Origin of the sequence: Eubacterium sp. AM05-23, assembly GCF_003477535.1 — a bacterium.
Lineage (GTDB): Bacteria > Bacillota > Clostridia > Eubacteriales > Eubacteriaceae > Eubacterium > Eubacterium maltosivorans.
In genome coordinates this window covers 1-57307 of sequence record NZ_QUDF01000002.1, presented here as the reverse complement: position 1 = coordinate 57307, position 57307 = coordinate 1, and the positions used below count along the sequence as shown (strand labels likewise).

60 protein-coding genes and 8 tRNA genes (1 of these 68 cut by a window edge) are annotated in these 57307 nt (G+C 45.8%); 33 read left to right on the top strand and 35 right to left on the bottom strand.

Annotated elements, in window-relative coordinates; all coding sequences use genetic code 11:
• Positions 1-67, bottom strand: the 5' portion of a protein-coding gene (locus DW091_RS02550) for a DUF1538 domain-containing protein (protein WP_058695557.1). It extends 626 nt beyond the left edge of the window; only the first 67 of its 693 coding nucleotides appear in the window; its start codon is at positions 65-67; the stop codon falls past the left edge of the window.
• A gap of 167 nt (positions 68-234) precedes the next feature.
• Here DW091_RS02550 and abc-f point away from each other — a divergent pair, with 167 nt between their 5' ends.
• Both abc-f and DW091_RS02540 read left to right on the top strand, forming a co-directional pair.
• Positions 235-2172 carry a ribosomal protection-like ABC-F family protein gene (gene abc-f, locus DW091_RS02545; RefSeq protein ID WP_118517323.1) on the top strand — a complete coding sequence of 646 codons (1938 nt, stop codon included), beginning with the start codon at positions 235-237 and terminating at the stop codon, positions 2170-2172.
• Positions 2173-2260: 88 nt separating this feature from the next.
• Positions 2261-2491, top strand: a complete 231-nt coding sequence (locus DW091_RS02540) for a hypothetical protein (protein ID WP_038354041.1) — start codon at positions 2261-2263, stop codon at positions 2489-2491.
• Between the two features lie 50 nt (positions 2492-2541).
• Here the strand turns inward: DW091_RS02540 and DW091_RS02535 are convergent, their stop codons facing one another.
• The 4 genes from DW091_RS02535 to DW091_RS02520 all read right to left on the bottom strand — a co-directional run bounded on the left by DW091_RS02535 (position 2542) and on the right by DW091_RS02520 (position 7526).
• Positions 2542-2829 (bottom strand): arsenic metallochaperone ArsD family protein, encoded by a 288-nt coding sequence (locus tag DW091_RS02535; protein WP_058695559.1) that lies wholly within the window; start codon positions 2827-2829, stop codon positions 2542-2544.
• A gap of 209 nt (positions 2830-3038) precedes the next feature.
• Entirely contained in the window at positions 3039-4289 is a 1251-nt protein-coding gene (locus DW091_RS02530; RefSeq protein ID WP_058695560.1) for a Glu/Leu/Phe/Val dehydrogenase, read from the bottom strand.
• A 162-nt stretch (positions 4290-4451) separates the two neighbouring features.
• On the bottom strand, positions 4452-5366 hold the full coding sequence (locus DW091_RS02525; protein ID WP_118517322.1) for a hypothetical protein: 915 nt from the start codon (positions 5364-5366) through the stop codon (positions 4452-4454).
• A gap of 147 nt (positions 5367-5513) precedes the next feature.
• Positions 5514-7526 carry a sensor histidine kinase gene (locus DW091_RS02520; RefSeq protein WP_118517321.1) on the bottom strand — a complete coding sequence of 671 codons (2013 nt, stop codon included), beginning with the start codon at positions 7524-7526 and terminating at the stop codon, positions 5514-5516.
• A 38-nt stretch (positions 7527-7564) separates the two neighbouring features.
• Here DW091_RS02520 and DW091_RS02515 point away from each other — a divergent pair, with 38 nt between their 5' ends.
• Positions 7565-9289 (top strand): hypothetical protein, encoded by a 1725-nt coding sequence (locus DW091_RS02515; protein ID WP_118517320.1) that lies wholly within the window; start codon positions 7565-7567, stop codon positions 9287-9289.
• 24 nt (positions 9290-9313) lie between these two features.
• On the opposite strand, the gene DW091_RS02510 is transcribed toward DW091_RS02515, so the two are convergent.
• The 5 genes from DW091_RS02510 to DW091_RS19995 all read right to left on the bottom strand — a co-directional run bounded on the left by DW091_RS02510 (position 9314) and on the right by DW091_RS19995 (position 13326).
• Entirely contained in the window at positions 9314-10003 is a 690-nt protein-coding gene (locus DW091_RS02510; RefSeq protein WP_058695564.1) for a response regulator transcription factor, read from the bottom strand.
• 142 nt (positions 10004-10145) lie between these two features.
• A complete protein-coding gene (groL, locus tag DW091_RS02505) occupies positions 10146-11774 on the bottom strand; it encodes a chaperonin GroEL (protein WP_058695565.1) in 1629 nt (542 codons plus the stop codon).
• 50 nt (positions 11775-11824) lie between these two features.
• Positions 11825-12109, bottom strand: a complete 285-nt coding sequence (gene groES, locus DW091_RS02500) for a co-chaperone GroES (protein WP_013379350.1) — start codon at positions 12107-12109, stop codon at positions 11825-11827.
• A 311-nt stretch (positions 12110-12420) separates the two neighbouring features.
• A complete protein-coding gene (locus DW091_RS02495; RefSeq protein WP_118517319.1) occupies positions 12421-13110 on the bottom strand; it encodes a type 1 glutamine amidotransferase domain-containing protein in 690 nt (229 codons plus the stop codon).
• A gap of 75 nt (positions 13111-13185) precedes the next feature.
• On the bottom strand, positions 13186-13326 hold the full coding sequence (locus tag DW091_RS19995) for a hypothetical protein (protein ID WP_158501384.1): 141 nt from the start codon (positions 13324-13326) through the stop codon (positions 13186-13188).
• Between the two features lie 303 nt (positions 13327-13629).
• Between DW091_RS19995 and DW091_RS02490 the strand changes: the two genes are divergently transcribed.
• Positions 13630-15063 (top strand): trimethylamine methyltransferase family protein, encoded by a 1434-nt coding sequence (locus DW091_RS02490; RefSeq protein ID WP_118517318.1) that lies wholly within the window; start codon positions 13630-13632, stop codon positions 15061-15063.
• 59 nt (positions 15064-15122) lie between these two features.
• A complete protein-coding gene (locus DW091_RS02485; RefSeq protein WP_074616545.1) occupies positions 15123-16364 on the top strand; it encodes an MFS transporter in 1242 nt (413 codons plus the stop codon).
• Positions 16365-16391: 27 nt separating this feature from the next.
• On the opposite strand, the gene DW091_RS02480 is transcribed toward DW091_RS02485, so the two are convergent.
• From DW091_RS02480 to proC, 9 genes are all read right to left on the bottom strand, one after another.
• Complete coding sequence (locus DW091_RS02480; protein ID WP_074616544.1) at positions 16392-17816, bottom strand: sigma 54-interacting transcriptional regulator; 1425 nt, start codon at positions 17814-17816, stop codon at positions 16392-16394.
• Positions 17817-17978: 162 nt separating this feature from the next.
• Positions 17979-19229 carry an Nramp family divalent metal transporter gene (locus DW091_RS02475; protein ID WP_224168737.1) on the bottom strand — a complete coding sequence of 417 codons (1251 nt, stop codon included), beginning with the start codon at positions 19227-19229 and terminating at the stop codon, positions 17979-17981.
• A gap of 121 nt (positions 19230-19350) precedes the next feature.
• Entirely contained in the window at positions 19351-20361 is a 1011-nt protein-coding gene (gene tsaD / locus DW091_RS02470; protein ID WP_118517316.1) for a tRNA (adenosine(37)-N6)-threonylcarbamoyltransferase complex transferase subunit TsaD, read from the bottom strand.
• A gap of 12 nt (positions 20362-20373) precedes the next feature.
• Entirely contained in the window at positions 20374-21081 is a 708-nt protein-coding gene (locus DW091_RS02465; RefSeq protein WP_158577810.1) for a TIGR01906 family membrane protein, read from the bottom strand.
• Positions 21074-21517 (bottom strand): ribosomal protein S18-alanine N-acetyltransferase, encoded by a 444-nt coding sequence (gene rimI, locus DW091_RS02460; protein ID WP_118517314.1) that lies wholly within the window; start codon positions 21515-21517, stop codon positions 21074-21076. The genes DW091_RS02465 and rimI overlap by 8 nt, the downstream gene beginning before the upstream one ends.
• Positions 21518-22210, bottom strand: coding sequence for a tRNA (adenosine(37)-N6)-threonylcarbamoyltransferase complex dimerization subunit type 1 TsaB (gene tsaB, locus DW091_RS02455; protein WP_058695574.1), 693 nt, complete (start codon positions 22208-22210; stop codon positions 21518-21520).
• A gap of 130 nt (positions 22211-22340) precedes the next feature.
• The gene (locus tag DW091_RS02450) at positions 22341-22727 is read right to left on the bottom strand and encodes a MerR family transcriptional regulator (protein ID WP_074616539.1); all 387 of its coding nucleotides are present in this window, start codon (positions 22725-22727) and stop codon (positions 22341-22343) included.
• An 83-nt stretch (positions 22728-22810) separates the two neighbouring features.
• Positions 22811-25432, bottom strand: a complete 2622-nt coding sequence (locus DW091_RS02445; RefSeq protein ID WP_118517313.1) for a glycoside hydrolase family 3 C-terminal domain-containing protein — start codon at positions 25430-25432, stop codon at positions 22811-22813.
• 19 nt (positions 25433-25451) lie between these two features.
• Positions 25452-26261: a pyrroline-5-carboxylate reductase gene (gene proC, locus DW091_RS02440; protein WP_118517312.1), complete on the bottom strand. Its 810-nt coding sequence runs from the start codon at positions 26259-26261 to the stop codon at positions 25452-25454.
• 180 nt (positions 26262-26441) lie between these two features.
• Between proC and DW091_RS02435 the strand changes: the two genes are divergently transcribed.
• Genes DW091_RS02435 through DW091_RS02420 form a run of 4 tightly spaced genes read left to right on the top strand, consistent with a single transcriptional unit; the run spans position 26442 to position 31350 of the window.
• The gene (locus DW091_RS02435) at positions 26442-27185 is read left to right on the top strand and encodes an ABC transporter ATP-binding protein (RefSeq protein WP_118517311.1); all 744 of its coding nucleotides are present in this window, start codon (positions 26442-26444) and stop codon (positions 27183-27185) included.
• A gap of 9 nt (positions 27186-27194) precedes the next feature.
• On the top strand, positions 27195-29156 hold the full coding sequence (locus DW091_RS02430; protein WP_118517310.1) for an FtsX-like permease family protein: 1962 nt from the start codon (positions 27195-27197) through the stop codon (positions 29154-29156).
• 39 nt (positions 29157-29195) lie between these two features.
• On the top strand, positions 29196-30758 hold the full coding sequence (locus DW091_RS02425; protein ID WP_118517309.1) for an ATP-binding protein: 1563 nt from the start codon (positions 29196-29198) through the stop codon (positions 30756-30758).
• On the top strand, positions 30736-31350 hold the full coding sequence (locus tag DW091_RS02420) for a response regulator transcription factor (protein WP_118517308.1): 615 nt from the start codon (positions 30736-30738) through the stop codon (positions 31348-31350). The genes DW091_RS02425 and DW091_RS02420 overlap by 23 nt, the downstream gene beginning before the upstream one ends.
• 35 nt (positions 31351-31385) lie before the next feature.
• Here the strand turns inward: DW091_RS02420 and DW091_RS20260 are convergent, their stop codons facing one another.
• From DW091_RS20260 to DW091_RS02405, 5 genes are read right to left on the bottom strand one after another with little or no spacing between them, the layout of a single operon-like run.
• Positions 31386-31532, bottom strand: a complete 147-nt coding sequence (locus tag DW091_RS20260; RefSeq protein ID WP_167495267.1) for a hypothetical protein — start codon at positions 31530-31532, stop codon at positions 31386-31388.
• A 9-nt stretch (positions 31533-31541) separates the two neighbouring features.
• Entirely contained in the window at positions 31542-32699 is a 1158-nt protein-coding gene (locus tag DW091_RS02415; protein ID WP_118517307.1) for a uroporphyrinogen decarboxylase family protein, read from the bottom strand.
• 25 nt (positions 32700-32724) lie between these two features.
• Positions 32725-34101 (bottom strand): MFS transporter, encoded by a 1377-nt coding sequence (locus DW091_RS02410; protein ID WP_118517306.1) that lies wholly within the window; start codon positions 34099-34101, stop codon positions 32725-32727.
• Positions 34102-34132: 31 nt separating this feature from the next.
• Positions 34133-34279 carry a hypothetical protein gene (locus DW091_RS20255; protein ID WP_187368452.1) on the bottom strand — a complete coding sequence of 49 codons (147 nt, stop codon included), beginning with the start codon at positions 34277-34279 and terminating at the stop codon, positions 34133-34135.
• 10 nt (positions 34280-34289) lie between these two features.
• A complete protein-coding gene (locus tag DW091_RS02405; protein WP_118517305.1) occupies positions 34290-35447 on the bottom strand; it encodes a uroporphyrinogen decarboxylase family protein in 1158 nt (385 codons plus the stop codon).
• Positions 35448-35643: 196 nt separating this feature from the next.
• On the opposite strand from DW091_RS02405, the gene DW091_RS02400 reads away from it, so the two are divergent.
• The 3 genes from DW091_RS02400 (at position 35644) to DW091_RS02390 (ending at position 37713) form a co-directional block, all read left to right on the top strand.
• The gene (locus DW091_RS02400) at positions 35644-36294 is read left to right on the top strand and encodes a TetR/AcrR family transcriptional regulator (RefSeq protein WP_118517304.1); all 651 of its coding nucleotides are present in this window, start codon (positions 35644-35646) and stop codon (positions 36292-36294) included.
• A 139-nt stretch (positions 36295-36433) separates the two neighbouring features.
• Positions 36434-37417 carry a 3'-5' exonuclease gene (locus DW091_RS02395; protein ID WP_207665234.1) on the top strand — a complete coding sequence of 328 codons (984 nt, stop codon included), beginning with the start codon at positions 36434-36436 and terminating at the stop codon, positions 37415-37417.
• Positions 37418-37434: 17 nt separating this feature from the next.
• On the top strand, positions 37435-37713 hold the full coding sequence (locus tag DW091_RS02390; protein WP_118517302.1) for a hypothetical protein: 279 nt from the start codon (positions 37435-37437) through the stop codon (positions 37711-37713).
• A 52-nt stretch (positions 37714-37765) separates the two neighbouring features.
• Here DW091_RS02390 and DW091_RS02385 read toward each other — a convergent pair whose 3' ends face one another.
• On the bottom strand, positions 37766-38659 hold the full coding sequence (locus DW091_RS02385) for a ribokinase (RefSeq protein ID WP_158577808.1): 894 nt from the start codon (positions 38657-38659) through the stop codon (positions 37766-37768).
• Positions 38660-38815: 156 nt separating this feature from the next.
• Here DW091_RS02385 and DW091_RS02380 point away from each other — a divergent pair, with 156 nt between their 5' ends.
• From DW091_RS02380 to DW091_RS02370, 3 genes are all read left to right on the top strand, one after another.
• Entirely contained in the window at positions 38816-39694 is an 879-nt protein-coding gene (locus tag DW091_RS02380) for a putative ABC transporter permease (RefSeq protein WP_058695589.1), read from the top strand.
• Between the two features lie 83 nt (positions 39695-39777).
• Positions 39778-41967 (top strand): DNA topoisomerase III, encoded by a 2190-nt coding sequence (locus DW091_RS02375; RefSeq protein WP_058695590.1) that lies wholly within the window; start codon positions 39778-39780, stop codon positions 41965-41967.
• Positions 41968-42013: 46 nt separating this feature from the next.
• A complete protein-coding gene (locus DW091_RS02370) occupies positions 42014-42865 on the top strand; it encodes an Mbeg1-like protein (protein ID WP_118517300.1) in 852 nt (283 codons plus the stop codon).
• Positions 42866-42931: 66 nt separating this feature from the next.
• On the opposite strand, the gene DW091_RS02365 is transcribed toward DW091_RS02370, so the two are convergent.
• Together DW091_RS02365 and DW091_RS02360 are read right to left on the bottom strand one after the other, a co-directional pair.
• Positions 42932-43006: transfer RNA gene (locus DW091_RS02365), tRNA-Gly, on the bottom strand.
• A 117-nt stretch (positions 43007-43123) separates the two neighbouring features.
• Positions 43124-43208: transfer RNA gene (locus DW091_RS02360), tRNA-Leu, on the bottom strand.
• 164 nt (positions 43209-43372) lie between these two features.
• On the opposite strand from DW091_RS02360, the gene DW091_RS02355 reads away from it, so the two are divergent.
• From DW091_RS02355 to DW091_RS02285, 17 genes are all read left to right on the top strand, one after another.
• Positions 43373-43567 carry a hypothetical protein gene (locus tag DW091_RS02355; protein WP_118517299.1) on the top strand — a complete coding sequence of 65 codons (195 nt, stop codon included), beginning with the start codon at positions 43373-43375 and terminating at the stop codon, positions 43565-43567.
• Positions 43554-43817 (top strand): hypothetical protein, encoded by a 264-nt coding sequence (locus DW091_RS02350; RefSeq protein ID WP_118517298.1) that lies wholly within the window; start codon positions 43554-43556, stop codon positions 43815-43817. The genes DW091_RS02355 and DW091_RS02350 overlap by 14 nt, the downstream gene beginning before the upstream one ends.
• Positions 43814-44002, top strand: coding sequence for a hypothetical protein (locus DW091_RS02345; protein WP_118517297.1), 189 nt, complete (start codon positions 43814-43816; stop codon positions 44000-44002). Before DW091_RS02350 ends, DW091_RS02345 begins: the two co-directional genes overlap by 4 nt.
• Positions 44002-44205 carry a hypothetical protein gene (locus DW091_RS02340; RefSeq protein WP_118517296.1) on the top strand — a complete coding sequence of 68 codons (204 nt, stop codon included), beginning with the start codon at positions 44002-44004 and terminating at the stop codon, positions 44203-44205. The genes DW091_RS02345 and DW091_RS02340 overlap by 1 nt, the downstream gene beginning before the upstream one ends.
• 79 nt (positions 44206-44284) lie before the next feature.
• Positions 44285-44554, top strand: coding sequence for a hypothetical protein (locus DW091_RS02335; protein ID WP_118517295.1), 270 nt, complete (start codon positions 44285-44287; stop codon positions 44552-44554).
• An 11-nt stretch (positions 44555-44565) separates the two neighbouring features.
• Positions 44566-44802: a hypothetical protein gene (locus DW091_RS19930; protein WP_147365268.1), complete on the top strand. Its 237-nt coding sequence runs from the start codon at positions 44566-44568 to the stop codon at positions 44800-44802.
• Positions 44744-45013 (top strand): hypothetical protein, encoded by a 270-nt coding sequence (locus tag DW091_RS02330; protein WP_118517294.1) that lies wholly within the window; start codon positions 44744-44746, stop codon positions 45011-45013. Before DW091_RS19930 ends, DW091_RS02330 begins: the two co-directional genes overlap by 59 nt.
• Positions 45014-45051: 38 nt before the next feature.
• A complete protein-coding gene (locus tag DW091_RS19990) occupies positions 45052-45222 on the top strand; it encodes a hypothetical protein (protein WP_158577807.1) in 171 nt (56 codons plus the stop codon).
• Between the two features lie 79 nt (positions 45223-45301).
• Positions 45302-45386 (top strand) — tRNA-His (locus DW091_RS19985).
• Between the two features lie 938 nt (positions 45387-46324).
• Positions 46325-47254 (top strand): hypothetical protein, encoded by a 930-nt coding sequence (locus tag DW091_RS02320; protein ID WP_118517292.1) that lies wholly within the window; start codon positions 46325-46327, stop codon positions 47252-47254.
• A complete protein-coding gene (locus DW091_RS02315; protein WP_118517291.1) occupies positions 47254-47499 on the top strand; it encodes a hypothetical protein in 246 nt (81 codons plus the stop codon). Before DW091_RS02320 ends, DW091_RS02315 begins: the two co-directional genes overlap by 1 nt.
• 197 nt (positions 47500-47696) lie before the next feature.
• Positions 47697-47933, top strand: a complete 237-nt coding sequence (locus DW091_RS02310; protein WP_096919283.1) for a hypothetical protein — start codon at positions 47697-47699, stop codon at positions 47931-47933.
• Between the two features lie 289 nt (positions 47934-48222).
• Positions 48223-48972, top strand: a complete 750-nt coding sequence (locus DW091_RS02305) for a hypothetical protein (protein ID WP_118517290.1) — start codon at positions 48223-48225, stop codon at positions 48970-48972.
• Between the two features lie 109 nt (positions 48973-49081).
• A complete protein-coding gene (locus DW091_RS02300; protein ID WP_118517289.1) occupies positions 49082-49285 on the top strand; it encodes a hypothetical protein in 204 nt (67 codons plus the stop codon).
• Positions 49286-49302: 17 nt separating this feature from the next.
• The gene (locus tag DW091_RS02295) at positions 49303-49596 is read left to right on the top strand and encodes a hypothetical protein (protein WP_118517288.1); all 294 of its coding nucleotides are present in this window, start codon (positions 49303-49305) and stop codon (positions 49594-49596) included.
• A gap of 169 nt (positions 49597-49765) precedes the next feature.
• A complete protein-coding gene (locus tag DW091_RS02290) occupies positions 49766-50716 on the top strand; it encodes a replication protein (protein ID WP_118517287.1) in 951 nt (316 codons plus the stop codon).
• Positions 50717-50804: 88 nt separating this feature from the next.
• On the top strand, positions 50805-51836 hold the full coding sequence (locus DW091_RS02285) for an IS30 family transposase (RefSeq protein WP_118517286.1): 1032 nt from the start codon (positions 50805-50807) through the stop codon (positions 51834-51836).
• Between the two features lie 54 nt (positions 51837-51890).
• Here DW091_RS02285 and fdhD read toward each other — a convergent pair whose 3' ends face one another.
• From fdhD to fdhF, 3 genes are all read right to left on the bottom strand, one after another.
• Complete coding sequence (fdhD, locus tag DW091_RS02280; protein WP_118517285.1) at positions 51891-52658, bottom strand: formate dehydrogenase accessory sulfurtransferase FdhD; 768 nt, start codon at positions 52656-52658, stop codon at positions 51891-51893.
• A complete protein-coding gene (locus DW091_RS02275) occupies positions 52597-53262 on the bottom strand; it encodes a molybdenum cofactor guanylyltransferase (protein WP_118517284.1) in 666 nt (221 codons plus the stop codon). The genes fdhD and DW091_RS02275 overlap by 62 nt, the downstream gene beginning before the upstream one ends.
• A 64-nt stretch (positions 53263-53326) precedes the next feature.
• Entirely contained in the window at positions 53327-56014 is a 2688-nt protein-coding gene (gene fdhF, locus DW091_RS02270; protein WP_058695594.1) for a formate dehydrogenase subunit alpha, read from the bottom strand.
• 291 nt (positions 56015-56305) lie between these two features.
• On the opposite strand from fdhF, the gene DW091_RS02265 reads away from it, so the two are divergent.
• On the top strand, positions 56306-56575 hold the full coding sequence (locus DW091_RS02265; protein WP_058695595.1) for a hypothetical protein: 270 nt from the start codon (positions 56306-56308) through the stop codon (positions 56573-56575).
• Between the two features lie 113 nt (positions 56576-56688).
• On the opposite strand, the gene DW091_RS02260 is transcribed toward DW091_RS02265, so the two are convergent.
• The 5 genes from DW091_RS02260 to DW091_RS02240 all read right to left on the bottom strand — a co-directional run bounded on the left by DW091_RS02260 (position 56689) and on the right by DW091_RS02240 (position 57298).
• Positions 56689-56773: transfer RNA gene (locus DW091_RS02260), tRNA-Tyr, on the bottom strand.
• A gap of 10 nt (positions 56774-56783) precedes the next feature.
• Positions 56784-56859 (bottom strand) — tRNA-Thr (locus tag DW091_RS02255).
• Between the two features lie 184 nt (positions 56860-57043).
• Positions 57044-57119, bottom strand: a tRNA-Lys gene (locus DW091_RS02250).
• Positions 57120-57127: 8 nt separating this feature from the next.
• Positions 57128-57212: transfer RNA gene (locus DW091_RS02245), tRNA-Tyr, on the bottom strand.
• 10 nt (positions 57213-57222) lie between these two features.
• Positions 57223-57298: transfer RNA gene (locus DW091_RS02240), tRNA-Thr, on the bottom strand.
• Between the last annotated feature and the right edge of the window lie 9 nt (positions 57299-57307).

Genomic DNA, 57307 nt, shown 5'->3' with positions numbered 1-57307 from the left:
AAATCAAAACCGTCATCGGTAAAATTGATACAAGGACTTCTTTAAAGCTATTAAGCAGTTTTCTCATCAAACCTCCTCCTCATTTTGGAATACGTTCTTTTTATACCCATTTAGATGCAAAATATTCATCATTTTGCAAATTTCTTTTCCCTGACTCTGTCCGCAGTCGACACACCCCCTCTTTTTTGGTATCATATATAAGGAATACTATGGAAAGAACAGGCAGAAAACCCTATGCTTATAAATATTGAAAATCTTAGTTTTAGTTACGGCATCAATGAAATTTTTAACAAACTGAGCCTCTCCATACAGGAAAAGGAAATGATCGGCCTGGTGGGGCGCAACGGCTCAGGCAAGTCCACCTTTCTCAAGCTACTGGCCGGCAGGCTTACCCCCGACAGCGGCGTCATCAGCAAAAAATCCAACCTTACCATTGGCTATCTGGCCCAGGAAGCTGATTTTAAAGCGGACACCACGCTAGACACCCTTTTTCGCTCTGTCTTTGACGCGCTCATCAAAATGGAGGAGCGGCTGCGAGAGCTGGAGCACCAGATTGGTGAAACCGACGGTGCAGAGCAGGAAAAGCTCATGAAAACCTACGGCGAGCTTCAGGACCGCTTTGCAGAGCAAAAGGGCTATGAATACCCCAGCCGCATCCGCGGCATTGCCAGGGGCCTTGGCTTTACCGATGAGGATATGGCAAAGCCCTTTGGCGTTTTGTCAGGCGGCGAAAAAACACGGGCGGCCCTGGGGCGCAACCTGCTTCAGGAACCAGAGCTTCTGCTCCTCGATGAGCCCACCAACTACCTGGATATCGACTCCCTCCAATGGCTGGAGCAGTTTCTGAAGGCCTACGACGGCGCCTTTGTCATCATCTCCCATGACCGCTACTTTCTCGACAAGGTCTGCGGCCGTATTCTGGAAGTCTCACGCCACTCACTGGACAGCTACACCGGCAACTACACCACCTATGTGGAAAAGAAAGAAAAGCTGCTCATGGATCTGGACCATCAGTATGCCCAGCAGATGCGCGAAATCAAGCGCCAGCAGGAAATGATTGCCCGATTCCGCCGTTATAACTCTGTCCACAGCTCCAAGCGCGCTGCCAGCCGTGAAAAGGCTCTGGCAAAAATGGAGGTGGTCGAAAAGGTGCAGACCGAATCCGATGCCCATTTTAACTTCAAACCCCGCATCCAGAGCGGCAAGGATGTCCTGACTGTCCGCGACGTATCAAAATCCTTTGACGGACAGCCCCTTTTCGAGAATATTTCCTTTGATATCCACCGCGGCGACAAGGTGGGCATCATCGGGGCCAACGGTATCGGCAAAACCACCCTGTTCCGCATCATCCAGGATAAGGTGTCGCGGGACAGCGGCGTCATCGAATACGGCCATAAGGTTCATGTCGGCTATTATGACCAGGAAAATAACGACTTAAAGCAGTTTTATGACGAAAACCTTCTGGAGGCCCTCTGGGATATCGACATGCACTTTACCGAGGGCGAGCTGCGGAGTATTCTGGCCGCTTTCCTGTTTACTGGCGATGATGTGTTCAAGGCTGTGAGCTCTCTCTCCGGCGGCGAAAAGGCCCGGCTTCTTCTGGCGCGCCTCATGCTGTCCCAGTCCAACTTCCTGCTTATGGACGAGCCCACCAACCACATTGATATGCGCACAAAGGAGATCCTCGAAAACGCCCTGATCGCCTATCAGGGGACGCTCTTGTTCATTTCCCACGACCGTTATTTCCTCAACCGGGTGGCGACCAAAATCTATAACTTCACCCCCACGGGTATTGAGGTCACCCTTGGCAATTATGACGACTATATCCATTACAAGGATGAGGCCGCCCTGCTGGAAGCCCTGGAGGCAGAAAAAAACCGGACCGTGGTCACCAAGACAAAGCAGAAGGCAGACCGCAAAAGACAGAAGGAGCAGGAGTCCGCATTCCGCGGTAAAAAGAAGGAGCTGAAAACTGTGGAAACGGATATCGAGCGCCTGGAAAACGAAATCGCAGATTACGAAGCACAGATGTGCCAGAACGATTTTTATGACGACCTGGACAATGTAAACACGGTCACCGCCGCCTATAACACCGCCAAAGAAGCTGTGGCCAGCCTGACGGACCGTTGGGAGGAGCTGCTGCTCGAAATCGAGGCGTGGGAGGCGCAATAATATTCTTCTTATCCCGCCAGATAATCTCTTGATTGTCGCGGGATAATTGTTATAATAGTCTAAAACCAGAAATCAAGGGGATAAAAATATGAAATTAAACGAACAGGAAAAAAGAGTCCTGAACAGTCTGTTCAGCGGCATTACAGGAACGACCCGAAACGAGATGCTCTGCGCGCTTTACGCCGCCAAGCCTGCCAACGACGGCACTGTGGATTCTCAGGAAATCATCACACTGGTCAACGGGCTCATCCTAAAAATCTATAACGCAGAACCCGAGGAAATGCAGGAGGTATTCGCTGGCATTCCCTACGAGGTTTAGAAAAGAAAAAGCTGCATGGCCTCTTAAACACAGGTCATACAGCTTTTTTATTACTCTGTTTTAGCGCTCCACATCATGAGCTCATTATAATCCGGATAGGCGCCCTTTTTCCAGATCTCGCCGCCAACGACGGTAATGGGCATTGCCTCAACGCCCTCCTGCAGCAGTACCTGCTCCACCGGACGGATTTCTGTCATCAAGCTCGGATTATCCCAGATATTAAACACATTAATGGTGATCCCGGCATTTTGGAAAGCCTTCAGAAGCACATCAAAGTCAATGATTCCCTGCTCACCGTTATGATTGAGTGTCGTTTCATAAATATTAATTTCTGCCATCCCCAAAACCTGCTTTCTCTCGTTTTTATTATTATACCACAGTCCGTTCACTCCAGTTAATGGCAATATCTGTCCTTCAATAGAAAAAAATAGAAAAAACGGTATACGCCGAAACGGCGTACACCACAATATCTTATTGTTTTTTCTAGTTTTTAGCTAACAGGCACTATATATAGTATTGAGCCGTTCTGGCTAAAAAAACGCCAGAATTAGTACCAGCCCTTAAGCTTCATAGCCTTTGCAATCTTCTTAATCGCGTAATTAAACGCTGCTGTACGCATATTGGAGGCTTTTTCATTGACAAACACATCGTATACGCCGTTGAAGGCTTTAACGATCAGGTCTTCTTCTTTTTCAAAAACTTCTTCCTTGCTCCAGTAATAGCCCTGAAGGTTCTGAACCCATTCAAAGTAAGATACGGTAACCCCGCCGCTGTTTGCCAGGATATCTGGCACAATAAATACGCCTTTTTTAATTAAAATCTCATCGGCTTCTGGTGTTAACGGTCCGTTGGCGCCTTCGCTGATGATCTTTGTGTTGATTTTATTTGCGTTGTCTTTGGTGATGGCTCCGCCCAGACCACATGGCAAGAGGATATCACATTCGATTGAGAAAATTTCGTCTTTATCAAATGGCTTTGCATCCGGATATCCGGCCAGGTCATTGCCATTTTCTTCATAGTATTTCATTAAGGCCGGAATGTTCATGCCTTCTGCGTCGTAAAGACCATTACGGCTGTTGGCAATGGCGATGATCTTGCATCCTTGTTTATAAAGCCATTCCGCCGCAAAGCTTCCGACATTGCCGAAGCCCTGAAGCACAACACGCGCACCTTTCAGGTCCAGACCAATTTTAGCAGCCGCCTCACGTACGGTAAAGCCTACGCCGTAGCCGGTGGCTTCAGTTCTGCCCAGAGAGCCGCCCAGCTCCAGTGGTTTACCAGTGAATACGCCGATGTTCTGGCTTCTGGTAATGGCGTTGTATTCATCAATCATCCAGGACATGATCTGGCCGTTTGTGTTAACGTCCGGAGCCGGAATATCAAACTTTTCACCAAATGCCGGATGCATCGCTTTCACAAAGCCTCTTGTCAGGTTTTCGAGCTCACGTTCAGAGAGCTTTTTAGGATCAACGGTTATACCGCCTTTACCGCCGCCATAAGGGATACCGGCTACAGCACACTTCATTGACATCCATGCAGATAATGCCTTTACTTCGCCTTCGTCCACGCCTGGATGGAATCTTAAGCCACCTTTTGTTGGTCCAAGTGCGGAATTATGCTGTGAACGGTAGCCCTTGAAAACTTTCTTGGTCCCATCGTCCATCTGGACTGGGAAAGATACTTCATAAAAGCGGTTAACCTCGCTCAAAAGATCGTATACGGCTTCCTTATTATCCAGTTCCATTTCATCAATCGCGTTGCGCAACTGCTGTCGGTACATTTCAAATTCACTCATCATTTTACGTGTTCCTCCTACGTATTATATTAAGTTGTTGCTTCCTTGGTAAATATTATAATATTAATGTATACATTAGACAATATTTTTTTGCTAATCCTTGGTTTTTTTTTAATACACTAAAGCAAAAGGCCGAATCCATCCGGGATTCGGCCTTAAGAATTTTTAATTTAAAGCACTTCTGGACCACAGGGTCACGCCTGCAATCATCAATGTGCATAAAAACAGCGGAATAAAATCAATATGATCCTCGATGCCGGTGGACGGTGCTTCAGAAATCTCCGAGATCTCCGGCTGTGCTTCTCCGGTCTGCTCACCCATGGCATTATCCGCGGTCTGAGCGGTATCTGCCGCAGTTTCCAGCTTTTCCTCACTGTTTACAATGGTCTGCTTATTGACATTATCGGATGCGGCCGACGCGGTAAAGCTCTGGGCCTCATCGCTGGTGTTTTCTTCGCTGTTGCCAAAGAAAACAGCGCCTGAAACGCCTTCAGCGTTCTCGGGCATCTGGTAGTCCTGGGCGTTGTCCTCATCGTTTAAAGGTTCAATGGGCGCTACCGTGCCATCCTTGGTTTTGACCATCATGTTGACTGCCATACGCTCGCTGCCCTCTGCCGGCTCTGTGATCACGCGGAAGCGCGCGCCTGCCGGTATCACTGCCAGCACCTTATTGCCAGGGCCGCTGACAATCTCACCGTCCAGCTCAATGCTGATAGTGCTGTTCAGGGCGTTGGAATCCACAAAGACTTCCGCCAGATTTTCTGGTATTTCCGGGTCTGCTGCTTCGCCCTCTGGCTGCCGTGGCGTGGTTTCTGGCGCTGGCGTTTCATCCTCTGCCTGCTCAGGTGTCACCGTTTCGGTATTTTCCTCCTGCACCTCTGTCTCCGGGCTCACTGTCATGGCCTCGTCCGGCGTTGCCAGCGGTTCCTTTGCAGAGGGTGTCGTCTGAGTTTCAACCGTCGTCGACGGCTCTGTTGTCAAGGTCGTTTGCTTTGGCGTCGTCTCCTCTGCCAAAACAGGGAGGCAAACGAATACCAGTAAGCCAGTCAAGACAAATAACATCTTCTTAATACTGTTCATTGCTCCTCCTATCTTTTTCCTTTTTAAAATTCTTAGTCATTATACCACAAGCCTGTTTTTTTGAAAAGTCGTTTAAGACTCTCCCCTGTTTCACATATTTTTTAACATTTTCGGTCTTACTGACACATTTTATGAGCACACTCATGTTTAAAGGGTTTTAAGCCGTATCGTAAAAACAGTTCCTGCCCCCATCTCTGACGCAGCGTCGATGGTGCCGCCGTGGGCCTTGATGGTATAGCGGACGATGAAAAGCCCAAGCCCCTGTGAATCGCTGTTCCCGCCGCGTGTGGTATAAAACCGGTCGAAGATTTTTGGCAGAACATCCGGCGGTATACCTGCGCCGTTATCGGAAAACCGGATCACCACCCAGCCCGCCTCCTGTTTGACCTCAACCACAATCCTGCCGTTTATGGGCGTGAAGCCCATTGCGTTGTAGAACAGGTTCTCAAACACACGGTAGATAAGCTCTGGGTTTCCCATTATTTCAATGGGCTTTCCAGGCTTAATCATGCTGAAGCTTATGCCGCTTGCCTCTGCGTCTGGCCGGTTGTTTTCATAAAAATCATCCAGCAGTCTGCCAAGATCCATTTTCTCCTTTTTCATAACCGCCTCGTCCTGGCTGGTAAACTCCTGAAGACTTCGCACCTTTGTCTGTACCTCGTTTGATTTCTGATTAATGATCTCCAGATAGCGCTGGACCTCGTCGTCCACCTGCACATTGCCATACTTCACCAGCTCAATGAAACCCTGAATGGCCGTTACCGGAGCTTTGAGATCGTGGGCCAGATCAGAGAGAAATTTTTTACGCTCGTTCATCAGAGTTGTCAGCTCCCTGGTACGCACGGCCACCTCCTCCTCAAGATGCGCCGTGAGCCGTTTGTTTTCACTTAAAACCTGCCGGTAATAAAACACCATCATTCCGCCGAAGATCAACACCAGGATAAAGCTGCAGTACTCGCTCTGCCAGCCAGTGTAAATGGGCTCAAAGGCATTGCTGCTGGTAACCTGTACCAGCAGGCTGATGCCAAACACCGCATTGGCGGCCATGAGAAAATAAGCCTTGACCTCTCTCCTTTTAAGCGCCAGAACCGCAGCAGTCATCAGGTAAACAAAAGCCAGAAGCTGATAAAAATCCAGGAAGCCGCCATAGGCATTGATGAGCCAGGGCGCACCCGGCAGCACCAGAAGCGGCACCACCACCGAAACCACGCACATCGTGGCAGCCAGCGGCAAAATGAACGCCCGATAGATGCTTTTCTGGTTCACCTGTGATATAATACTGCTGATAGCAATGACGCATAAAAGCATGATATAACTGGTGCAGTCCTCCAGCGCATAAAGCGATTCGGTCAAGGGAATCCCCAGCCAGCGCAGCGGCTGATAGGCCATATGCAGTCCAAAGGACAGCGTCATAAGACCATAGTAGAAAAAAATCCTGTCCTTTCCCGGAGACATCCAGACCACCAGTGTAAAAATGGCGATGACCAGGCTGGCAATACACAAAAGCGCATAGAACAGCTGATTCACAAAAATCAGATGGCTGATTTCCGGCGCCTCTCCCAATACTGGCGGATAGTAGATTCCACTGTAATAATGGCTGAAATTGGCAGTGTTGATGAGAATGTCGGTCTCTGCCCCTGCCTCAAAGCTGATAACTGTGTTTTTAATATAGGGCTCATACTGCTGGGGATCTGTATTTCCCAAGGCTTCCACCTTCTCGCCATTCACCCAGATATCCGCACTCGAAAAGATCTCCTGAAGGGCCATACTCAAAATAACAGGTTCGCCCTCATTTATTATTTTCAGGCGGTAGGCACAGGTTCCATAAGGAGAGCTCCCACGTACACCCATGGAAAAATCAGGATGCTGCCCAATATAAACGTATTCCGACGGCTCAGGCTCATCAGGCCCATCACCGGCAAAGTCCTCTGGATTCAGGTGTTTTCCCTTGTAAAAGGCCCATCCGTCCACCAGGCAGAAAAGCTTATCTTTAGAAAAAGCATCTGCTGTCAGTGTCAGAATGCCATTTTCCGCCTGCGGCGCTGTCTGGGTATATTTATTATCCACCCGGTAGAGCCACTGTATCAGCACCAGACACAGCGCTGCGGAAAGGATTAAAATAACCAGCCCAATTGTAATAGCACTTATCTTCTTTTCCATTTCATCATTCCATTTCGATTATTTGTAAGGAGAACCGTATGTCAGCGATTTGTTCAATAAAATACTTATTTTTGTTTATGATCCTTCTTCTGGTTTCAGCAGCCATGCCGGCCAGGGCCAGCGCAATGATCACAGGCCCTGCCCCGGCGCCCGCGGAGGAATCGCCCAGCTGCGAAGCTTTCCAGGTATGGGTGGATGAAAACCAGGATACCGGCGGTACTTATATCCTGACAGAAGATCTTGTCATTACGCGCTCCCTGAGCATCTATAGGCCCGGGGCGCCCATCGCCATCGACGCCGGACCCTACCACATTTACGTTAAGGATACCGCTCTGCTTGAGCTCATCGGCTCCAATATCACCATTACAGGAGAGGGCGGCGCAGAAGGACTGATCCGCACATCGCCCATGGGCGTCCTCATCCTTGAAGCGTGCAGCATTACAGCCGAAAGTGGCACCGCGCTCTTTTATGAGGGCGGTGATCCCACAAGCTGGTCCATTAATATCGGCGGCACGCTGAGTGCGCCGGCCACCATTGCCGCTTACGGCGAAAACGCGCGCGGCATTGTCTGCGAACAGCCCGATCCACTGGAATTGGTCAACCTGTTCATCACTGCTGACGGTGCCCACAGCATTGGTATTTCGTCGGTTTCGGATATTTCCATGACGAATTGCAGGGTCACAGCCAAAGGCTCAGGCGCCGTTTCTGTCACTTCACAAAATGGCAGGGTCACGGGAACACTGTGCCGGCTCACTCCTGAGGCGCCTGAGTTTTCGTACGACGAGACTCAATGGATCATCACCGGAATCGACGAGCTGCATTTTGTTCTTCCGCCCTTCACTGACTATGAAGAGAGCGGGCTGCCGGACTACATGACCGTAAATATCGCGAACAGTAAGGATCCAGACGATACCTGCTATGTCTCGCTGGCTGTCACCTGGGATCGAGCCGCCTACGACGCTGGTCTTGAAAAAAACGAGCCCTTTACGCTCACCGGCACCTTGGAAGTCCGTGGGGATATCCTCAGCGGCGGCGCCCAGACGCCTGCAGCGGCCATTTCCTTTAAAACAGCCACGCCCATCGACGACCTGAGTGTCACTGCCACGCCCGATGTCAAGATGTGCAGGCTCACCTTTAGCTTTACCTCGCCCGCTGGCGCCTCCTCTGTAAAGCTGCAAAAGTCGGCTGATGGCGGCAGCAGCTGGATCAGCCAGGATATCACCAAAGCCTACAGCCTGAATGACGCGGGTAAGGCCGTCTACGAGGATATCCTGAAAGAGTCTGGCACAGCCCTGTATCGGTTAAAGATTACAGGCTCTGCTTACGCGGGCTACTCCAACACAGTCACCGGCTCCTTTGAATCTCTGCCCCTCACCGGCGAGGAATATGAGGATATTGACGGCAGCCGGGGTGGCGGCGGAAGAAATGAAGTGAGCCGGGATCCCGGCGGCAATATCTTTGAGAATATGCTCGGATACCTTCCGTTCAATAACCCTGCCGTTAATGCGGCGGAAATTTTTCTGGCCCTGGACAATAAAAATGACTCTCCGCTCGCCAAAAATGCCGCTGACAAGCTTCAAAAAAACACGCCCTCCTCTGAGTGTGCCCCAGGCGATTCTCACGAAGGACAAGACACTCCCCCGTCGGGTGCCGCGGCTCACACCATCTGGCCTGCCTTCGGTCTGCTGTTCATTTTCCTGTTTTTTGCCGGCGCGGTCCTCTGGCTGAATCCGACCCTCCGCTCCCGTTTTTTCAAAAAATAGCTTTAAAGCTGAGGCGTAGATGCCTCAGCTTTTTTGATCCGCAACAAATTTATAGCCTTTTCCCCAAACCGTCTGGATATACTGATGTTCCTCAGAAAAAGAATTGAGCTTTCTCCTGATCTGCGCCACGTGTACCTGAACCGTATGCGCGTTACCCAAATCCGGCAGCTTCCACACCCTTTCAAAAATATCCTTCTGGGAAAACACCTGATTTTCATGGTTCGCCAAAAAAAACAGAATATCAAATTCTGCCGCAGTTAAGGATATGGTCTTATCTTCATAAGCGACACTTCTTGCTGCTTCATTGATACTCAGCCTTCCAAAGTTCAGCGCCTCGCCACGGCTGGCCTTTCCTTCCTGCTGACGTATGCGCGCGCAGATGCGCAGTTCAAGCTCTCGCAGACTAAAAGGCTTGATAACATAGTCATCGCCGCCTGAAACAAAACCATTGATCCGCTTGTCCTCCTCAGCGTAATTTGACACAAAAAGAATGGGGACATTGTTATTCTTTTTAACCGCTTCACAAACCTCAAAGCCGTCCATATCCGGCAGCGCCACATCCAGCACAATGCAGTCCAGAGGCATATGGGCCGCTGTTTTGAGGCATTCCTTTCCGTTCTGGGCCGTGTAAACCTTATAACCGCGGCCTGTAAAATAAATCCGCGTTACTTCCAGTATCGAAGCATCGTCGTCTACAATCAATAAATTATACATTTTGCTCTCTCCTACCTAAGCTCCAATGAAATCATTATACATAAAAATGCTTCTTTTGAAAACTAAAAAAGCAGGATATTAAGCTTTCACTTAATATCCTGCCTGTTATAAAATCATATCATTTTATTTATATTAGCTTTTATTACATCATTGGCATTCCGCCGCCACCCATTGGAGGCATTGCAGGAGCTGCTTCTTCTGGTAAATCAGCAACGGCAACTTCGGTGGTTAAGAACATCGCGCAGATGCTTGCAGCGTTCTGGATAGCTGTACGGGTTACCTTGGTCGGGTCGATGATACCTGCTTCAATCATGTTGACGAATTCGCCGGTAGCAGCGTTGAAGCCGATGCCGTTTTCTTTCTTGCGCAGTTCGTTGACAATAACAGAGCCTTCAAGACCAGCATTTTCAGCAATCTGACGAACGGGTTCTTCAATCGCGCGGCGGATGATAGCAGCGCCGATTTTTTCATCGCCTTCCAAGGTATCGATTAAAGCATCTACCTTGTCTAAGGTTTCGATGAACGCAGATCCACCACCAGGTACCATACCTTCTTCGACACCAGCTCTTGTCGCGTTCAATGCGTCTTCGATGCGGTATTTGCGTTCTTTCAATTCAACTTCGGTAGCGGCACCAACCTGGATAACTGCTACGCCGCCAGCCAGTTTAGCCAGACGTTCCTGTAATTTTTCTTTGTCATAATCCGATGTGGTTTCAGGAATCTGAGCCTTGATCTGAGCGACTCTTTCTTCAACGATCGCACGGTCTCCCTGTCCATCAACGATGATGGTGTTGTCCTTGTCAACCTTAACCTGACGCGCGCGTCCTAACATAGACATATCGGCGTTTTTCAGTTCCAGACCAACTTCTTCAGAGATTACCTGACCACCTGTTAAAGCAGCGATATCCTGTAACATGGCTTTTCTTCTGTCACCGAAGCCAGGAGCTTTAACAGCGACACAGTTGAAGGTTCCTCTTAATTTGTTCAGTACTAAGGTTGTTAAAGCTTCGCCTTCAACATCTTCAGCAATGATTAAGAGCTTAGCGCCCTGCTGTACAATCTGTTCCAGCACTGGAAGTAATTCCTGGATATTTGTGATTTTCTTGTCTGTGATTAAGATATATGGGTTGTCTAATTCTGCAACCATTTTTTCAGTATCGGTTACCATGTAACCAGATAAATATCCTCTGTCAAACTGCATACCTTCGGTAAATTCCAGTTCTGTACCCATGCCCTTGCCTTCTTCAACAGTGATAACACCGTCGTCGCCGACTTTAGTCATGGCTTCTGCAATTAAATCACCAATTTCGGTATCAGCGGCGGAAATGGAAGCTACCTGAGCTTTTGCTTCTCTGGTTTCTACTGGTTTGCTGTTAGCTTTCAGTTCGTCAACAACAACTTCCACAGCCTTTTCGATCCCTTTTTTCAGAACCATCGGATTCGCACCGGCTACAACGTTTCTGTTACCTTCTCTTACAATAGCCTGAGCTAATAAGGTAGCGGTAGTAGTACCATCACCAGCTACATCGTTTGTTTTGGTAGCAACTTCTTTGACCAGCTGAGCGCCCATGTTTTCAAAAGCGTCTTCCAGTTCAATTTCTTTAGCAATGGTAACACCATCGTTTGTAATGGTTGGAGCACCGTAGCTCTTTGCTAAGATAACGTTTCTTCCTTTTGGTCCTAAGGTTACTTTGACAGCGTCTGCCAATTTATCTACGCCAGCAATCAGTGATTCTCTGGCGTCTGCACTGAATTTAATATCTTTTGCCATTTTAATCTTCCTCCTGAAAATTTATAATCTATTAAATGTGGTTTTCTGAATTATTCAACAATTGCTAAGATGTCAGACTGTTTCAAAATCAAGAATTCTTCTTCGCCAACTTTTACTTCGGAGCCAGCGTATTTAGAATAGATAACTTCATCGCCTTCCTTTACATCCAGCGGCACTTTTTTACCATCAACAATTTCGCCGGAGCCAACAGCGACAACGGTTCCCTGCTGTGGTTTTTCCTGTGCAGAACCCGGTAATACGATACCGCTAGAAGTCGTTACTTCTTCTTCTTTAACTTTGATTACAACCTTGTCTCCCAATGGTTTTAAACTCATTTTTGATTCCTCCATTTTTAATGATTTATGATTTTTATTATTTTCTTCTTGTTAGCACTCATTACCTCCGAGTGCTAACATTATATTAAACCATTCTCTCAAAATTTGCAAGACCTTTTTAATAAATTTAATGACTTTTTTCAGGATTTCAGGATTGCTTAATATTTTTTGTGAAAGCTCTCCGGTTATGCGCCTTTCAGGCTTCGTTATTTTTTATATTACCTGTTTCTGCAAGCGGTATTTTCTTATTTTTACCCAACAAGCAAATTTAGCTGCATACGCCGCTTTTTTTCACAATCCGCCTTTTGTCTTTAATAACTGCTTAAGTTTTTCAGCAAGCATTTTGCCACGGCCTGTCCAGACATGGGATTCTGCCCTGTTATCAAATGCCCATCCTGTACTGCAAAAGAACTAAAAGCGCGTTTTTTCACAAATTTCGCTCCCCGCTTCCTGGCTTCTTTCTCAGTACCAAAGGGCACTAAGCGGTTTTTTCCGCTTAGAATTTCTTCTGTTTCTGTAAAGCCTGTGAGTGTTTTACAAGATATAAGATAGCTTCCATCTGATGTTTTTATATTCAAAAGCCCTGCTAATCCGTGGCAGACCGATGTCACATAACCTCCCTGCTCATAAATCTCTCGGCTGATTGCCTGCAAATCTTTATTGTCCGGAAAATCCCAGACCACGCCGTGGCCGCCTGTATAATAGATTGCCAAATAATCGGAAGCATTGATATCCGATGGTTTAAGGGAGTCTGCCAATGCTCTGTTCTGGAAATCCTCTGAGTTATAAAAAGCAAACACGCTCTCATTGACATAAGCGTTTTTCAGACTGCGAGGGTCGATTGGCACATAGCCGCCCCTCGGGCTGACATAATCAATTTCATAACCAGCCTGTATCAATTCTTTCACAAACTCAGTCGCTTCTGACAGCCAGAGACCTGTCGCCTCATTTTTCGTTCCATATTTCGCAGTATTGGTCAAAACCACTAATATTTTTTTCATTTTTATCTCCATTTCATATCAAAAGTTCTAATTGATCACTATAACTTATATACCGTTTCAGATAAAATCTAACCATTAATCCATCCGCCTGCAGACCACCCGATCACTTTTCAGATTGCGCCTGCCATAAATATGAAAAAGCAGCTCTCGCTCAATACCGATTGAAAGCTTCTGGTCACTGGCATCATAACCATCAATGCTGGTGCAGCTTGACAAACTGACTCATAGATAAAAACAAAATTTTTAATGAAGTCTCTTTATTTTAGTAATATTTTCTTTTTTACGCAAAACAGACAAATTATTTTACACCTTTCTTCAAAACATGGCTTATCCGGAATACATAAACTGTATATTTTTTTGTCACTGACAATTACCTTTACGCTTTTTATTCTTTTTACGCCTGGCAACGCTTTAAAACAGACCAAACACGCCAAATTTTCATATTATTTTTGGCATATTCCTTGCTTTATATAAACTTAAAGTAAATGGCGCCATACAAAATTATTGAGGAGAATATCGATGAAAGTATACGAAAAATATATTTCTAAGGCAGATATTGAAAAAATACACGCACATACGCTCACTATTTTAAAAAAGGTAGGCGTAAAATTTGAACACGAAGAGGCTTTATCTGTTTTTAAAGCGCATGGAGCAAGAATTGAAGGCGATAAGGTTTATATCGAAGAAAAAATGCTTGAGGAAGCTTTAGAAACCGTGCCAAAGAAGTTTACAATCTATTCGTCAAAGGGCAACGTTCACATCGGCGGCCACAGTTATGTAAAGCTTCCGGTGTCCGGTTCTGCTTATTTACAGGATGGCAGCCGAATAAGAGCTTTTACAAACAAAGATATTATTGACTGGGTTAAGCTTTCGGATACCAGTCCTGTTCTAGATTGTGTGATGACGAATCCCTGTTTTACCTCCAAAAAATTCACACAAAATGAGACTGAGCTTGGGTTTTTGGCTTTACTTTTAAAATATGCCAATAAGCCAGTCCCTTTTGCAAACCCAAATACCGCGACGGCTGCAAAAGGCCGGCTCCGCGAGGCCTACAGAAGAGGAATCCGCCTTGTTCAGGATTATGAAGGTATTTACGACAAGGTTGTCGGCTCACACGGTTTTAACCCTATTACACCTCTGTGCTATGACCATGATCCGCTTGAAAGGATGTTTGCAGTCTGTGAGGAAAGACAGGGCGTTTGGTTTGCCACCTGCGCGATGCCTGTGCTCACCGCCCCATTTTCTGTCATCAGTCTGCTGACCGTGGCCAATGCCGAGCTTCTCGCTGGTATTGTTTTATCTCAATTAATTCAGCCTGGCACACCCATTATATATGCCAATGTTTCAGGTTCAACGGATTTGCGTTCTGTACAGCTTTGTATGGGAAATCCCGAGGCTGCGCTTATTTTTTACGCCACTGCCGGCATCGCGGACTATTATGGTATCCCTTTCAGAACCGGAGGCGCGTTCAGCGACGCAAAGGAACTGGATTATCAGGCAGGTATGGAAGCCATGTTATCCATTCGGACAACTTCTGAGGTAAAACCAGATATGGTTTTTCACGCTTTGGGCACAATGGGGACATACAATGTTACTTGCTTTGAAAAATTTATTCTGGACGAGGAAATTTATAATTTCACTGAACGTCTCAATTCTGGTATCGATGCCTCAGAAGAAAAATTCTGTATGGACATTGTCGAAAAAACAGGGCCTCGAGGCAATTTTCTTACCGGGCGCACCCCAAAAATGTTTCGTGAAGAATTCTACGTTACAAAATATCTGAACAAACTCGATCCTAATGAATGGCAAAATCACGGCTCACTTTCTCTGAAAGAAAAAATGCAGGGAGAAGTGAAAAAACGTATTGATTCCTTCAAACCTGCGCCTGTCACAAAAGAACAGGAAAAACTGTTAAATCAATATATTCCGATCGAATATCGTAATGGATTATAAAATATATTTTGCCGCAGAGACTGACGGCTGTTCTCTGTGGCTACACTAAGGAGTTTATCATGTCTAAGATAAAACGTAACTTTTTAGTCGGATTAATCAGTATAATGGTCGGGCTAATCTATTTTATTCCCTATATTCGCTTTTCTTTTTATGATCAGTTTGTCGCTGCTTTTCAGCTGACAAACTTTGAGTTTGGTAATTTAGGATCAATCTATGGGCTGGTTTCACTTTTCTGTTACCCGGTCGGCGGCGTCCTAGCTGATAAATTCAGCTCTCGTGTAATGCTAGCGGCTTCCTTCTTTGCCAGTATGGCTCTGACTTTCTGGGAAGCTTCATTTCCTGATTATACTTCCCTGGTCATTATCAGCGCACTCTTTGCAGTTTTTAACGCCGGTACCATGTGGGCCGCTTATATTAAACTGCTGCGAAGCCTCGGAAATGAGAACGAACAGGGTAAAATCTTTGGAACAAGCGAGGCTTTACGCGGCATTATCAGCGCCATTGCCGGCTTTATCTTTCTGGGACTGCTGAGCCTTTTTACCAGCCAAATCTCAGGTATGCGTATGATTTTGCTGTCATTTGGCGTTATCTACGGCCTTTTCGGTGTTTTAAGCATCATCTTTCTTCCAAAAACCGAAAAAAAGCAGAACGAATTGTCAACGGGTACTGAGGACGCTGCGAAGGAATCCGGTATACTCTGTAAAATCACCACGGTGCTCAAACTTCCCGGAACCTGGCTGCTCTCCATTTTCATGTTCAGCTGCTATTGTGTCATCATGTCTGGTGTAAACTATCTGGGAACATATGCCACCCAAATTTTAGGAATTTCCGAGGAGCTTTCGGCGGGACTCGCTATTTTCAGAAACTATATCGTCGTGGTGCTGGCTGGTATACTTGGCGGCATTTTAGCGGATAAGGCAAAATCAAAATTGATTTTTATTATTTACCTGCTCTGTGGAATCGTAATCTGCTCTGGAATCAGTCCTTTCCTGACATCTGTGGCAATACTTTCTATTGCCGTCTCAATGATATTAGCCTTTTTATACTATAGCGTAAAATCCATATACTTTTCAGTTATGGGTGAAGGTGGGATTCCACTGGAATTAACCGGCATCGCAACAGGCATTATATCCTTTATTGCGTTTATTCCTGACGCATTCATGACTTCGCTCATGGGCTCCTGGATTGACGCCGACCCAGTCAGCGGCTTTAACAAAATATTTATATGGATGGTTGCCTGGTCCATTATTGCCGCTGTATTTGCCTTTATTATTTATCGAAAAGGAAGAAAAAACAGTTGAGCATTACAAAAAGGCTCTCTAAAAAATCTAGAGAGCCTTTAGTTCATATTTGTTGATTTTATGATGCAGTGACTGCCTGGTTATATTAAGCGTCTCTGCCGTTCTTGTAATATTGAAGTTATTTTTTTCTAATGCCGCTTCGATCAAATCTTTTTCATATTGATCCAATGTATTTTTCAAGTCCATATTTTCATGTATAACCATTTTTTCAGAAAAATGGTAACTACTTTCAAACGATTGTATATATTCAGGCAAATGTTCCTCATCCAAAACCAGATCATTGTTTTTCATCATACAAATACTCTGATGCAGCACGTGTCTGAGTTCTCTTACATTACCCGGCCAGGAGTACTCTGAAAACTTTTTTCCCACTTCTGGTGAAATGCTTGTCACCTTTTTACCCAACACTGGTCCCAGTGTTTCCAGAAAAAAGGCCGTTAGTATTTTTATATCCTGAACTCGTTCTCTTAAAGCTGGAAGATTAATATCAAAGACTGCCAAGCGATAGTATAAATCCGCTCTTAATTTACCCTCCTGAATTAATTTTTGCGGCTCCCTGTTGACTGCGCTGATAATTCGCACGCTGCAGCTTCTCTCCTCTGTTTCGCCGACTCTCCGGTATTTACCCGTTTCCAGAACACGCAAAAGTTTAGACTGCATTCGTATATCCATCGAGTTGAGCTCATCTAAGAACAAGGTGCTGCCTTCCGCTTCATACAAGAGGCCCTTTGTGTCCAAAGCCCCTGTAAAAGAGCCTTTACGCGTGCCAAAAAGAGTGGACTCCAGTAAATTTTCCGGAATGGCGGCACAGTTTACTGCTACAAAATTTTTCTTGTAATAAACACTGGCGTTATGAATACTCTGCGCAAACAGCTCTTTTCCAGTCCCGGTTTCACCATATATCAGAATAGGCTCCAGTGTTTTCGACGCAATTTTTGCCTGTTCGATACACTTTTTTATTTTTGGGCTTTCTCCAACAATACTTTCAAAAACATATTTTGTACCATTGTGATATTCAAAATCTTCACTGCTTTTCAGCTCAATCTTTTGTTTGTTTATGACGGAAACCATGTTTAAATAATCAGAAATTTCCCTGTACACACACAACACCAGACGAAGTTTTTGCTCTTGGTCAAATAAAGGATAGGTGCTGCAAACCGACGTTATTTTCTGATGATGATTCGTCTCATAAACATTGATTACATTTTTAAGCGATTTTCCTGTTCTCAGTGTTTCCATAATAAGCGATTTCGACTTTTCCTCTTTTCGCGTCTTCGCTTTATGGTACAAATCATTTGGTTTTTTACCAAGAACCTCCCCATGGTCATAACCTTCAATTAATTCACAGCCTTTCGAATAACAGACAAACTCTCCACAACGATTAACAGCGGACAGGCAATAATCTTCTATCTGTGACAGCTCGTCAAGGCTAATGTTTATAGCATCCTTCATATTAATACCTCTCAAAAGTTAATGGTTTTCAACCAAAAATAGTATACCATAAAATCCTGTTTTTACGTACTTATTTTAATCTCATTTCAAAAAACGGTATACGTCGAAACGACGTATACCGCTATATATTGTGGTTTATTATATTAAAAAGTTCATATCCCACTAAAAGCTGCTCACCAGCAGCATGATGTTAAGCGCTGTTACCAGCAGTCCGACGACCAGCAGAATCGTAAAGTCAATCCTGCCATTGGCAAATTTCCCCATAATTTTCCTGGAGGTGGTCAGGTAAATCTGCAGGAAAATCGTGATGGGCAGCTGGATGGACAGAAGCATCTGGCTGTAGACCAGACCCATAAACGGGTCGGTTACAAAGAAGATAATAATCAGCGATGCCAGAAAGATGCCAATGATCCCAAGCTGGCTGTGACGGTCATGAATATCGTAAGGCTCCTTGAACATCCCCGCAACAATAGTGCCCCCCGCCATTCCCGCGGTGACGGACGAGCTGATTCCTGCCAGCAAAAGGGCGAAAGCAAAGAGGAGCGATGCGCCCGGGCCCACCAGCGGCTTGAGCATGTCCGCGGCCTGAGAGAGCTCTGTGACCTGGAATCCCGCTTTATAAAAGGTGGCTGCGGCCATCAAGATCATGGCGCTGTTGATCGCCCATCCGATAATCATGGAAACCAGCGTATCCGTAAACTCAAACTTCAGCTGATTTTTAATAACGGATTCTTCCTTCGTATTCCACTGACGGCTCTGGATAATTTCAGAGTGCAGAAAGAGGTTATGCGGCATTACCACCGCGCCCAGCACACTCATGATGACCAGCATGGAACCCGGCGGCGTTGAGGGCTTAACCCAGGAAACAGCGGCAGCGCCCCAGTCGACATGAACCATAAGTATTTCGATTAAGAAAGAAACACCGATCAGCGACACAAAACCGATAATCCAGCGTTCCAGTTTTTTATAGGAATTGCTTAAAAGCAAAAAGAGCGCCAGAGCCGTTACCAGGATCGAGCCGATTTTTATGGGGATCGAAAAAAGCATTTCCAACGCAATGGCGCCGCCCAGCACCTCTGCCATGACAGTGGCAATGGTGGCCAAAACCGCGGTCGACAGAACAGGCACACTGAGCCATTTGGACAGATACTGGCTGGCCGCCTCCGACATACAGTAGCCGGTCGCAATGCCCAGATGGGCAGCGTTATGCTGTAAAATAATGAGCATAATGGTCGATAGCGTTACCATCCACAACAGCGAATAGCCATATTCCGCGCCGGCCGCTACATTAGAAGCCCAGTTGCCTGGATCAATAAAGCCCACGGTTACCAGCAATCCCGGACCAATGTATTTTAATATTTCAAGGCCGCCTTTATGCTCACTATGAGAACCGCCCTGAAGCCATTGCCTGATTCGATTCAAATCGAACGCACCTCTTTTCAGTTATATTAAAAACCGGTATACGCTGTTTTGACGTATACCGCTATATATTGTAGTTTTTTTGATAAAACCCATAAAAAGATCTACATAGCATTTATCTGCTACCGATCTTCAGCCCCGGCACAGCGTTTAAATACAGGTCGCTTTTCACATCATTAATATAGTTGTAATAAGCCATGGAGCCGATCATCGCCGCATTGTCTGTACACAATATGGGTGCTGGATAATAAAGCTCAAGGCCGTTTTCCTCTGCCTTTTCCTGCATCATTCCCCGCAGCAGGCTGTTGGCTGAAACGCCGCCGGCCATACAGATTTTATCTGCCTTTTGGGCAAGGGCGCAGTGAATGGTCTTTTCAACCAGTACCTCAATGACTGCCAGCTGAAAAGAAGCTGCCACGTCCTCCACGACAACGGCTTCTTCCTTCATCTTTTTGCCGTTAAGATAATTCAACACTGCGGATTTTAAGCCACTAAAGCTGAAATCATAGCTCTCCTTTTCCAAAAATACTCTTGGAAACTCGACCGCATGAGGATTTCCCTTCTTGGCCGATCTGTCGATGGCGGGGCCTCCGGGGTATCCCAGGCCTAAGACCCTTGAAATCTTATCGTAGGCTTCTCCGGCCGCGTCATCTCTTGTTTTCCCGATGATCTCAAAAGTCTGGTAATCACGCACCATCACCAGATGGCTGTGGCCACCGGATACCACCAAGGTTAAAAATGGCGGTTCCAGGTCCGGATACTCGAGAAAATTCGCAGCGATATGCCCTTCAATGTGATTGACGCCGATTAAAGGCAGCCCCAGACTGTAAGCTAGAGCCTTAGCCTCGGAAACGCCGATCAAAAGCGCGCCTACCAGCCCCGGGCCGTTTGTCACCGCAATAGCGTCGAGGTCTGAAAACCCGAGCCCACTTTCCTCAAGGGCCTCCTCGATAATATAGGGCAGCTTCATCACATGATTTCTGGATGCGATCTCAGGTACCACACCACCATATTTTTTATGAATATCGATCTGTGAGTAAATCCGGTTGGTCAGAACTTTTCTTCCGTCCTCAACCACTGCGACCGAGGTTTCATCACAGGATGTCTCAATACTTAATATCTTCATAGAACTCACTTTCTAAAATTTTCTTTTTGAATTTTTCATAAACTTTCGTCTGGCAAGACGCCGGCTCAAAAAACCGCCGCCCACCGCGCAGATCAGGTAGACCACTGCTGCAATCGTGACGATTCTCAGGCCAAGAGCAATAAAATATGGCTCAGGCACAATGTTGATCAAAACACTCTCACTCGGGTCCAGATACCAGTAATCATTGGTGAAAACCAGCCGGTGCGCCGCCTGAAAAACAGATGTGAAGTCAAAGACAGCTGCAAGGCCGGATGCCAGAAGCAGTATCAGTCCGAAAACAGCGCCACCGAAAACAGCTTTCGCAATCGCCGTCCGATCCCAGAAAAAAAGCAGAATAAGCCCTGCCAGAAGCAGAACGCCGCACACGGTCTGAACAATGACTGCCGCCTTTAAAAGGCCGCGCACATCCTCCATGTGGGTCAGCTCCTCCTGGTTAAAAAGCGGCACGTACAGATCATTTTCCTTCTCGGCATAAATATTAAAATCCTCCCGCTCCCCCTTCAGGAAAGCAAAGATCTGGTCTGTCACAGCCGGCAGCTCTTTGGGCGCAATGCCTGTTGTCTGAGATACGTTATTTTTATCCAGCTGATCCAGAAAAAAGCCGCGGTTAAACACCGCAAACTCCATCGAAGTTATAAGCACAAAAACAGGGAAAACAATCCCCACAATGATCGCTGTTGCTAAAGATTTTTTATCCAAGATCACCCCTCCTCATCATAAGGCCGTTCACGTGGTCTGGGTAATAGTTCTCACGAATACTGGTGGCCGAGAAACCCATTTTTTTATAAAGGCAAATCGCGGCCGTGTTGGTTTCCTTGACCTCCAGAGTCATAGAGCTGCACCCCTGGGCTCTGGCGGTATTGATCAAAGCCTCCATAAGCAGGGTACCTAGGCCCTTTTGCCGGTATCTCCCTAAAATTCCAACATTCATAACCTGCGCCTCATCCACCACACACCAGATACCCGCAAAACCAACTACCAGGTCCTCAGCCTCCACTACCAGATATCTGGCAATGGGATTGTTGTATTCATTGATGTAGGACTCGAGCGACCATGAACCCAAGCCGCATGCCTGTCCAATTTCATATAAGCGGGGAGCGTCCTGCTCCTGCATCTCACGTATTTTCGCTGTCATCTACTTTTTCTGCTCTTCGGCATAGGAAGGACGAATATAAACCGGCTCGACGCTTTTATAATCCTGCCACTGCTTTTTGAGCGCGCGCTCAACCGCAAGCGTACCCGCCGATGAAGCGCGGTTCATGGATAAATGCTGCTTCACCTTAATGATCCCCGGCAGGGCCTCTGCCATCGTTTCATAAAAACGCGGAACGCCGTCTCCCAGCAGATAAATCGGGCCATCGGCATAATTCTGTAAAATCCCGATAAGAGCTTCGATATCCATGACGGAATCCTCAAGCTCGGCTACCAGACCTTCCTCCTCGTTAAAGCGAAACAGGCCCGTATAGACCTGTGAACGTTGGGCATCAAGAATCGGGCAGACTACGCCGTCTGCATAGGGCAGGTTATAAGCCAGTGCTTCCAGGGTAGAAACAGGGATCACCGGCTTATCGAGCGCCTGGGCGAAGCCCTTGACGGTCGCCATGCCAATGCGCAGTCCCGTAAAGGAGCCTGGACCGTTAACAATGCCAAAGGCGTCCATATCCTGAATGGTCAGGCCGGCGTCCTTCAGCATATGGTCGATGGCAGGCATCAGCTTTTCAGAATGCTTTTTCTGAAAATTGACGATGGTCTCGCAAATCAATTTATTTTCGTCCACCACCGCCGCGGTGGCGACGATCGTGGCAGTATCAACTGTCAAAACTTTCATGGTTAACCTTCTTTATCTTTCTTTTACCTTTTATTATAGCCCAAATGATCTGAAAATAAAACAAAAAAAGCCTAAACTGCAAAAACAGGCGCATGCCCTTTGGCACACGCCTGTCTTAACTTACTCTGCACTAGGCTTCTCTTTTTTGAAGGCGCTTTTCAGCGACATGGAGCCCCTCCTCATAATGCTCAATCTTCTGGTTCAGACGCTCCAGCGTACTCTGCATTTCTTTCATGCGCTCCACCAGCACGTCCCGCTGTTCAACCAAAATGGATTTGCGGGCCTGGACGGTTATGTCCCCCTGCTGAAAAAGGGCGACATAGTCGATCAGAGCCTCAATGGGCAGCCCTGCCCCGCGCATACATTTGATAAACTCCACCCAGCCGCAGTCATTTTCTGTAAAATCACGAATCCCGCTGGCGTTCCGGTTTACTCTGGGGATCAGCCCGATCCGTTCATAATAGCGGATTGTATCCGCAGAAAGATTGTATTTTTTTGCCACTTCCGAAATGGTCATGCCTTTCTCCCTCCAAACTAAAATCCCTTTTGCTTCTTTTTGTACAGCATAACACCTGGAGTCCACTTCAAGTCAAGCAAAATTTATATTTCTTCTTTTTTATCTTTTTCGATCTGCCTCAACTCTTCATCAATGGTGGTGAGCAGGCTGTAGGGATAGTACTCATCTGGGATCAGCTTCTGTACCTTGCGCATGGTGACCCCCATGCTGATGATCATATCCATAATTTCGCCGTTCATGTACTCGTCCGGGCAGTATTTCGCCAGCACAGCTCTTGTTTCAGGATTCGCCATCAGGTCGCGGACCGAACAGTCGACGGTATAAAAAGCATCGTCCTCTTTTTTACCAAAAACGCCCTCCAGCATGGATTGGAACCAGTTCTTCTTTTCTTCCTTATCCTCAAAAAGGCAGCGGATGTCAAAGTTTTCGCTGTCGTCCTCACCGTTGACAAATTCCAGAATCCGGTCCACACTTTTATCGCTCAGCAGCCCGTTGGTAAAGGTCACAATTTTTGAAACCGGGGTGCCGTGCAGCATTGTCATGAAAAAAGCATCCTCGGTGTCAATAGTCTGTCCTGTTACGCTCTGGAACTGGGACATGATCACCTCGATCACCTGACGCCCCCTCGGATTTGCCATGAAATCATCCATATAGGAGTATCGCGTAAGCTTTGGAAGCGACGGGGCAGGCAGCGCAACCTCGGCTTCAAGACGAATATCACGGCTCGACGCGCCAATGGAAACCCGGTGTAGTCCTTCCTCCTGGGTCCAGGCGCCAACAGTCGGATTAAAATAAGTGAAGTCATCTTTAGAGAGTTCAAAAGCAACCACCTTTTCCTCTCCGGGTTCCAGATCAATTTTTGTAAAGCCTCTCAGCTCCCGGATTGGCCGCTGGACCTTTCCGTCCGGCTTTCCGGTATACAGCTGAACCACTTCTTTTCCCGCGCGTTTTCCAGTATTTTTGACACAGCAGCTGGCCATCACGGTGCCGTCATCGGCCGCTGAAACCTTTATATTGCTGTATTCAAAGGTGGTATAGCTGAGGCCAAAACCAAAGGGATAACGCACTGGCCGATCCACATAGTCATAATAGCGGTATCCTACAAAAATACTCTCACCATAATTGACACTATCCTCTGTTCCAGGAAAATTGATATAAGCAGGCGTATCCTCCAGACGCATGGGAATCGTCTCCGCCAGCCGCCCAGATGGGTTGACACAGCCAAACAAAATATCCGAAACCGCAGCACCTACGGCCTGGCCGCCAAGCCAGGCTTCCAGGACAGCTTTCGGCTGGTCTTCAAATGCCAGATCGACCACGCCGCCATTAAATAATACGACAATGGTATCGGGCTGTTCTTCACACACACGCTGGATCATTTCAAGCTGGTTTTCAGGCAGCTTAAGAGAGGTGCGGTCATAACCCTCGGACTCCAGTTTATCCGGCAATCCGGCGAACACTACTGCCACATCGGCTTTTCCAGCTGTCTCCGCCGCCTCTGCCACAATCCTTCTGTGCTTTTCCTCAGAGCTGTCCGAATAGCCCTGAGCTGTCAGCAGCCTTACCTTGTCCCCAGTTTCATCTGCAATGGCGTCATAAGGGGCCTCGATCCGGTAAGGATTAATCTTCGAGCTCCCTGAGCCCTGATACCTGGGATCAAATGCCATTTTTCCGATCACGGCAATGCTCTCCAGTTTTTCTTTGTCAAGGGGCAGCAGACTGTCTTTATTTTTGAGCAGAACCATGCTCTCAGCCGCAATGCGCCGCGCCAGCAGGTGCTGCTTGTTAATATCAACCGGCTCTGGCGTCCCCGCTGCCTGGCGGTTCTCCTCTGCCTCAAGGGCAAATGCGATGAGCCGCTCCGCCATCTCATTGAGCTTTGTCTTTTTAAGCTTTCCTTCTCTGACGGCGTCAAATATTTTGCGGTCATTGACGCCGCCGCTTCCCGGCATCTCCAGGTCAAGCCCGGCCTTCACACCCTTTACGCGGTCATAAACAGCGCCCCAGTCGGTCATCACAACACCGTCGAAGCCCCACTCATTTCTCAAAATTTCTGTCAGGAAGCGCTTATTCTGAGATAAAAACTCACCGTTTATACTGTTGTAGGAGCACATAACCGCCATTGGCCCAGCCTCCTTTACCGCGATTTCAAAGCCCTTTAAATAGATTTCGCGTAAGGCGCGTTCATCAATGAGCGCATTGACTGTCATTCGGTGTGTTTCCTGATTATTCCCCAGGAAATGCTTTAAGGTCGCTCCGGTGTGTTCCCCCTGGGCGCCCTCGACAAAGGCCTTCGCCAGATGGCCGGACAGGTACGGATCCTCGGAATAATATTCAAAATTCCGGCCGCACAAAGGCGAACGTTTGATATTCAGCCCTGGCCCCAGAATCAGATCCACACCGGCCGCGTGGGCTTCTCTGGCGATGGCGGCGGCCATCTCCCGGATCAGCCTTTCGTCAAAACTGCAGGCCGCAAGGGTTGCCGGAGGAAAACAGGTCGCGGGAAGGCTGTCGCCCACGCCGATTTTCCCTTCCTCTTTTTTCGCCTCAACCCGCAGGCCGTGAGGGCCGTCTGACATCACTACCCTGGGAATTCCAAGCTCGTCGTAGGACTTGGTCTCCCAGTTATTTTCGCCGGAACAGAGGGATGCCATCTGCTCCAGATTCAGTTTTCTTCTCAATTTGGTAATTAAAGAAGAATCCATGCTCAAAACCTCTTTTCGTTTATTTCTTCAGTAAGCTGATGGATTTAAGCGCGCACGCGTCAACGGCTGAGATCACTGCGTCACGGAAGCCCGAGGCCTCCAGTGCCCGCACTGCCTCGATGGTCGTACCGCCAGGCGTGCAGATCTGATCCTTTAAAACCGCCGGATGCTCCCCTGTTTCCAGTACCAGCTTTGCCGCACCGTATACCGACTGGGCTGCCAGACGGTAGGCCTGATCTCTGGGGAAGCCGTGCAGCACACCGCCGTCAGCCATGGCTTCAATTAAAAGCATGGTGTAGGCTGGTGCTGAGCTCGCGATGGAAGGTACAACGTTCATCAGCTTTTCGTTTATGATCTCAACCCGGCCAAAGCTTTTGAAAATGCTCATAACCTCTTCAATATCCTGCTCTGTCATCAGCTCGTCCGGACAAATCGTCGAGTCCGATTCACCGACAAAGGCAGGCGTGCTTGGCTGAGTCCGGATCACCTTAGTATCCTTACCCAAAATATCCTTAACATCACTGAATTCCACGCCCACCGCGATGACAATCACAATCGCATCTTCTTTTGTGTGGCCGGCAATCTCGCGCAGAACATCGGCGTAGACAAAGGGCTTAACCGCCAACACCAGGTAATCCGCTTCAGCGGCAACGCCGGTGTTTGATTCGGCAGTCCGGATTCCAATTTTTTCAGTCACCTTCCGGCGCTGTGCATCCGATGGATCGTAAGCGATAATATGCTCTCCGGTAAAGAGTCCGCTGTTTACCACACCGCCGATCATAGCCTGAGCCATATTGCCGCATCCAATAAAACCAATTGTATCTTTCATTCTAACCCTCCGTCAGTTTAATTATTTCTAGATTGTAAACCAAAAAACTCAATTACACCTTTATTTTAAACCTCTTTGGCCCTTTATACAAATAAAAATTATGCGCTTTTTACTCATTCATTATTTTCCGTCCTTCTGTATACTAAAGACAAGCTTAATAAAAACAAGGAGAACAAAATCATGTCCCTTTTACTGAATGTGCAAAATCTGACCAAATATTATGATAAAAACCAGCGGCCGGCTCTGGAGAGCGTCTCGTTCAAAGTCGCTTCCGGCGAATTTGTAGGCATTATGGGCGCGTCCGGCTCTGGAAAAACCACCCTGCTCAATGTCCTGTCCACGATTGATACGCCTACCGAAGGGCGCATCACCTTTGGCGGGATCGATATACAAGGTCTCAATGACAACGCCGCTGCGGATTTCCGGCGTTACCGTCTTGGCTTTATCTTTCAGGAATATTTCCTGCTCGACAGCCTGACGGTGCAGGAGAACATCGCCGTGCCGCTTACGCTCATCGGCGCCCCGGTTCACAAAATTGACACAATGGTTACAAAACTGGCAGAGCGCTTTGGCATCGCTTCTTTTTTAGACAAATACCCTGCGCAGCTTTCCGGCGGGCAGCGCCAGAGAACCGCTGCGGCAAGAGCCTTAGCGAAAAATCCGTCCATCCTCTTTGCCGACGAGCCTACCGGCGCCCTGGATTCCGCCGCTGGTACAGCCCTTCTGAAAAAACTCAGCGAGATAAACGCAGAGCTGAAAACCACCATCCTCATGGTAACCCACGACGCCTATGCCGCAAGCTTTGCAAGCCGCATCCTCATCTTTAAGGATGGATGCATTATAAAAGCCCTACACCGGGAAGGGCAGTCTCCTTCCCATTTTTATAGTCAGATTCTCAGCGCTGTCTCAAGCCTAGACCAATAGGAGGCATTTATGAAACTCATTGACCTGGCTTACAAGAATCTTAAGAAAAATTACCGTTTCTATCTGTTGCATTTTCTTTCTGTCACCCTCGTTCTCGCAATTTATAGCTGCTTTAAGGCATTTTCCATGAATACTTTAATCATGAAAAAAATATCGGAGGACGGACGGGTCGAGGCAATGACCGGTGTGGTATCTGTGATCCTCATGGCCTTTGTCCTGTTCTATATGGCCTACTCCAACAGCTTTTTTACAAAACGGCGTATGGGCGAACTGGGCATTTACGCCCTGCTGGGCTTTCGAAAAACAAAAATTATGGGACTTCTCTTTTTCGAAAACCTCCTGATCATTTCCGCTGCCCTGCTTTCAGGCCTGATCGTCGGCAGCTTTTTTCATAAAAGCGTAGTCCTCCTGCTGACTGTTCTTCTGGATTTAAAAGTTAATCTCTCCGAGGTTCCACTTTTTAATCCGGACGCCCTGTCTCAAACCATCCTGTTTGTCGCTGCCGCTCTGATTCTGCTTTTCCTGCTCAATGGTGTCTTTTTAAAAAAATTAAGCGTTTTATCCATGGTAAGGCTTGAAAAGAAAAGTGAAAAACCCCTGAGACTGCGCCCTGTTTTGGCTGTTCTGGGGCTGGCTTTACTGGCTTCAGGCTACTGCCTTGCTTTTAACATCACCGCCGGCGTCCGATCTCTCTGGGTCACCATCGGATTTCTGCCCATGGCTGGGCTGACCTTACTTTTGGTAACTGCTGGAACAGTTTTCTTTATCCGCTCCTTTTTGCCTTCTGGTATCCAGATGATCTGCAGACGTAAAAAACTGTTTTACAGACCCGATACTATCGTGGTTCTGCCAAAGTTTGTCCACCGCATCCGCAGCAACGCGCGGATGCTTATCCTGCTCACGCTCCTCTCTGCCGCCACCCTTGGGATCCTCGGTTCCACGCTCTGCACCTATTCCTTTTCAGCGCAGGGACTTTCCAGAATCACGCCCGCCGCCCTTGAATTTCCAGGCGACGATTCAGAAAAAACAAAGGAGGCCCTCAGCCTTATCCGGCGACATCACCCCGCCGAGGATTATCAGATCATTGAAAGCTGTCTGCTGATCGCGGTCTCCGATTCGCCCGGGCTTCCAGAATTTGAGTACGCCAAAAAAAACAATGGTCCGCATTTTGCTATTATCAGCCTGACCGATTACAACAAACGGATGTCAGCCATGAAAAAGGCGGCCGCACCGACCCTCACACAAAATGAAGCTATCCTCACGCGCTATATGAGCGGCAGCAGCCAGTCCGCCGGGGTCGCCTGCGACCTCGCATTGCCAGACGGAACATGTCAGCGTGTCCATATCACGGAAACGACTCTGGATAACGCTACCGGCTTTGCCAACGAAGGCGTCGGCACACTGGTTGTTTCTGACCATCTGTACACTGCTTTAGCCCAATCAGGCCTCGAAACCACCTCTGTCGTCAGTATTTTTGGGGACAGCCTGTCAGAGGACGCTGCCACAGCCAAAGCGCTCTCGCCCCTTTTCGAGGGTGACTACCGTTTTGCCAGCGCCTGCCTAAAGAGAGATGAATTTATGGTGGCCAGCAGTCCAAATCTGCTTTTGACAGCCTTCGGCACACTCATATTTTTTATTGCCATGGGCTGTATCCTCTATTTTAAAAGCCTCTCTGATACCTGCTATGACATAAAAGATTTTGAGATTCTAAAAAAACTGGGCTGCCAGAATAAAGTCCTGCACCGCATTGTCGGAAAACAAAACCTGATTCTTTTCAGCATTCCATGCGTTCTGGGCGGCTTACACAGCTTCTTCGCTCTACAATGCTATAACGCCCTTATGCCTCAAATCATCAGCAGTGCCGCTCTCCTGCCGCCTTTTATGCTGTCCTATGCCCTATATCTGGCCGTTTTTGCGCTGTACTACATTATCACACAGCACGCCTGCTGCCAAATCGCCGACAACGCCTGATTGTGCTATAATAAAACCAATACCAAAAAGGAGAACGCCATGAAAAGCCAATATCTTCGCGCGCAGCTGCTGCTAATCATTCATCAATTGTTACTGACTGCCTTTTTGTGCTGCGAGTTTTACCTCCATCTGGATTTCGGCGCCGAAGCAGTGATGTCCCTGGCTGTCATTTTACTGACAGACTTTGGAGCAGTCTATATTCAGCTTCAAAATTACCATTCCAATCCTTTTTTAAGACATTACGCCATGGTGCTGGTCTTTGTGTCCTGGTGCATGCTCCTCCTGAGACTGGAGCTCCCGGTTTTCTCAGGTTTCGGCCTTCTGCTCTATGCCCTCCTGCCCCTGGTTCTCTTTCATTTTTTCCTGAGTTTTATTTTTCAGGCTTCTGTCTACTCAGGCAAAAAACCGATTTTGTTCCTTCAGGTGATCCTCACGCTGCTGATGCTGGTGAGCTTTCCAAATCCCAGCCTGTTTAATCTGCTTCTGGCAGTTCAGTGGCTGGTAAGCATTGTCTCTTTTGGCGTCATTCTCCTGGCGAATAAAAAAAGAAGCCAATACTTTTTCAGACAGGAGGGTCGCAGCCTGTTGGTTTCTCTGCTGCTGATTCTCCTTCCTGCTGTTCTCTACAGCTTTGCCTTCCGGTACAGCCCTGTCTTTCTGTCCAACACTGGTCTCTATATTCTTATCGGCCTGCCGCTTATCAGTGTTCACAGCGTCTTAAAGAACAGCCGACAAAGCGCTTCTGAGAACAGCCAGCCAGCGCCCTCTTTCCTTTTACCGCCGATCACCTTTTTCGGGGTAGTGGTCTTATCTACGCTTGGTTGGTTCCTTTCCTTGCCTGTCATTGCGGTTTTTATTTTGCTGCACACAGCGCTCTGGTTTATCCTGCTTTACTATTTCGGTGCCGCGTATCAGGCGCTTCGGCCTTCGGTCAACAAAGGCACTGCCCATTATATGGACCCACTCACCTGGCTTAACCGTGAGGAAGTCCTGAAAAAAGAGTTTTCAGACTACCTGCACGATGCGGTTCTGCAGGATCTTCTCTCCGTCAAAAACCTGGCTGCCAAAGCAGACCAGCCTGAGATCAAAGCCCTGATCATCAGCACTTTAAATGCGCTGAACGACTCGATCCGCAATGAAATGCAGGCGTATTCGCCAGCGCTTCTAAGTTCAATAACGCTGAAGGAAAATTTAAAAAAGCTGCTTGAAAGCGTTGCGGAGACCTATCCTTTAAGAAAAGTGCGGCTTTGTCTGGACTGCTCCGAGGATCTTTTCCTCATCGAGCCCTATAACCGCATTGTTTTCCGCTTAATAAAAGAGCTGGTGAACAATGCCTTTAAGCATTCCGATGCGTCAGAAATCACAGTCCGACTGTCTGTGGAAAATCATTATCTTCACCTGTCTGTCCTTGACAACGGAACCGGCCTCACGGCTCTGCCCTCCGATCTTTTCAAACGCAAAGGCCTTGCTTCTGTTTCAGAAACTCTTACAGCGGCAGGCGGCAGGCTGGATATCAGACCCAATCGCCCGTCCGGTCTCTGCGCCTTTGCCATTCTTCCCGTGAAAGGAGATCATTCTTATGAACATTTTATTGATCGATGACCATGCCCTTTTTGCCAAAAGTCTGGAAATTGTTTTGGAGGACGCCGCCGAAATCGACCGCTTCACCACACTCCAGAACCCATCAGAGGCTGCCCCACAGATCCGCCTGCTTCATCCGGATATTCTTCTTCTCGACATCAACCTCGACACCATCAGTGACGAGGACGGCATCGCGCTTGCCTCCAGGCTTAAGAAAGAATTTCCCAGACTGAAGCTTGTATTTTTAACCGGCTATGACCTTCCCGTTTACCGCCATGCCGCCGAAAAGCTGGGGGCTTGTGGTTTTCTAAATAAAAATCTTGATCCCGGAAAACTGCTCGAAAGCCTGATTCAGATTAACAGAGGCATCCCTCTTTTTTCCAGGGCAGATGAAACCATCGAAGAGCTCACCGAAACGGAAGCAAAAATCTTACAGCTTTTATCAGAGGGATACAAGCGCAAGGCCATCGCTCAAATGCTTTCTTCCAGTGAACGCACTATTTCGAACCATATCCAGCATATTTTTGACAAGCTCGATGTCTCCTCCTCGCTTGAGGCCGTGACAAAGAGCATAAAATTAGGCTACATCCGCCCTTCCTACCATAAAAAATAAGCCCGGCCCACAATGGGGTCAGGCTTATTTTCATTCTACATCAGCATAAACATTGCAAAGCTGAACATCTGCTCTTCCAAACCCTGAAAGGTATCCTCAGCCATGGGAACATCCTCTGCCGCAATGCCATATTTTTCCATGTTTTCGTCTAAATGATTATAATACTCTGATTTAATATCCATTCCTGCCTCCTAATAAACCGCGTATTCTTTCACAAAACGCAACAGCGCCTGATATTTTCCAATTTCCACATCACTGACTCTGAGAATGGACTTGTCCAGACTGAAGATATAACGCCCGCCTGGCGCCAGAACGTCAATGATTTCTTTCGCCTTATCCTGAATTTCATCCAGCGTTCCTGTTTTCAGCATTGCCAGCGGATAGAAGCCCGTCAATATGAACTTGTCTCCAAGCTTTTCCTTAAAGACCTTGGGATCTCCGAATTCAGCCATCAGCTGGCACCCTGCGGGCAGCTCACGAATATAATCCAGAAAGCGCGTAAAATCATGCTCGAGGAAAATCGAGACATTTGTATTTGTCCTTACCAGTTCTTCCACAAGCCTTTTAAAGGTCGGCCAGTAAAAGCGCTCAAAATCCTTTTCCTTCATATAGGGCGCCATGTGCAGCGGAATCATACAGCCGCCCGCCTTTTCCGGCGTACCCTTGGCGCCGGCCTTAACCATCAATGGCAGAATCGCTTCGCAGGCCGCCTCCACCTTGTCCGGCACACGCCGGATATCCATCATCATACCCGTAAAAGATCTCAGCAGATCGGCGATAAAGTCAAAGGGGGCGTCGGTCTGGGCAAAGGCGCCTCCCAGATTTGATTTTCCATATTTCAGGCACAGCTCATTTTTTGCCGCGCCAACTTGCCCCATGGTGCTGTAAAAGGTATGAAAACCCTTTGCCAGCGCTGCCGAAGACAAAGGCCACGGCCTGTCCAGCTCAGTATAAAGTCTTGGGATGACACTGTCCCACAAAAATTTATAGGGCTCAGCGATCAGCGCATCGTATTCTATGGGTTCCATCGCTGCAATCTCTGGATGCTGCAAAAAACCATCTGTCCCCATAACAAAATGCTTTGCACCCAATATTTTGTAAAAATGAGCAAATCGGACTGCTGTTACGCCGAGGTTATCACTCTCAAAATCCTGCGCTGTTTTTTCCATGGCGCTGATCAGATATTTTATATCATACTGTTGTGTCTTAAGATCATAACCAGCGTATTCCAAGGCCGCCGCGCCGTCCATATTCAGATTGACGGGCACACGCTTTGGTATTTTGCCCGCGCGCACATCTATGTAAAGTTGATTTCGTTCTTCTGTCATTTTCTGTAAATTATTCTCCATTTGTCTCCCTCTGTTCCATCCCAGCTTAGTTTTTCCGGTTCATGACCGCTTCACGCATTTCTGGCAGTTCTTTTTCATCGATATTGTAGAAAAACAAAAGCGCAAATCCAATGAGGAGCAGACCTGCCGGCAGCAGCATGGAGATCATGTTAATACCGCTCACGACCTGAGCCGTTGGTTCAACCCCGGCCTGAAATCCGGTTGACGCCAGCCCAAAAGCCGCGATACTGGTTGAAAAGACAGCCGCAACCTTAATGGAAAGCTGGAATACACTAAAAATTGCCGCTCTGGCATTCTTACCGGTTCTATATTCGCCAAAGTCAACAATATCTGCATACATGGCTGTATTCACAACATTTCCAAGAGAATATCCAAGGTATCCGATGGATGCCAGAACCGTAACCAGCGTTGGGTTCCCACTGTTTAAAAACATCAATACAAAACATACTGCCATCACAGCGTTGCCGCACATATAGGTCGTTTTCTTGCTGAGCTTTTTGGTGATAAACGGAACCAGCGTTGCCCCGATGAACAAAAGAATATTCACAGAACCAAAGAATACAGCGACCTTGGCCGGATCATTGACCACATATTTAAAGAAATACGGAAACATTGAAAAGACCAGAAGGCTGGCCAGAATCCGGGTAACGTCCGTCAGGAAAAGCAGCAGCAGCGGCCGCGTTGTCACAATCTGTCTGAGCATATCCTTTACGGAAGGCCCATTGTTTTTGGCGTCCTTAATTTCTTCCTTACTGCTCATTACCCTGCGGTCCTTGGTTGCAAAGAAAAGAGTCAGATAGGTAAAGACAATCATCAACCCCACTAAAACAGCAGTCAGCAGAAAGCCCTGCTCTGTATAGGCGTCCGCGCCGCCGAAGAAATAAATCATTGGAATCAGCGTCCAGCCAGCAATAATTTTTCCGATGGCAGCGCCCTGGCCGCGGAAGGTAGAAAGCTGTACCTTTTCCTTGGGATCATCGGTTAAGGATGAATTCATGGAGGTATAGCCAATGTAAGCTACATTCGTTGAAATACAGAAGACAGCATACACAATGGCTCCTACTGCAATCAGCGCCACCTGTGGCAAAAAGCTCAGGTTGACAAATAAAATCGCGTTGGTGATAAATATACAAATCGCGCCGATAAACAGCCACGACCGGTATTTTCCCCAGGGCAAATGACTTTTTTCGATAAATGGTCCCAGAATCGGCACGCTGATGGTATCGATAATCCGCCCTACAGTCATAATAATCCCTGCCGTTACTGCCGAGATCCCCGCTACATCCGTAAAAAAGATCAGCAGATAGGAATTTGACAGGGTTACCATCATCTGGAATCCAACATCTGCAAAGCCATAGGAAAATTTTACAAAATTACCCAGTTTTCCTCTTGTACCATTCATTATTTTTTCTCTCCCTCTCTCTCATATCTTTTCATATCAAAAGCTTGATGATAAAACCAAATAGTTTTTCCTGCGCCGCCTGCCAGTATGGCTCCAGATAAGCGTTTTCCTCATAATTCAGACCGTTGGCTTCACAGTACGCTTCCCAGCTCGCCAGATAATTTACTTCCTGATTCATCATTTACCTCCTAATATTTTCCGTATTCTTCCACAAATTCGTACAATGCCTTAACATTTTCAGGGGTTCCGTCATTGGGGTAGGTGATACCCTTGGAAACCGTAAAAATATAGCCTCCGCCCGGGGCCAGGATATCCATCTGCTTTTTGGCCTCGTCGATAACTGCCTGCTTTGTTCCATACTGCAAAAGCGATACATCGTAACCGCCGGTAATACACATTACCTTTCCAAGCTTGTCCTTGGCCAGCTGATGGTCCATGTATTCAAATACACCGAGAATACGCCCCTTTGGCAAATCCTGCAGATAGTCATAGTAGCGCGTCCAGTCCCCTTCAAAATAAATGCGCATATACTGCCCTCTTGCCGCCATTCGTTCCACCAGCTCCTTAAAGCTTGGCCACCACAGCTTCGCAAAATCCTTTTCCCGCATAAATACTGGCATATGGAGCGGCATGCTCACCAGCTTGCCCGGCGCCGCCGGGAGCTGGGCTGCCAGACGGTCCATCAAAGGCATCACTGCGTCCGCAGCCGCTGCCACCTTTTCAGGGTGTCTCCGGATATCCATGGTGATGGCAGAAAAACCTCGGATCATATCGGCAATATAATCCATGGGCGCCTCAACAAGTCCTCCGCCTGTCAGGGGCAGGCCATATTTCTGGCTCACCCGGGCTGCCTCCATCAAAATCGGCGTATTCATATCATTCTGTATATTCATGGCCCGCACCAGTGAAATGCCGCTGCTGCCTTTTTCCGGATCTAAGGCCTTGTAAACTCTTGGCAGTATTTTATCGACAATACATTTAAAAGGATTGGCAATCAATTCGTCGTATTCCTCCGTTTTCATACAGCATACCTCCGGATGCTGCATAATGCCTGTTTTCCCTTCATTAAAGCTCTGTGATTGTAATGATTTGTAAAATAAAGGATTTCTTGAAAACAAAAAAGGCGCAGTATCTGTGGCAAAATCCCGGGCCAGCTTTTCCATGGCTTCACCCATGATTTTCGGATCAACCGTCGAGCCCTTAATCGGGTAACCAGCGTAGTCAATGGCCCAGTATTCCCCGAACCTTGTCTCATGGGGCACCCTGTCTGGCTGCTCAAGCTTCACTGCCTGAATATAGCGTTTTTCTCTTTCTTCATACAGCTTCATAACGTTCGCATCACTCATAATTCCCCTCCATATTTTTGAATATAAAATAATATATTCAATTTTATATTCAATATGATATCTCGCATCCGTCATTTTGTCAAGCATTTTATCTTAAATTTATTTTTTTTACAAAATAATATTTTCAACCTTTAAATCGTGCGGTTTGTAAACAATTATGTTATAATAATTAAAATAGTTTAAAATCGAGGATATTATGGCACAATATAAAAATGGTATTGAAACAAAGAAAAAAATTTTACAGACTGCAAAGGAGCTTTTTTATAAACACGGTTACCGACAGACGACTATCGCGATGATCGCGGAAAAAGCAGAAATTCCAGTTGGGCTGGTTAATTATTATTATAAAAAAGAGGCTTTGGTCGGCAGTATTTACCATGAATTTATCCTCGCGATCAATGAAATGCTTGAGGAGCAGCTTTCAGAGCAGCTGGAAAACCATCTTCAAAAGCATATTTTATTCAATCATATTTTTTATATCAAAATTTTTGAAGATCCAGCCAATAAAAGCCTCTATGAGCTCCTTCTCAATAAGGATCTGGTTTTAAAAAAAACACACCAGTTTGTGCGTGAATCCATGATGGCTGTTATTTCAGAGTTTGACCTGCACATCCAAAAAGAAGTTTTCCAAAAACTGATGATCGCTGAGTACGGTGCAAGAAAATATCTTCTGAAGGACTGCTTTGAAACGCTGGACCCTGTAAAATCAAAGGATTTTATCAATTTCCTGGCCACCATAACCGTACGGCTCGCGGGTGTTGACACAAATATTACTGAAAAGAATTTAAAAAAAGCGGACAGACTTCTCAATCTTATCGATACCTCTGATATCTGCTTTTTAATCTAAAAAGACTGCTAATTGATATTTAAGGACATTTATCATGAAATCTATGCTATGCCAATTTAAAAAAGTTCAGACAAAACCTCTTCCTCATATTCTCAAAGTCATGAACATCAGTGAAAAAAAGCTTTTTGAACTTTTTGAAATGTGGATTAATCAGGGAAACATCACTCCCGTTCATCCGGTTTTTAAAGAGCTCAAAAAAAGGCGCGATGCCGAAATCAAAAGAAAACGTCAGGAAAAACAGGAGCTTGAGCTTTTAAAGTACAAGGAACTCCGCCAAAGAAAATATTCGAATAAGCAAATCGCAAAAGAAATGCATTATCCCTATGACAAGCTTAATTCCTTCCTGAAAAAATGGTACAACACACTCAGACGCCAAGGCCTCAGCAACGAAGCCATCGCGAAAGAGTTAAATGCCAGCAAAAATGAACTGACCCCCATTATTCTGGCCTATGAAGAACGCCAGCGAATGCATGAGGAAATGCGCAGGCGCCGTATTGCAGAAAACAAGCGCTATGCCAGGACCCATCTCAAACGTATCCGCGAAGATCTGAAAGGGCCTTCCGAGTATTTTATTTTTGATACAGAAGCGGTTCAGTGCCCGGATGAGCTTATCGAGATCGCCGTCATCGACTGCAAGGGGAGTACTGTATATAACAGTCTGGTAAAACCCAGCCATAAAATCAACTGGCGCATCAGCTCACTTACCGGCATTACCAATCAGATGGTGATGGACAAGCCCTCTATTCATCAGGTCATGGGTGACCTGCGCGATTTGATCGCCGGAAAAACACTTATGTCCTGGGGCATTGACTATGATTCTGTATTGCTGAAAAAGTCTATTGACTCCACAGGTATCGATCTGGACTGCAAATTCTGCTGTGCACAGAAAATTCATATGGGGCTGGTGGAGGATATCAATCAGATTGCCCTCCAAAGGGCCGCAGACTGTGATATGCAGAACCATCGCGCTCTGGATGACTGCAAACTCGTGCTGGATGTGCTCAGAAAAGATATCGAAATGATTGACAATAAGTCTGCCGGATTCAAACAGCGCACGTCTGCCGACAACAGCAGCAACACGATTTTTATCCCGCGCTCAGAGCCGCTTGCCGCCACTACCTGAAAGAAAGGAACCGATTCATGGATAACACAGAAAAGCTGACCTATGCCTACCCCGCCGTTTTTACACTTAAAAGTGAAGATAATATTACCTTTGGTTTTCCAGATCTCGGCGTTGAGGATATTCCCATAAAAGCGGCCGACCTCCCAAGGGCTTTCGATATTGCAGCTGAGGTTCTTGGAAGATGGATAAACGAGTGTTTTATCCTGGAAAAGCCACTTCCTGAACCCACCACCTTGGAAAACCTGAATCTGACCTCTGATCAGAAGGGGTTGTGGATTGAAATTATTGAAGCCTAAAAAAGACCCCATCAGGGGTCTTTTTGTTAGCTTATAATCGGTATACGTCGTTTCAGCGTATACCTGCTTTTGCATCGACTTCTTCTTTTAAAGGGATTGACGGTGCCGCGCCCATCCGGGCAATACAAATGGATGAGGCTGTCGCTGCTCTGTAAATTGCTTCTTCATCACTCAATCCCGCTTCGATGCCGGCCAGATAATAGCCAGTAAACGTATCTCCCGCGCCGGTAGTATCCACTACTTTTTCGCACGCTACTACAGGCTGGAAAAAATTTTTGTCTGCATCGGCAAACATCGCTCCTTCACTTCCCAGCGTTAAAACAATTTTTGCTTTTGGAAAGCGCTTGCGAAGCCCCATGAGGATTTTATCCGGGTCCTCTTCTCCCGTCAGCGCCGCTCCCTCAATCTCATTGAGCAGAAAAATATCCACAAGCCCAAGGGGCAAATTCAGGCAGTTATTATCTATCGGAGACGGATTCAAGACAATCCTGGCTCCCTTCTCTTTGGCGGCTCGCATCATTTCCGCAATGGCGCTTGTCTCGTTTTGAAAGAGGACCAGATCGCCTTCGTGAAGTGTTTTTCCGACCTTTTCCACATAAGCGCTGTCCAGCATACCGTTGGTTCCCCGGTACAGGATAATGCAGTTCTCGCCATGCTCATCCACCTGAATAACCGCGTGTCCGTTTGTCTCTGGAACTCTCTGAAGTAAGCCGATCTCTACACCGCTCGATTCCATAATATCGACCAGAAACTGGGCATCCTCGGTCCCGGCGAATCCGGCATGCCGTACTTCAGCGCCGGCGCGGGACAAAGCGACAGACTGGTTAAGCCCCTTTCCTCCTGGAAAAACCGAGCGTTCCTTTGAGGATAGCGTCTCACCCGGGCTTACAATTTTTTCCATCGAATAGACATAGTCAATATTTAAAGAGCCAAAATTTACGATCATCTTTTTCATCTCCTTTTCCTTTTCTTCATTATAGCTGGTCTCACTTAAAATTCCCAGTATTTTATTCTTGAGTAAATCTTGAAAAACTGCTGGTGTTAGCAATTATAAAATTATGGTATAATACTAGGGAAAAACTTTTATAGAAAGGAAAACCGAATGTACTATAATTTATGCCTGCTTTTTACATACTTTTTTCTTTATGCTGTTATCGGATGGTGCTGTGAAGTCGTATTCTGCTCTATCCCAAAGAAAAAGTTTATTAACAGAGGTTTTTTAAACGGTCCGTACTGCCCTATATACGGGGTTGGCGCAATCATCATCGTTTCTATTTTAGGCCCCTATATCAACGACCCTGTCAGCGTATTTTTCGTGGGTGTCGTCTCGACCTCTGTGCTGGAATACATTACGAGCTGGGCGATGGAAAAGCTTTTCCATGCCAAATGGTGGGACTACTCAAATCGCAAGTTTAATATCAATGGCCGCGTCTGTCTCAGGAATTCACTGCTATTCGGTGTTATGGCGCTTGCCTTGATGTACCTTGTCCACCCATTTGTGGAGCGTATCATATCGCGCTTTTCACCCTTTTGGCTTGAAGTCGTGGCTACCTCTCTCGCGGTACTTATGATTGCGGATCTGGTTAGCTCTACGCTGGAAACCCTCAACTTCAAGAACAAGCTTAACCGCGTATCTGAGCTGGCGACCAGTGTGACCGACGACCTTAAGGAAAAGGGCGTGGAAACAAAGGGACAGCTCACCCAAAAGATTGCAGATGTCCGGTCTGCGCAGCATGAGCTTCTCGAAACAGCCAAAGACGATGTTCAGAAGCATGTTGAAGAGTTTACCGGCCGTCTATCTGAAAAGGCCGCCTTCCGCCGCTATTCGCACAGCCGTATCATCAATGCTTTCCCAAATATGATTTCCAAGGATGATCCCGATTCCCTGAATCTATACCGCGAAGCAATGCTCCACACGAAAAAAATCCGCAAACTGCACAAAAAAGCGAAAAAGCAGGCTAAAAAGTCTCAGGAAAAATAATTTGAACAATGCTATAATAAAAGCGGACCTGTTCGGTCCGTTTTTATCATTTTATACACTTATTAATACAGAAAGGACTTTTTATGTCACAAAATAAAACCCTTGTTCTTGCAGAAAAACCTTCTGTTGGAAAAGATATTGCACGCGTCCTGAAATGCAAAAATGGACAAAACGGTTATCTCGAAAATGAACGCTACATTGTCACCTGGGCGCTTGGCCATCTGGTATCCCTGGCCGATCCTGAGGCTTACGGTGAAAAATATCAAAACTGGAATATGGAGTCACTCCCCATGCTGCCTGATCACATGAAATTAACCGTTCTAAAGGGCAGCGGAAAGCAATACAAAATCGTTTCCTCCCTTCTTGGCCGTCCCGACGTAAAGGACATCGTCATCGCAACAGATGCCGGACGAGAAGGCGAGCTTGTCGCCCGATGGATTCTGGATAAAGCACACTGCCGAAAGCCAATTAAGCGCCTCTGGATATCCTCTGTAACGGACAAAGCCATCTCAGAGGGCTTTAAACATTTAAAACCGGGCACCGAATTCAACAACCTCTATCGTGCTGCACAATGCCGTGCTGAGGGGGACTGGCTGGTCGGGCTTAATATCACAAGAGCGCTGACGGTCAAATACAACGCCCAGCTCTCCGCCGGCCGTGTTCAGTCCGCAACGCTTAACATGATCGTCGAACGCGAAGAAACAATCAAAAACTTCAAGCCCAGGCCCTATTACAACCTTCAGGTAAAGACGCCGCAATTTGTGCTCACCTGGCAGGGGCAGCATGGAAAAAACATCAGCTCAAAAGAAACCGCAGAAAAAATTCTTCAAAAAATGAAGGGCAAATCTGCCGTTATCAAGGATATCAGCAAAAAACCAAAGAAAAGCTATTCCCCAGGGCTCTATGATCTGACAGAGCTTCAGAGAGACGCCAACCGTCTTTTTGGGTTGAGCCCCAAAGAAACCCTGAATATCATGCAGCGCTTATATGAAAACCATAAAATTTTAACCTATCCCCGCACCGATTCAAAATACCTGACACAGGACATCGTGCCAACGCTGCCAGAACGGCTCAAAACCATTTCCATCGGGCCTTATAAATCGGCTGTCAGTGAGATTTTAAAGCTCGGCATCCATGCAAACAAAAGCTTTGTCGATGACAGCAAAGTCTCCGATCATCATGCGATTATTCCCACGGAACAGCGCGTTATACTGACAAACCTCAGTACTGATGAACGAAAAATTTATGACCTGGTCATCAAGCGCTTTCTCAGCGTTTTTCTGCCCCCCTATGAATATCTGCAGACAACTGTTACAGCCGATATTGCTGGCGAAACTCTGACCGCAAAAGGGCGTGAAATTGTAACACTTGGCTATAAAAAAGTCTATGAAAATCAAATCGAAGAAGAGGGTGATGAGGACACCGAAGACCAGAAATTGCCGTCACTGAAAAAGGGAGACTCTCTTCCCGCCTCTCAGATTTCTCTAAAAGAGCTCGAAACAAAACCACCGGCACGTTTTACAGAAGCCACACTGCTGTCTGCCATGGAAAATCCTCAAAAAGTAGTAAAGGTAGATGCGAAAGCCGCCAAAACACTTGGTGAAACCGGCGGGATCGGAACAGTGGCCACAAGAGCAGACATCATTGAAAAGCTCTATAAAATGTTTGTTATTGAAAAAAAGGGGAATTCCCTCTACCCTACCTCAAAGGGAAAACAGCTCATTGATCTGGTTCCTCCTGATTTAAAATCGCCGCTCATGACCGCCAAATGGGAACGGCAGCTGGAATTGATCAGCAAAGGAAAGAGTGATCCCGAGTCTTTTATCTCAGACATTAAAACCTACACCACCGAGCTGGTCAATGATGTTAAAAACAGCAATGAAAAATTTGTTCATGACAATAAAAGCGGACAAAAATGTCCGGAATGTGGAAAAAACCTGCTTGAAGTCAAGGGGAAATACGGTATGATGCTCGTGTGTCAGGACAGAGCCTGCGGTTATCGTGAAAATGTCAGTAAAAATACGAATGTCCGCTGTCCCGAATGTCATGTTAAACTGGAAATACGCGGTAAAGGCGACGGTGCTATTTATTTCTGCAAACGCTGTGGGTTCAGAGAAAAGGTCTCCAGCTTTAACAAAAAACATTTTGACGGCAATCAAAAAAACAGTAAACGCGAAGCTCAAAATTATATGCGAAAAATGAAAAAAGAAAATCAGGAAGCTGTCAATAATCCTTTTGCAGAAGCCCTGGCAAAGCTTAAGGAATCAGAATAGTTTCTGAGCTTCCTAAAGCACGTTTATCAGAAAGGAGGCTCCTCCAATGCTTTGTCACAGCCAGTTAAATCTGTTAAGCCAGATAACAGCCCTTCCCCTGCCAGTCCATCCCGAGGATCTGCCCCTCCCCGTTTCCGAAATGGTGGCCGTTCACCGCCGTCACTATCCAAAACTGGCCGGTGACGCGGCCATGACCTCTAAAGAATGGCGCCATTCTCTGGAGCTTATTCAGGAGGATGACGCTTTAATGTCGCTTCAGATTCTCAGCCAGACTGATGAACCACGAAATGGGCTTTATGGTCTCTGTTTCAGCTCAGATTCGCCCGAAACAGGCATTATCACCTTTAGAGGGACGGTTGGCCTCGGAGGATGGATTGATAACTATAAAGGCGCTTTTTCCGCGGAAACAGAGCAGCAGAAAAATGCTCTGCGCTTCTATGAACGCTGCAGGGAGCAATTCGGTTTTTCAAATTTTGATTTAGCAGGCCATTCTAAAGGCGGCAATGACGCACAGTATATTACCATTCTATGCGGCGAACACATTAATCAGTGTGTCAGCTTTAACAGCCCTGGTTTTTCAGCTGATTTTATCGGTAAATACTATCTTCAAATCCAGAAAAACAGGGATAAAATCACCGCCTACGAAGGCGCTTATGATATCGTCAATATATTACTGACCAGTATTGCCGGAAAGCGGCTGGTCATTGAAACCGGCTCAAAAACGCCTAAAAACAATCACAAGCCTAATCATATCCTCGATGCGCTTGGACATATCGGCCTTCCAGGAAAGCGGCATCCCCTCTACAGCAGCATTCAAAACATGACTGTTGCCATGACCTTTGCCATATTTCAGGCCAAAAGAACTTTAAAGCGTAAAAATAAAAAAAATCCTGTGTAAAGCAGGATTTTTTATTGCCCTAATAAAAAAAACAGCCAAAGCTGTTAAAAGTTCCAAAAAATAAAATGGAGCGGAAGACGAGATTTGAACTCGCGACCCTCGCCTTGGCAAGGCGATGCTCTACCACTGAGCCACTTCCGCTTAGCTTCGCTTGAATAATTTTCATCAGCGAACATATATTATTATAATCGCTTCCCTTTATTTTGTCAAGCATTTTTTAAACTTTTTTCATATAAATGTGTTTGTTTATATGAGAAGTGGTGCGGATGAAGGGAGTCGAACCCCCACATCATTCGATACTAGATCCTAAGTCTAGCGCGTCTGCCAATTCCGCCACATCCGCACAATGCAGCGTTACTCAGACGAGCAAAGCATCTGTATGTAACGTGCTCAATTATAATAACAAATGACGCCATTGGTGTCAAGATTTTTTTAACCTTTTTCTCCTGTTCTTGAGTTGTAAAATAAAACGCATAGAACAAATGAACTTTTTAAGGGGGTTTTACCATGACACATGCGCAACGCTCCGAACTGATGGAGCTTGCAACAAAAGCTTTTCACTATAATTACGATCTGGGACGTGCTTCGGCTTTGGATAATGATTTATCCCTTTACAGCCAGTCGGACCCGGAATTTGATTTTATTAACTTTCTGTACAATGCATTTGAGGTTGAGGAGGATATGAAAAATGAAGAAAAATAACATGCTTTTAGTTGGTTTCACGGTGCAGGGTCGTGACCTGCGTGATGGTTCTTGTTTTGAAGATTTTACGGCAAAAGTTATTTCCGGTTCTATTTCAGACGCTGAGCATGAAATTTATCGGGAATACAGCAAGCTAGGATTTGAACTTACATCTATTATCCGTGAAGAAATATTTGAATTTACTCCTGTCAGTTTGCACCATTTCTTTAAAACTGGCAATTTCGAAGATTTGGGGGTAATTCAAAAATGACGAAAGATCAAAAAAATAATTTAATCGCCTACTTTGCCATAGCATTGAGTGACGCTTATACCTATGGATTGGCTCAATCGAATCTGGAACACGATACGGTAAAGGCAGATCGGGCAAGACATAAATCAATGGATGAATTTTTGGGATATTTAAATTCGATTGAATTGATGGAGGATAATGCCTAATGCGACTACCTAAAAAAGAAAAACCCGTCCCCCGTCTGGCCTTATCCCTCGAGGAACTGAAAAAGCTCTACAATGATGCCGTCTTTCAAAAGCAGTATAATCACCTGCTCCCGATGGTCATGATTGTACCCGAGGGAGACCGCGTCACCATCTACCAGCCGCCCGCTTTTCCCAGTCAGGCAAGCTATTATCATTATGAATAAAGACGCATGAATATTCAGCCTGATTCTGCTTAACCGCTACAGGCTTGAAAATAAATATCAAACTTAAAGGAGAAAATTTATGGAAGCAAAATTACTCGGTTATTTACCCATGGACTTTGAAACAAAGGAAGGAAACCATATTGAAGGGGTTAAGCTCTTCATCGTCTATAATGACGATGCTGAAAACCTTCAGGGCGCCCGCACGGCGGACATCTTTGTTTCACACAAGATTGCCAAAGATTACAATTTTAAGGAGTACCTGAACAAGTTTGTCTTTATCTACTTCAACAACAAAGGCAAATTTTACGCCATGGACAAGATTGATGTTGACGCGGACAAGAAAGCCTGACAGGTGACACCATGGTCTTTATCACAGGTTTTATCATCGGCGCAGTCTGTGTCTACGGTGTGGTCAAATGGTCGGTGCACTCCGGTTGCCAGGGCGAGTACAAGTTCTGTACAGGCTGTCCTTTAAAAGGTGGTTTCCCCATGACCGACGATCTGGACGATTTAGAAGAACCAGAGGAGGTAACAAGGAATGTTTCTGACACGCCTGACACTAGCCCTCGAAAATTCCGCCAGTTCTTTGACGAATGATCTAACACCAACGGTAGTCCCGTCACCAACCGCCAGCCCGACCCCAACGGCAGCGGCGGAAACGGTAACCGAAACGGTCAAGGCCCTTAATACCATCATTGACCGCCTTGACCAGGTCACCATCATGATGTATCTGGCCGTAGGTGTTACGGCGGCCATCATTGTTTGTCTGATCTTATACAAGTGTATATCTGCCTTTGTCGATTACTGACAGGCGGTTATATAAATTCAAAAGAAGGAGGTACGCCTATGTCTGAAGAACCGGTTGTCAATGCTTTTCTGATCACCGCTGATCTCATCAAGCCTGTTACCACCTCCATTAACTCCGGCCTGGGGGTTATGGTCCCCATCGGCCTTGGTATCATGGGCACCATGATCGGCATCAGCCTCATTCGCCGGATCATCTACACTTTCCTGTAGCATCAACCAATCATTTTTAATCCTCTTTAAAAAAACCTGCCACCACTCCCCCTGTGGTAGGCAGGTTTTTAATTCATCTGGGAAGGTAGCTTAAGTGGCAAAGTCTGACGCGCGTATAACAACAATGAATACAGGGTTTGCCGGTTCGAATCCGATCCTTCCCCTTAAATTCAAGTAAAGATGTAAATTAAAGCCAGTATAGCCGCTAAAATTACTAATATATGATTAATAGGTATGCCTTTTCTTTGTATATCTTTTAAAAGATTATTGATAAATGGTACTTGAATTATTCCTCGTTCTGAACAAAAAGCTATTATTACGATTGCAATTAAAAGTAATATTGCGAACTGTGTAATTAAATGTAGCATTTTAAATCCCCCCCTTATTTTAGTAATTATTATAACATAGAAGGAGTTGCTTTGTCTTGGAAATATTAAAAACTAAGAGTATTAATCTTCGTATTATTGCTATTTTACTATCATTTTTTATTGCAGTATCTCCTTTTGCAAACATACGAAAGGTAAGGGCTGAGTTTGTTTTATCTGGTATAGCTGTTACTGCAATTGTTGGTATACTCCTTACTGCTTTGGCATCTCAAGGCGATATTTCCGGAGATTACACCGTAACAGCCCCTCAGCTCGATGCCATACAACAAACCGCCCAAGGCCTTTTAGTCGCTGCTGGTGCTGGTGCCATCGACCAAGCTAACAAGTTAGGCGAAGCCATCATGAGTGGTGCCGAGAGTGCCAAAATCAAGGCCCTTGCCAGTGGGGCGGTGATTTATGCGTTTTTGCAAGCTGTACAGGATACACTCTTTTCTGATTCTTTTGATAAACCTGTTATTGCAAAGCCTAATTCTAAAATATTTTATTCTCCGACTTATGGTCCTATAACCGTTACTTCATCAATACTAGATCTAACGGTTAATAATATATTTGGTGATTGGGCTATTGGTCGTTGGAATAACCGTAATGATCTTTTAGCTAAGCCTATGTCTTTAGGTTCAAAAGATTATCGGGTTATTTTTAGTATGTATAGATATCGTAATGGAAGTTCTGCCTATCATTTTTCTGATTATCAATCTGCTCAGAAGATGGCTATTATGAGTGTTGATTCCGGTTTAGAAGCGTTATTAAATGGTCCTATATATGCAGAGCCTGTAACAAAAATTGCGTCCGCACCTTCTGTCACCATTCCAACGGTTTTGCCGTCCTCTGTCTCCGATAATATCAATAACTGGGACGGCACCAACGATCTTGTTCTCGCCCCGCCATTACCCTATGACATTCCAACCGGAGAAGACCTCGTAATCGACCCCAGCTATACCGGTTCTGAAGTCGAAGACCCCGACACTCCAGACATCCCGGATAAACCAGAAGACATTGACATGCCCTGGCTCTCCGCCCTTCTCGCCCTCCTCGGCCTTGGCAATCCATCCCTTGACGGCATCGAAGCAGGCGTTAAGACCGCCATTGACACCATCATCGACGGCATCACCGCCACCGCCCAGGACGTCTTTGACGGCAGTAAAGAAATCTTTGGCAATATCACCGATGCCTTAACCGGCATTGACGCCACAGTTCAAACCGGGATAGATGCTATTACGGGCGCGATCTCCGTTCCGTTAACCGGCATTTCTGACTTCGTTCTGTCCGTCCCGGACTTCTTCGCGATCCCAGAGGGAAAAAGCATCGCAACGCCCATCATTGAGCAGATACCACAGGTCTTTCCCATTGTAGACCAGATGAATACTGCTTTGAATAAAATCACCGTTGAGACAAGGCCCCTGATTATCTACTATCCTTACCTTGACGGCTCCACCAAACAGATCACCCTGGACTGGTACGAGCCCGCCAGAGAACAGGTCAAGCACGGGGTGGGTCTGCTCTTTAAAGTCGTCACCGCTCTGGCCTGCTTCGCCATGGTCTCCAACGTCTTTGGCATTGGCATCCGTGTTGGAACCGGACAGGCTTACACGGATAATAACAACGGTGGCGGCAGTAGTGGCAACAGCCGAAAGAAGGAAGATTAATGCGGCATTGTCTATCCGTCATTTCCTTTCATCTGCTGACCGTTATTTATACGCAGCTCTGTGATCAAGCTTTTAGGGGTTATAATCCATCCGATAAACGGGTCTGGTTGTGCTACACCATCCCAGTGGTTTTGATCGCTCTGGCTTCCTGTCTGCTAAACGATCTGACCGACTTTTATGAAAACTGGAAAAAGAACAAAATTAAAGCCGAAAAAGCCAAAACCAACGACCCTAAAAGCCCATAACCTCACGCTTTTTTGCAGAATCCCACCACGCAAACACCGCTTAAAATAACTTTTTGGCTTATCCCCAGATATGCCTAAAAAACGCTCAAATCGCCCCATATCGGCCTTTTAGCCCCTACAGGTAATGATATACCTTTGAGTGCTGTTTGATAAAAGGCATTCAATGAATCTTTAGTAAAAGGAGAATCCCAAACGCCATGCTTGAAAAATTCGGCCTGTATAACTGGCTTTACAGTCTGGTCGCCGGAATGGTCGGCGCCTTTCCAAAGGTCGAGCTTCCGCCCGACGCCATGACCGTCTTTGACAACCTCACCGACTACTGCGCCGTCATCGGCCACTATATCCCCTTAGATATCTTTCTGGCCTGCTCCGGCATCATTCTGACGGTCTGGGTGGTCTGTGCCATCATCTCAGCAGTATTGCAGCTCCTTTAGCACACATCGCGCGTCTGCCCTTCATGGGCAGGCACGCGGTGTGCATCGGGTGTCACGCTTCGCGCCCCCTTTCACCGTAACCACCCGGCCACCGTCACGGCGGCAGTACACCTGCGCTTGTTTCAGTCGGCGCTCACGCATCGGTCACATCCTCTGTCCTTCCGCCATTGGCAGAAATTATAAGCACAGACACTCATTTTTAACCGCTGATACTTTATTCCGCCCCTCATCCACTCTGATCAGCACGCTTCAAACACAAAATAAACAAAAAAATAAAAGGAGAAACTCTATGAATTATATTATCCCTTTTATCGCCTTTACCATTTTCTTTATCTTTTACATGATGAAATTTAAACCCTTGATCGCCCTTTTTCTGGGCATTGTCGATTTTATTAAGCTTGATAAAAAGAAGTTCCGGGGTTTTGGCTTCTGGCTCTACTGCGGTCTTGGCGGTTCCGGTAAAACCATTTCCATGGTTGAGTATTTAAACCGCATGCACAAAAAATATCCCAAACTTAAAATCTATACGAATTTCAACTATAAATACGCTGATGGTAAGATTACCAGCTGGCAGGACCTCATTGACTACGATAACGGCGAGGACGGTATTATCTTTGGCTTTGATGAAATCCACCTGACCTTTGCGTCCCAGAAATGGCAGGACTGCCCGGACAACATGCTTGACTACATCAGCCAGCAGCGCAAGCTTCACAAGCAGATCGTGGCCAGCGCCCAGGTGTTCACTAGAGTCGACAAAAAGCTGAGAGAACAGACCAATTTTGTCATTGAGTGTAAATCCCTGTTCTTCGGTCGATGGATTTTTAACAAAGCTTTTAACACCGCCGAGTACCTCGCCAACGATGAAAAGGCAGACCGTGGCGCAAGAAAACGACACCGGGCATGGCGTTATAACTTTGTGGCCTACAATAAAATCCGCAGCAGCTATGACACCATGCAGTTAATGAAAGAACTCAAGAAGGGGAAAAGCCCTCTGGAACAGCAGAAAACCAGCTTAAAGCAGCTATTGGAGGTGGATTAAATGTGTTTGACATCCTGTTAGCCCTGTTCATCTTCGCCTACTTTGTCTGGGCGGTTGTCTTTTGGATTAAGTATTTTTATAACAAATTGAAACTTTGAGAGGTTTAAAAATGAACATTAAATACATTCCCGTCATTATCTGCGGGATTGCCTTTTTCCTGTCCCTATTGGCTTATCTGGCCTATTTGCTCGTCCCGGTAAAGTATCTTGAATCAAAACACTATGTCACGGAAATGATGGCCTTTATCGCCATTATGCTGTGTCTGATCGGGGCGGTATTCTTGCTGACCATTGAGATTATTCACTTAATATAAAAAGAGAGAGGTTAAAAATGAACGCTGTTGAACTTTATAATAATCTGTTTTCTTTAGGTATTTTATTACTGTTTCCCGCTTTTCTCGCATGGTTTTTCTGGGTGATATCCCTTATCTTAGGTGATGATTTTGAACTTGCGAAAGTCATGTTTTTTACGCTTTTGATTACCGCCTTTGGTTTGTTGATCGCTTCGGCTATTGTAGAGTGTCAATATCCTGAGGTTAAAGCCTACTCGCAGGAAAAGAATGAGGTGACTTGTGAGTGTTCCTGCTGTCACTGTAACGGTGTCCCAGGAACGTCAGAAAATTAACAATCCGGTGCGGGTGCGCTAAGCTAGTATTACCTTAGCGCACCTCTGTGACTTGTGACAAAACCGTAAAAACAGTGGTTTAAAGCCATTGTAAACAATGAACAAGTTTGTGATAATGTTGTGACAAACTTCTGTGACAGTTTAACTTCTGTGACAAAAAGGGGGAAAAATGAAGGATACACGCTCGAGGAAGTGGCAGATAACGATCAATAATCCCAAGGAAAAGGGCTTTACCCACGAAAAGATTAAAGAACAGCTTGGTACCTTTAAAAGCTGTGTGTATTGGTGCTTAAGTGACGAGATTGGCGAAACGGGTACTTATCACACCCATGTCTTTATGGCCTGCTCCGATGCCGTGCGCTTTTCCACCATCAAGAAAAAGTTTGAACGTGCGCATTTTGAGATGGCTAAGGGCACCAGCAAAGAAAACCGGGATTACATTTACAAGGAAGGCAAATGGGAAAAGGACAAAAAGAAAGAAACCAACTTACCGGAAACCCATGAGGAATTTGGTGATATGCCCGTAGAACGTCAAGGCCAAAGAAATGACCTCATTGACCTGTATGACATGATTAAACAAGGCTTATCCAATTATGACATTATCGAGGAGAACCCGGCTTACATGATGCACATTGATAAGATCGAACGGGCACGGCAGATTGTCAAGGAGGAGAAATTCAAAAACGTTTTAAGGGATTTAGAAGTCACTTATATCTGGGGCGAAACGGGAACCGGAAAAACACGGTCGGTCATGGATCAATACGGTTATGAAAATGTGTACCGCATCACAGACTATGATCATCCTTTTGACAGTTACAAAGGTCAGGATGTCGTGATTTTCGAGGAGTTCAGAAGCTCCCTGAAGATTCAGGAAATGCTCAACTATTTAGACCGTTACCCGCTGGAACTTCCCTGCCGCTACCTGAATAAGATTGCCTGCTACACCAAGGTCTATATCATTTCGAACATTCCGCTGACCTGTCAGTATGATTTCATTCAGCAGCAGTACCCGGAAACCTGGGAGGCCTTTTGCAGGCGGATTTATAACATCAAGCATTTCACAAGGGAAAAACCTGTTGAGGATGAAAAGATTGATGGGTTTGAACAGTTAAGCTTTTGAAAAACGCCTTTACCGGCTCGGATCGGCACCGCAGCCACGACAGTTTTGTGTTAAAATATTGTTTTGTACGTTATAGGGGGTAACGATCATGGGACAGCATTTGACAGAACGTGAACGGTATAAAATTGAAAATTGGTTGGAAGAAAAGGTAAGTAAAGCCGATATTGCCCGCAGGTTGAATAAATCTTACTCGGCGGTCTGCCGTGAGATTAAACGGGGAACACTTAAACAGATTGCTCGCGGAAATTATCGGGATATCTTTGTCTATAAAGCCGACTATGCGCAGTTAAAGCACCTTGAAGCCTGTGAAGCTAAAGGGCGCAGGCGTACTTTTGAACAATCCTCTGAAATGAAAACTGTCTTAATCCGTTTACTGAAAAAAGGTTATTCGCCGGAAGCTGCGGCTTATCTCCTGAAGCGTGATTATCACGTTCAGATCAGCTATAAAACGATTTATAACGCGGTTACGCATAAAGACTTAGATGGTCTTAAAATGTCGGATTTACCCTATCATAAACGCAAAAAAACCGTCTACCAAAGACAGCCAAAGAAAGTAGCGGTTAACCGCCGTTCCATTGATGACCGCCCTGAACGTATTAATAATCGTGAAGCGTTTGGTCATTGGGAAATGGACTGCATTTTATCTGGCCAGTGTACCACTTCAACGGCGGCTTTGCTGGTCATTACGGAACGCTTAACCCGTTACTCTTATGTCTATAAAATGCCTAATAAAAAACAGGAAAGCGTCAAGGCCTGTCTCGATGATCTGGAGCAGACCTTTCATCATGCTTTCCCGCTGGTTTTTAAATCCATTACCATGGATAATGGCAGTGAGTTTATCAATCAATCCTTAATTGAAGGTTCCATACTGAATGAGGATTTTAAGCGCACCGTTGCTTATTACTGCCATGCTTACTCTGCTTTTGAACGTGGCAGTAATGAAAACTATAATCGCTTTATCAGGCGTTTCATTCCAAAGGGTGCTAATATTGCAAAAATAAGCAAAACCTTTATCAAAGAGATGACCGACTTTATTAATGACTACCCTCGAAAAATGTTCAAATTTCAAAGCTCTAGCTATTGTCTTAAGAACGCCCTTTTGGATTTAAACTTATTGTAATTTATTTCGCGTTTTGACTTGCAATTCAGCCCTTTTTCTCCTGTTTTTTTACTTTCACGCGTATAAGTTCAGACGCTCTCCTCTTACAAATCCCATCAATGTCACTCCATGTTTTCGGGCCAGATGAACGCTTCCGTTTGTGGGCGCAGAAATGGATAAAACGCAGCGGATACCATTTTGGATGATCCAGGTCATTACCTCGCTTGGAATCCTGCCGGTTGTTAAAAGCATTTTGTTTTCAGGAGTGATTCGCTTCAGCAAAATACCGCCAAACAGCTTGTTATAAGTATTATAACGGCTGACGTCATCGTAAAACAGCACAGCCTCACCCTTTTCGTAGAGCCCTATACTGTGCACACCGCCAGTTTTTACAAAAAGCTCCGATTTTTTGCTGAAGCCTTCCATCATTTCAAAAAGGCCTTTCTCTGTCAACCCGTATCGTTTCAATACTGTTTGAAAATCCGATTTAAAAGGGCAGGCTTGTTTTTCTTCATTCCTTGAGAGAATACTCTCCTCAGACAATTCAAAAAAATCTTTTAATTTTGCTGTCCTCTCATGACTGTCAATATAGACAACCGCACCTGTCTCTGCGCCGCTTTGCTTAATTTCTACATTATATACCTGCCGGATATCTTTTATAAGACCCTTCAGATAAAAAAAACCAACGCCCAGCTCTTTTAGATTCTGTGGGGTACTCATCAATGAGATCATTTTTTTTCCGTTAAGGTATAACGCAACAGGGTACTCCTCAACCATTGGGTCAAAAACCCTTTTGGCGCCTTTTGGTGTAATTCTCACAATTTCTTCCAATTTCACTGACATCGCCAACTCCTTTTAAGTGCTTTGTTAAATCTCCAGGGGTGTTTAAATTACAAAAAAGATGCCAATCCGGCGTGTAAATCCGGGCATCCTTCTCTGCTATATAAAAAATATTTTCCCGGCTTAAATAATGGAAAACGCTCTTCCTCCCGCTTTTTAAAAAACGCTTTGCCGATGGCAGCAATTCCCTTGAATAGAAGGCATTGAAAGGCTCAATCCATTCTTTATAACGTGTGACACAGCCTGTCTTATCAGGATTTTTTTCTAAAAGTGTCATCATATACCGGATAAACGTCAGGTCATAATTGGGCATATCACAGGCTGTGACATAAACATATTCTGACTGGCCGTACAGCAAAGCAGTATAAATTCCCGTCAAGGAGGCCGAAATATTTAAAATATCCGGATATACACCTGCAATTCCGTAGATACCAACAACCTCCTCTTCACTACAGCCGACAATGATTATTTCATCAAACAAGACGGCCAGCTGGTCTACAATGGATTGCAGCAGCGCCTTACCTGAAATAACCAGATTTTTTTTATCCTTTCCCATTCTGGTGCTCTTCCCGCCAACCAGAATGGCAGCTGTCTTATACTTTTTCATTGTCTTTCTCCCAGGATATGAAAACGCTCCCTCCACCACCAACCATGATGAAGGGAGTACACGTTTATTTTGCTTCTTCTAAAAAGACTTTACAAACTTTGAATGGCGGAATCTTAGCAATCGGGTCAACTTTACCGCCTGTCAGACAATTGGCGCCTTTGTCCCCATAATGGAATGGCATAAACAGGGTGTTTTCCTGGATGCCTTGATTATAGACAGCTTTGGCGGTTACAGAGCCTCTCGGCGATGTTACCTGAATAAGCTCTCCTTCTGAGAAACCATGCTCTTCCGCTGTTTTGGGATTAATTTCAAAGAAAGGATCTCCTACAATCTGCTGGATACCTGCGGTTCTTTTCGTCATTGTACGGGTGTGATAATGCTGCAGAATACGTCCAGTCATCAAAATCATCGGATAGGTATCATCTGGCTGATCTTCCGGCGCAATGTAGTGCGCAACATTGAACATTCCCTTTCCACGCGTAAACTGTCCTTTATGCAGGAATTTCGTACCTTCTGATTCCTTGTCAGGGCATGGCCACTGGATACGGTCGCCGCGTTCCAGGCGCTCATGCGACACGCCTGCATAGCTCGGGGTAACCGACGCGATTTCATCCATAATTTCGGCAGAGCTGTTAAAATTAAAGCCCTCAGCACCCATACGCTGCGCAAGTTCACAGATAATCCTCCAGTCCTCTTTGGCAACGCCAGGCGCCTTTACCGCTTTTCTAAGCAGCTGTACACGACGTTCGGTATTGGTAAATGTGCCGTCTTTTTCGGCATAGACCATTGCCGGCAGAACAACATCCGCATATTCTGATGTTTCTGTCAGGAAAATATCCTGGAGTACAATAAAGTTTGCCTTCTCAAAGGCTTCCTTCACATGGTTTGTATTTGGATCAGAAACCAGTGGGTTCTCGCCCATGATATATAAAAACTTCACGATGTTTTTATCGACATCATCAACAATTTCCGTAATGGTGTGACCTGCATTGGTCGGCAGCTCTGTTCCCCAGGCCTGCTCAAATTTGGCAAGAACATCTGGGTTATTTGTCTTCTGATAACCTGTGAAATCGCCTGGAAGAGCCCCCATATCGCAGGCTCCCTGGACATTATTCTGACCACGAAGCGGATTGACCCCACAGCCTTCACGACCGATTTTGCCCGTCATCATTGCCAGATTAGCGGTGCTCATAACACCATCGGTTCCGGTAGCGTGCTGAGTCACGCCCATTGAATAGAAGATGCCGCCTTTATCCCTGGTTGCATATAAACGAGCTGCCTTGCGCATATCTTCTGGATCTACACCACATATTTCAGCACATTCTTCCACTGTAATTGTATTTAAGTACGCTTCAAACGCATCAAAATTTTCTGTCCGCTCGTTAATAAAATCACGGTCCTCCAGGTGTTCATCTAAAATTGCTTTCATCAGGCCATTAAACAGGGCAACATTGGTGCCTGGCTTGATCTGAAGGTAAACATCGGCATATTTTGCCAGCTCAATTTTTCGCGGTTCTGCCACGATCAACGCTGCGCCTTTTTGCACTCGCTGCTTGATCTTAGCGCCAATGACCGGATGTGTCTCAGTGGTGTTTGACCCGCTGACGAGAATAACATCCATCACGTCGACTTCTTCGATGCTGTTTGTCATAGCACCGCTGCCAAAAGATTTAGCCAGACCTGCAACAGTAGAAGCATGACAAAGACGCGCACAATGGTCAACGTTATTGGTCTTACCTACCGATCGGATAAACTTCTGGAATAAATAGTTTTCTTCATTAGTACACCGGGCCGACGAAAAGCCTGCGACAGCCTGCGGGCCTTCCGCAACAGCTTCTTTAAGCTTCTGAATAATCAGATCATAGGCTTCATCCCATGTCGCTTCTTCCAAAACGCCATTTTTTCGAATAAGCGGTGTTTTCAGGCGGTCTTCACTGGATACAAAATCATGAGCAAAACGTCCTTTAACGCAGAGAAGGTTATTATTAACATTGCCCGGAACACTCATCACATCTGTAATTTTGTTATCCCGAACCTTTAATTTCAAAGTACAGCCCACGCCACAATAAGGACAAATTGTTTCGACCGTTTCAGTATACGGAAGCGGCATAAACTTTTTCGGTGCTAGTGCTCCCGTGGGGCATTCAGCAATACAATTCCCACAGTTTACACAGTTTGAGTTTTTATCGCCGCGCAGCATATCGAAAACTGGATTAATATTTGTCTCGTAACCGCGGTCACATTTTGCCAGTACATGATTGCACTGAAGGTGTTCGCAGACTTTGACACAACGATTACACAAAATACATTTATTGGGATCGTATGTATAAAAGGGACTTGAATCATCGATTGGTTTGCCCTTTTCCAAAGATTGACCAAAACTTTTTATTTCATCATACTCGATACAATTCCCATTCAACTCAACAAAACGGCAGGTGCCAAATTTGTAACAGGTAAAGCAATCAAATGTATGATCTGAAAAAAGCATTTTCAAGACAAAACGGCGCGCTTTACGGACGACCGCATTATTCGTATAGACGACCATCCCTTCGCCTACCGGTGTTGAACAAGCTGTTTCCAGTCTTCTGGCTCCCACTACTTCAACAAGGCACATCCTACAGCTTCCTTCAGGATCAAAGCCTTTAAAATAGCACAAAGTCGGGATATCAATTCCTGCTTCTTTAGCGGCGTTGAGGATTGTCGTGCCCTCGGGAACGCTCACTTTCTGATTGTCAATTGTTAAATTTACCATTTCAAACATCTCCTAAAATAATCTACCAAAATTACGTTGTAATCCTTATTATAGTATCTCATTTTTCACATTTTTGTCAATCACCCGAGGGGAAATTTACTTGTATTTCCTAGATTTTGTTATTTTCTTAAATCTTCGGGTATAATTTCATATAAAGATAAAGTATAGGCTTTATTTAAGCCACCTATTTTGATTAATAGTAAATTTTTGACATCTTGTGGACAAGACCTTAAAGTTATCGTATAATCAAAATAGGTCATGTAATCGATGAAAGGATTAAAGGTGGTTACTATGTTAAATGATATTTCAAAAACTTTACTGAAAAAAATGGAATCTGCAAATTATTCAGATGATGGCATCGCTACCGTTTCATTAGAAGAATTTACAAATGTTGATGAAGCAAAAGCGGCTGTTTTGGAAATCGAAAAATTACCCGATTATTCTGAACACAAATTAGACCTGAACGAAGGAACGATGATTCTTTCCGTTTACAATCCAAAAGAAGATATTAATGGTTTTGTTACAAGACATCCAAACCGGACAGCCTGCGGAGGCAAATAATTAAATTTTGAGCTTTGGCCTCTCTCAATTGAGAGGTCTTTTTATAATCAACCCGTATCATGGCGATACGGGTTGATTTTTGCAATAAAAAAACGATCCTGTGATCGTCATAATGGTGGGGAGAGATGGATTCGAACCATCGTAGACTCAGTCAACGGATTTACAGTCCGCCCCCTTTAGCCACTCGGGCATCTCCCCAAAATAAAAATGGAGCTGATGATAGGACTTGAACCTACAACCTGCTGATTACAAATCAGCTGCTCTGCCAATTGAGCCACATCAGCTTAAATAATTACATATTTAACTTCATTTCGGACTTCTGCGGCCCTTTCCCATCTGCCTAACTAAGCGATTCACACCAAATCAAAGATTTGGGTTCTCTGCTTATGCCAATTGAGCCACATCAGCTTAAAAATTATATATTTAACTTCAATTTGAATTAATAAAACTTTAAAACAAATAAAAAAATGGTGACCCATGGGCGACTTGAACGCCCGACACCCTGATTAAAAGTCAGATGCTCTACCAACTGAGCTAATGGGTCATAAAAAGTGGTGGGGAGAGATGGATTCGAACCATCGTAGACTCAGTCAACGGATTTACAGTCCGCCCCCTTTAGCCACTCGGGCATCTCCCCAAAATAAAAATGGAGCTGATGATAGGACTTGAACCTACAACCTGCTGATTACAAATCAGCTGCTCTGCCAATTGAGCCACATCAGCTTAAATAAT

Coding starts and splice junctions, on each gene's coding strand:
- DW091_RS02425 (WP_118517309.1), top strand. CDS start 29,196: ATGAAAAGCCAATATCTTCGCGCGCAGCTGCTGCTAATCATTCATCAA.
- DW091_RS02515 (WP_118517320.1), top strand. CDS start 7,565: ATGTCAGCGATTTGTTCAATAAAATACTTATTTTTGTTTATGATCCTT.
- DW091_RS02345 (WP_118517297.1), top strand. CDS start 43,814: ATGACGAAAGATCAAAAAAATAATTTAATCGCCTACTTTGCCATAGCA.
- DW091_RS02420 (WP_118517308.1), top strand. CDS start 30,736: ATGAACATTTTATTGATCGATGACCATGCCCTTTTTGCCAAAAGTCTG.
- DW091_RS02355 (WP_118517299.1), top strand. CDS start 43,373: ATGACACATGCGCAACGCTCCGAACTGATGGAGCTTGCAACAAAAGCT.
- DW091_RS02415 (WP_118517307.1), bottom strand. CDS start 32,699: ATGGAGAATAATTTACAGAAAATGACAGAAGAACGAAATCAACTTTAC.
- DW091_RS02370 (WP_118517300.1), top strand. CDS start 42,014: ATGCTTTGTCACAGCCAGTTAAATCTGTTAAGCCAGATAACAGCCCTT.
- rimI (WP_118517314.1), bottom strand. CDS start 21,517: ATGACAGCGAAAATACGTGAGATGCAGGAGCAGGACGCTCCCCGCTTA.
- DW091_RS02285 (WP_118517286.1), top strand. CDS start 50,805: ATGGGACAGCATTTGACAGAACGTGAACGGTATAAAATTGAAAATTGG.
- DW091_RS02300 (WP_118517289.1), top strand. CDS start 49,082: ATGAACATTAAATACATTCCCGTCATTATCTGCGGGATTGCCTTTTTC.
- DW091_RS20260 (WP_167495267.1), bottom strand. CDS start 31,532: ATGGATATTAAATCAGAGTATTATAATCATTTAGACGAAAACATGGAA.
- DW091_RS02435 (WP_118517311.1), top strand. CDS start 26,442: ATGTCCCTTTTACTGAATGTGCAAAATCTGACCAAATATTATGATAAA.
- abc-f (WP_118517323.1), top strand. CDS start 235: ATGCTTATAAATATTGAAAATCTTAGTTTTAGTTACGGCATCAATGAA.
- DW091_RS02405 (WP_118517305.1), bottom strand. CDS start 35,447: ATGAGTGATGCGAACGTTATGAAGCTGTATGAAGAAAGAGAAAAACGC.
- DW091_RS02535 (WP_058695559.1), bottom strand. CDS start 2,829: ATGGCAGAAATTAATATTTATGAAACGACACTCAATCATAACGGTGAG.
- DW091_RS19930 (WP_147365268.1), top strand. CDS start 44,566: ATGGTCTTTATCACAGGTTTTATCATCGGCGCAGTCTGTGTCTACGGT.
- DW091_RS02525 (WP_118517322.1), bottom strand. CDS start 5,366: ATGAACAGTATTAAGAAGATGTTATTTGTCTTGACTGGCTTACTGGTA.
- DW091_RS02340 (WP_118517296.1), top strand. CDS start 44,002: ATGCGACTACCTAAAAAAGAAAAACCCGTCCCCCGTCTGGCCTTATCC.
- DW091_RS02395 (WP_207665234.1), top strand. CDS start 36,434: ATGTGGATTAATCAGGGAAACATCACTCCCGTTCATCCGGTTTTTAAA.
- DW091_RS02390 (WP_118517302.1), top strand. CDS start 37,435: ATGGATAACACAGAAAAGCTGACCTATGCCTACCCCGCCGTTTTTACA.
- DW091_RS02430 (WP_118517310.1), top strand. CDS start 27,195: ATGAAACTCATTGACCTGGCTTACAAGAATCTTAAGAAAAATTACCGT.
- groES (WP_013379350.1), bottom strand. CDS start 12,109: ATGAGTTTAAAACCATTGGGAGACAAGGTTGTAATCAAAGTTAAAGAA.
- DW091_RS19990 (WP_158577807.1), top strand. CDS start 45,052: ATGTCTGAAGAACCGGTTGTCAATGCTTTTCTGATCACCGCTGATCTC.
- DW091_RS02490 (WP_118517318.1), top strand. CDS start 13,630: ATGAAAGTATACGAAAAATATATTTCTAAGGCAGATATTGAAAAAATA.
- tsaB (WP_058695574.1), bottom strand. CDS start 22,210: ATGAAAGTTTTGACAGTTGATACTGCCACGATCGTCGCCACCGCGGCG.
- DW091_RS02320 (WP_118517292.1), top strand. CDS start 46,325: ATGAGTGTTGATTCCGGTTTAGAAGCGTTATTAAATGGTCCTATATAT.
- tsaD (WP_118517316.1), bottom strand. CDS start 20,361: ATGAAGATATTAAGTATTGAGACATCCTGTGATGAAACCTCGGTCGCA.
- DW091_RS02445 (WP_118517313.1), bottom strand. CDS start 25,432: ATGGATTCTTCTTTAATTACCAAATTGAGAAGAAAACTGAATCTGGAG.
- DW091_RS02310 (WP_096919283.1), top strand. CDS start 47,697: ATGCTTGAAAAATTCGGCCTGTATAACTGGCTTTACAGTCTGGTCGCC.
- proC (WP_118517312.1), bottom strand. CDS start 26,261: ATGAAAGATACAATTGGTTTTATTGGATGCGGCAATATGGCTCAGGCT.
- DW091_RS02315 (WP_118517291.1), top strand. CDS start 47,254: ATGCGGCATTGTCTATCCGTCATTTCCTTTCATCTGCTGACCGTTATT.
- DW091_RS02295 (WP_118517288.1), top strand. CDS start 49,303: ATGAACGCTGTTGAACTTTATAATAATCTGTTTTCTTTAGGTATTTTA.
- DW091_RS02520 (WP_118517321.1), bottom strand. CDS start 7,526: ATGGAAAAGAAGATAAGTGCTATTACAATTGGGCTGGTTATTTTAATC.
- DW091_RS02540 (WP_038354041.1), top strand. CDS start 2,261: ATGAAATTAAACGAACAGGAAAAAAGAGTCCTGAACAGTCTGTTCAGC.
- DW091_RS02275 (WP_118517284.1), bottom strand. CDS start 53,262: ATGAAAAAGTATAAGACAGCTGCCATTCTGGTTGGCGGGAAGAGCACC.
- DW091_RS02330 (WP_118517294.1), top strand. CDS start 44,744: ATGTTTCTGACACGCCTGACACTAGCCCTCGAAAATTCCGCCAGTTCT.
- DW091_RS02335 (WP_118517295.1), top strand. CDS start 44,285: ATGGAAGCAAAATTACTCGGTTATTTACCCATGGACTTTGAAACAAAG.
- DW091_RS02385 (WP_158577808.1), bottom strand. CDS start 38,659: ATGATCGTAAATTTTGGCTCTTTAAATATTGACTATGTCTATTCGATG.
- DW091_RS02290 (WP_118517287.1), top strand. CDS start 49,766: ATGAAGGATACACGCTCGAGGAAGTGGCAGATAACGATCAATAATCCC.
- DW091_RS02305 (WP_118517290.1), top strand. CDS start 48,223: ATGAATTATATTATCCCTTTTATCGCCTTTACCATTTTCTTTATCTTT.
- DW091_RS02485 (WP_074616545.1), top strand. CDS start 15,123: ATGTCTAAGATAAAACGTAACTTTTTAGTCGGATTAATCAGTATAATG.
- DW091_RS02265 (WP_058695595.1), top strand. CDS start 56,306: ATGTTAAATGATATTTCAAAAACTTTACTGAAAAAAATGGAATCTGCA.
- DW091_RS02350 (WP_118517298.1), top strand. CDS start 43,554: ATGAAGAAAAATAACATGCTTTTAGTTGGTTTCACGGTGCAGGGTCGT.
- fdhD (WP_118517285.1), bottom strand. CDS start 52,658: ATGTCAGTGAAATTGGAAGAAATTGTGAGAATTACACCAAAAGGCGCC.
- DW091_RS02495 (WP_118517319.1), bottom strand. CDS start 13,110: ATGAAAAAAATATTAGTGGTTTTGACCAATACTGCGAAATATGGAACG.
- DW091_RS02450 (WP_074616539.1), bottom strand. CDS start 22,727: ATGACCATTTCGGAAGTGGCAAAAAAATACAATCTTTCTGCGGATACA.
- DW091_RS02530 (WP_058695560.1), bottom strand. CDS start 4,289: ATGATGAGTGAATTTGAAATGTACCGACAGCAGTTGCGCAACGCGATT.
- DW091_RS02380 (WP_058695589.1), top strand. CDS start 38,816: ATGTACTATAATTTATGCCTGCTTTTTACATACTTTTTTCTTTATGCT.
- DW091_RS02375 (WP_058695590.1), top strand. CDS start 39,778: ATGTCACAAAATAAAACCCTTGTTCTTGCAGAAAAACCTTCTGTTGGA.
- DW091_RS02480 (WP_074616544.1), bottom strand. CDS start 17,816: ATGAAGGATGCTATAAACATTAGCCTTGACGAGCTGTCACAGATAGAA.
- DW091_RS02400 (WP_118517304.1), top strand. CDS start 35,644: ATGGCACAATATAAAAATGGTATTGAAACAAAGAAAAAAATTTTACAG.
- groL (WP_058695565.1), bottom strand. CDS start 11,774: ATGGCAAAAGATATTAAATTCAGTGCAGACGCCAGAGAATCACTGATT.
- fdhF (WP_058695594.1), bottom strand. CDS start 56,014: ATGGTAAATTTAACAATTGACAATCAGAAAGTGAGCGTTCCCGAGGGC.
- DW091_RS02510 (WP_058695564.1), bottom strand. CDS start 10,003: ATGTATAATTTATTGATTGTAGACGACGATGCTTCGATACTGGAAGTA.
- DW091_RS02410 (WP_118517306.1), bottom strand. CDS start 34,101: ATGAATGGTACAAGAGGAAAACTGGGTAATTTTGTAAAATTTTCCTAT.
- DW091_RS20255 (WP_187368452.1), bottom strand. CDS start 34,279: ATGAATCAGGAAGTAAATTATCTGGCGAGCTGGGAAGCGTACTGTGAA.